Here is a 50582-nt window from a genome sequence, read left to right on the forward strand (position 1 = left end):
AGCTGCTGTTAATGTTTTTGTAATCAGTGATATATGTAGGCAGGTTAAGGCTAATTTTGATATGTAAACTTAAATGAACTAGTATGAAAAAGATATTGTATTCAGTAGCGGCTATACTTGCATTTGGTATGGCTTATGCACAAACAGCCCCGGCACGCACCCCTTCCGGCACTACTCAGGCAACCACGCCGTCGGGTAGTACCATTACAACTACAAGTCCGGGCACAATAACAACACCTGCCACGGTAACAACACCGTCAACAGTGGACAACAGGGTTACCCCGGCCACCACAAGCCCTGTAGTTAACCCGAATGGCGGAACACAGCGCCCGAGCAATGCCATGCAAAACCCTGCCACCACGCCACCGCCCACCACGCCGCCTACAGTAAGCCCGGTGCCGGTTTCGCCTAACTCTTCGCAGGTAGCGCCGCTAAACCAGCCTGTAACCGCACCTATGCAGTCAGGTATTAACCCCGGTGTTCCTACACGGCCTTAATTTAAAACGCTAATAATAAATTAAAAAAATTATGAAAAAGATGATTTTTACGCTGGCCGCAGTACTTGCTTTTGGTATAGCTTCAGCACAAACCGACACTACGGTTACTTCTACCGTGAACAAGAGAACAACTACTACAAAGGTAAAGAAAGCCGAAAAAAAGCGTGCGGCTACAACACAGGATACGGTTTATGACCGTAAAAAGAAAACCACCACTACCACAAAGTCAACTTCAACACCCATGAATAAATAGTGTGTAGTAAATGTATCTGTCCCGCCCAATCGGCGGGATTTTTTATGCGGCATTATAAGGTAGTGTTAAAAGATGTGCTCCTGTTAGAATGATTTAGTATTTTTAAGATAGAATGTAAACCTCAAAATTTATTACAATGCCACATAACCCTACGGCTGAAATGGTAGTACCCGCAGCCAAAGACGTACATACTATTGAAAACATGGTTTCAGTAATTGGTGGGGCCTTTTTGCTGTATGACGCCTTAAAAAAAGAAAAGAAAAGCATACCGGAGGCTGTTGCCGCCGGATTTATGATATACCGGGGCGTTAAAGGTTTTATAAAGGAATATGAGCAAAAGCAGGCTGACGGAGTTACCAAAGGTAAACTGCCCGACGTATCTAAACGCCGCAACAGCAACATTAACATACACGCCCGCCTTATTGTAAAACGCCCTGTGGCAGATGTATATAATTTCTGGCGCCACCTGGGCAACCTGCCTTTGTTTATGGAACACCTGGATAGTGTTACTGTGCTTAGCGATACTACATCAGAATGGAAGGTAAAAGTACCTGGGCTCCCGGCAACGCTTAGCTGGACTGCCGAGATAGTAGGCGAAGAGGCTAACCGCTACATAGGCTGGCGTTCGGTAAAAGGCAGCAGCATACAAAACGCGGGCAAGATAGAATTTAAGGATGCGGGCGAACTGGGTACACTTATGCATGTGGTGTTTTCCTATGAAGCGCCCTTTGGTAATGCCGGCGAAGAAGTGGCACGACTACTTACCCCGGTTTTTGAAAAACTGGTGCGTAACGATGTGCTGGGCTTTAAGCGTTATATGGAAACCGGCACTCCCGATAAGCTGCAACAGCCTGTTACAGCTATATATACTTAACGGTATATACTTACTTATTCCACGATATTTTTTTAACCGCGCTATTGTCATACAGCCCTTCTGCAAGGGCTGTTACTTTTTTGTTTTTAACGTGCTGCAGTTTTATTTCTATCACCAGTTCATCTGTCAGCCGGCTTATAGAAAAGTTAGAGTAATCAACATCCTTTTCGTGCAATAGTATATCGATTATTTTAGCGGGTTCGGCATCCTTTTTCAGTGTAATAATCAGCGTTTTTGGCTGAAAAATGTTTGCAAAACGCTTTTGTATGGGCTGCATGCCCCAAAGTATTAAAATGGCAAATGCCGTGGCAATTCCCCCGGCTATATACATTCCCCCGCCCGCTGCCATACCTATACCGGCAACCGTCCATAAACCTGATGCAGTGGTAAGCCCCATCACCTTATTGGGCTTTCGAAAAAGAATAGTTCCCGCGCCTATAAAACCGATGCCGCTTACTATTTGCGCAGCCACGCGTGAGGGGTCGAGCTCGGCATACTCTTTACCTACCAGGTCCATAAACCCAAATGAAGATACCAGCATTATAAGTGCAGAACCCATACATACCATCATGTGCGTGCGCATACCGGCGGTCCAGTCTTTCCGCTCGCGCTCAATGCCTATAATGCCACCAAATACGGCAGCTAAAAACAGGCGCAGGGCTATTTCGGTCCAGTGCAGCATAATGTTATTTTTTATCGTTTGTTCCGGATAGGTTTATCCGGGTAGTTACAGTTTGTGAGATAGATTCCAGCGCTGCCTGTTCGGCGGTACCGTTTTCGTGCAGGGCGTTAACAAGTCCTGTTAGCAACTTTCCGGTGCGTTCTATAGTCTGCCTGATAATGTCTTCGGGGCCTCCGGCAAAAACTTCCCTATGGGCGCAGTAGCGGTGGCAGGGCAGTGCTATGTGTATAAACATGGTTCCTACGGGCTTTTCTTCTGTTTCACTGCCACCGGGTGTGGTAAGCCCTGTAATACCTACGGCAATATCGCATTTAAAAAATTTGGTAAGCCGTTCGGCAAGCAGGCGCGTTACCTCTGCCGATTCCGGGGTATACTCATCTATTATCTCCTGCGGGATGTCAAAAAGCGCTTCTTTGGTACAGGCATCATAGCATACGATGCCACCAAGCAATACCCCTCCGGATGTAGGGGTAAGCGAAAATTCAGAGGCAAGCCATCCGGCGGTTGCGCTTTCGGCAAGGGCAATCGTAAGGCCTTTTTCAGCCAGGCGCCTGCTGCAAATTGTTATACTTTCTAAAGGCATTGGTACATCGTTTTAAATGCTTTATATACTGTAGGTATAATAAAGTTACCACACATTTTTAAGTTAGTGTCTTAACAAATGCTTAATCTTCTTTCTCCTGTTTAGAAAGTTTCATGTACAGCTTTACAAAAAGTATGGTGCCGCACAGCGCCGTGGCTATGGAATTCCCTATAATTATGGGCAGGTCGCTTTGAAGGATGCCGTACACTACCCACGTAGCCATTCCTATGGTAAGCAATGAGTAGGTAAAAGCCGAAATGCTCTTGGTAGATTTCGTCTTTATCACTTTTACCGTCTGCGGTATATTGGCCAGTGTGGTAATGCCCGCCGCTATTAGCCCTAAAATTTCCGTTGCGTCCATAGTTGTTAAAATTTTTCCTTAAAGTGCCCGCGCACATGTTGGCTTATATAAGTACTTAGCCCTTTCCCGGTCCTGGCGAACCGCTTCATTTTTTCAACAGCATTTTTCCCCGCGCTCTCATAGGTATACAAGTATGTGTCACCGTTAATAAACGTTACCACAATACTTTCGGCAGCTATCTTATATGCTGTAACACCAGAGTGGCCTTCCAGGTTTTTGTATTGTTCCATTATATAAAGGTAATAACCTACAAATAACCGGGATGGGTAATTAACGCTTGGTTAACACCGGGTTAACAGCGCTCCTTTTTTAAATGGGGTAACTTACAATAGCTAACAAACAAGAACATCAACTTAAAAATTAAGATTATGAATACAGGAAAATTTGCGCTGGTTACAGGCGCCACAAGCGGGATAGGATATGAACTGGCAAAACTATTTGCAAAGGATGGCATTAACTTAATTATTGTTGCCCGCAGCGGGCAGAACCTTGCACAAACAGCTAATGAGTTGCGGCAGGCCGGTAATATACAGGTTGAGACTATTGTTGCCGACCTTTTTGACCCGACCGCCGCTGAAGCAATTTACCGGAAAGCCGTGAGCATAGGCCCGGTTGAATACCTTGTAAACAATGCCGGGCAGGGAGAGTGGGGCAGGTTCCATAAAACCGACCTTAGCCGAAGCCTCGACATTATCAGGCTTAATATAGACAGCATGGTGAGCCTTACCCATTACTTTTTAAAAGACATGGTGGCGGCTAACAGCGGCAGGATACTGCAGCTGGCATCGTCCTACTCTAAGACCCCCGCGCCTTATATGGCGGTCTACGCGGCTACCAAGGCATTTGTACTGTCCTTTTCTGAAGCGCTGGTAAATGAGCTTGAAGAAAGTGCTGTAACTGTAACCGCGCTGCTGCCCTGGGCAATGGATACCGATTTCTTCCACAAAGCGAAAGCAGAGAATACCGTTATTTATAAAGAGGGCGACCTGTATGACCCTGCCGTAGTGGCTAAGGGCGGCTATGATGCCTTTATGAACGGAGATGCAACGGTACAGCCGGGCTTTATGAACAAATTTCAAAATGTCCTGGGTACCATATTGCCCGACAGCGCCACGGCAGGCATGGCCGAAAAACAAAACGAATCAAGCATGAAGGAGGACGGCAGGACCACACCTAACCATGAGGCATCTGCTCGCGAACGCAGTACCATAAATGCAGAGGCGGGTGGCGTTAACGGCGACCGCAAACCGGAACTTCAACACCACTAATAAAAGTATATAAATATGAAAAAGATATTTTTAACAGCCGGTGCAGTGCTTGCCTTTGTAGCTGCCGGCGCGCAGGAAACCCCTGCGAAAGTGCTTCCACCGGATAAGGGCAAGCCTGTAAACACCCACGTGATGGAGCAGAATAAGCGCGAAATGGAACCCACCCCGGATGGCGCTGCTATAATACAGCCGCGCAATGCAACCACTGTAAGCCCTGCTGCTTCGAATCCTGAACCGGGCGAGCCCCTGGCACCTGACCATGTAAAGAGCACGCCCCCGATTAAAACCGCGCGTGATAGTACTGCGGCTAAAAGACCCCGCAAGGCAAAAAGAAATTAGGCATATGCCAAAAACCATTTGTAAAAGCTGTTGCCCTACCGGTAGCAGCTTTTATATTATGTATGTGTAAACCTTGATTATTATGCCGGTTTTTCTTTACAAATCAATACTTATTTACTAAATTCGCAGGGATATAATTTATCCAAACCATTTACAAACTAAATTACTGTCATGTCAAATACTGCAATACTGGAAATTGATGGCAAAAAGTATGAGTTCCCTATTATAGTGGGTACTGAAAACGAAGTAGCCATTGATATTGATAAACTGCGCGGCGAAACCGGGGCTATAACCCTTGATCGTGGATTTAAGAACACCGGAGCCTGCCAGAGCGCTATTACCTTTTTAGATGGCGAAGAAGGCGTGCTGCGCTACAGGGGCTATGCTATTGAAGAGCTTGCATCAAAGTCTAACTTTCTTGAGGTTTCATACCTGCTTATTTTTGGCGAACTGCCTACTGCCGCCCAAATTGCAAAATTTGAAGAAGACATAAGGAAATATACCCTCGTAAACGAGGAGATGAAAAACATTATTGATGGTTTTCCTAAAAATGCCCACCCTATGGGCATACTGGCATCGCTTACCAGCGCGCTTACCGCGTTTAACCCTCAGGGGGTAAACGTAAGCGACAATCAGGAACTGTATGACACAGTTTGCAAAACCATGGCTAAATTTTTAGTTATCGCTACCTGGACGTTCCGCAAGAACATGGGCTACCCACTTAACTATTACGACAATACTAAGGGCTATGTAGAAAATTTTATGAGGCTTATGTTTGAGCTGCCTACAGGGCCATACAACGCAAACCCTAAAATTATAGAAGCGCTTGATAAGCTGTTTATACTGCATGCAGACCATGAGCAAAACTGCTCTACTTCTACTGTGCGTATCGTAGGTTCGTCACAAGCCAGCCTTTTTGCGTCAATATCGGCGGGTGTTTGCGCGCTTTGGGGTCCACTGCACGGCGGCGCTAACCAGGCAGTGCTTGAAATGCTTGAAGAAATACAGAACAACGGCGGCGATGCCGAAAAATATATAGCAAAGGCAAAGGATAAAGACGACCCGTTCCGCCTTATGGGCTTTGGGCACCGTGTATACAAAAATTTTGACCCACGTGCCAAGATTATCAAAAAAGCGGCAGACGACGTGCTTATCGAACTTGGCGTTAACGACCCTATACTTAGCATAGCTAAAAAGCTTGAAGAGGCCGCTCTGGAAGATGAATACTTTAAATCAAGAAACCTTTACCCTAACGTAGATTTCTATTCGGGTATCATATACAGGGCTATGGGCATCCCTACAGAGATGTTTACCGTGCTGTTTGCCATAGGCCGCCTTCCGGGCTGGATTGCCCAATGGAAAGAAATGCGCCTGCAAAAAGAGCCTATTGGGCGTCCGCGCCAGGTATACAACGGCAGCCCGCTAAGGGATTTTAAGGCAGTTGACGCCCGGTAATTAAAGAAACACAGTTACGCTATATTCCGGCCCCGCATTGCGGGGCCGGAAGTGTTTTATACCGCAACATAATTTTAAAACGAAACATAATTGCACCGCATTTTCTATATTTGCCCAAATTATAAGCCATGCTCCCCCTTAATGTAAATAACGAAACATCACGGTTAAAAGCCGTAATACTGGGCACCGCCCTGAGCAATGGCCCGGTACCCGAAGCACATGAGGCTTACGATCCTAAGAGCCTGGAACATATACTTGCCGGCACCTACCCAACGGAAGAAAATATGGTAGCCGAAATGGAAGCCCTAAACGCCGTTTTTGAAAAGTATGGTGTACAGGTATACCGTCCGGAACTTATCCGTGACTATAACCAGATATTTTGCCGCGACATCGGCTTTGTAATAGGCGATACCTTTATACATGCAAACATATTGCCCGACAGGGCGCGCGAACAGGGCGCCATACAGTATGTGGTAGATAAGATTCATCCGGGCAAAATAGTTACCCCGCCGGAAGAAGTGCATATAGAGGGCGGCGACGTTATATTATGGAACGGCCATATATTTATAGGAACGTATAAAGGCAGCGATTATAAAGATTATATAACGGCGCGTACTAATATGGAGGGCGTGGCGTTTATCAAAAGCCTTTTTCCTGATAAAATCGTTAAGGAGTTTGACCTGGTTAAATCAAGGATTGAAGCCCGCGATAATGCCCTGCACCTCGACTGCTGTTTTCAGCCTGTGGGCAGGGACAAAGGGGTAATTTATAAAAGCGGTTTCAGGGAGGAATCAGATTATCTGTACCTTGTGGAGCTTTTTGGTATGGATAACCTGTTCCATATCGACAGGGAAGAGATGTACCACATGACCTCTAACTTCTTTTCGATAGATGAAAATATTGTAGTGATAGAAAAAGGGTTTATCCGCCTTAAAGCATGGCTGCTTGATAATGGCTTTATAGTAGAAGAAGTGCCCTATGCCGAAATATCGAAGCAGGAAGGCCTGCTGCGCTGCAGTACGTTACCCCTTATACGCGAATAAATACTTATATTTGGATTATGAAACAGATAACTGATACCATATTAATGATTCGCCCGGTTGCCTTCAGGATGAATGAGCAAACCGCTGTAAATAATTATTACCAAAAGGTGGTAGACAGCCTGTTGCCTGCCACTGTTAATGCTAAGGCACAGCAGGAGTTTGACGCGTTTGCAGAAAAGCTGCGTGCCGTGGGGGTTAACGTTATTGTGGTAGACGATACGCAGAGCCCTGATACGCCTGATTCGGTATTCCCGAACAACTGGGTATCGTTTCACGAAAATGGCGATGTGGCCCTGTATCCCATGTTTGCCGAGAACCGCCGTGGCGAACGCCGCGAGGATATACTCGACCTGCTGGAAGACCACGGCTTTGTTATAGATAATATTGTAGATTATACCAGCGCCGAAGAAGATGGTATCTTCCTGGAAGGTACCGGCAGCCTGGTGCTTGACCGAGAAAACCAAAAAGCCTACTGCGCCCTTTCGCCCCGTGCGGATGAAGAGCTGGTAATAGAATACTGTGAGGATTTTGACCTTGGCCCCGTTATTTTTGAAGCTTTCCAGACGGTTGATGGTGAACGCGTTCACATATACCATACTAACGTAATGATGTGCATAGGCAGTACCTTTGCCATAATTTGTGCCGATTGTATAGATGATAAAACCGAGCGCAAAATGGTGCTCGCTAACCTGCGGCAGGACGGTAAGGAGATTATCCTGCTTACCGAAAACCAGCTGAACCATTTTGCTGGCAATATGCTGCAGGTGCAGGGTAAGGACAAAAGCTACCTTGTAATGAGCGATTCGGCACGGAGCATACTTACGGCAGACCAGGTGTCTAAAATAGAAAAACATACCGAAATACTGTCGGCTAACCTTGATACTATAGAAGCCTGCGGCGGCGGAAGCGCACGTTGTATGATGGCTGAGGTTTTTTTATTAAAAAAACAGTAACTTTACAAAAGTAACACCGCTATATGCTCAGTAAAAAAACGAAGTACGGATTTAAAGCGCTTATATACATCGCACGCCAGGACCCTGCCGTGCCGGTGCTGATATCTGATATTTCGGAAAAAGAGCGTATACCAAAAAAGTTTTTAGAAGCCATTTTGCTCGACCTTAAAAAGTTTGGCATACTGGGTTCTAAAAAAGGCAAGGGCGGGGGTTACTATCTTTTAAAAGACCCTAAAACAGTTACCGCGGCCACGCTTATCCGGGTGCTCGATGGCCCCATAGCCATGCTGCCCTGCGTAAGCCTTAACTTTTATGAGCGCTGCGACGACTGCCCTGATGAAGACAACTGCTCACTGCACCATTTCCTGGCCGATGTGCGCGACAGTACCATAAACATGATGCAGGGAAAAACCCTGCACCAGCTCGCCGCAATAGGGGAGTTATAAAAAAGCGGCACGCATATTTCCTACCTTCTTATCGACAGATATTTTAGGCTCAGTCTATCCTTCAGACTCGCTTTTGCTAACCGTAATATTTATTGTAGATTGCGATACGGTAATGCCTGTTTTAAGGCTGCCCTCAAGGTTTATGTGTTCACCATCAACTTCCTGCGCCCACTCTGCTGTAATCTGGTAGATGCCACGGCTTAGTTTTTTAACTACAAAAATACTTTCCTGGTCTTCGCCGGTGGTAGGTGCGGTTATGGTTTCGCCGCCGTGCAACGGCTCCAGTGTTACTTTTGCCCCGCCCAGGCCTATCTCCAGTATACTGTTGCGTAGCTCGCCGGTAATACTGCTGTCAAGATCCAGCTTTATGGTAATGTCTTCCACATCCACGCTCCCCGCCGGTGCAGTGCCCTGGGCAACTGTAGCGTTTGCATTGCCCGGCAATATTACTTCCTTAAGGCGTTCCAGCAGCGAGATGAGCCTCGAGCTGTAAAAGCCGCCTATAAAGGCAAATACAATTACCCCCTTGCTCGACTCTATATCTACAACCTGCCCCGCGAAATAATTGTACCCAAAAACAATTATAAGTGTGCACATGGGAGCGTACAGTAACTTTGCTACCTGCGACGGGATTTCTGAACTGTCGAATACCGAGAACGGGTTATTAGGGTCGGTGGTAGAGTTTTTAGCGATAAGCGTAAAACTGAATATCAAATTGCTGAGCACGCCAAACCACGACCAAAATACAATTTCCCAGTATACCATGGGCCCAATGAGCCAAAAGTTTGAATGTACCCGCAGGCGTACTGTTTTCAGGAACTTTTCAGTTTGGCCAGGTGTTGCCAGGCTTATAAAGGTTGAAATTGATTTTACCTGTTCCGGGTCCAGGCCGTTGTCAAATTCATTGCTGAGGTATAAAATTATTTTATGCTGAACAGCCGGGCAGGTTATACAATTTTTTCCGGATTTTATAACTTTTAAATCAGTTTGAGCACTATTCACAGTTAATAAATCTGCATCGCACTCTTGTGGGCATAGTGAATCTATAATTAGCATATTTGAAATCTGCTCTTTTTGATCCTCACTAAGTTTAGTAAATTCATAGTTGCTTTTGAAATGGCAGTCTCCAAAAAAATGCAACAGTAAATATCCAGTTACAACAGCAAGCAATGTACACACTAAAGCAATGAACCATTCGTGTTCTTTCAGGTTTTTTAAATTAATGGCTTTCATAACAATCAGATTAAATATTTAGAACTTACCCATTCCTGCGCATGTGTACTGATGAGGCTCCATTCGCCGAGGCTTTGGTATACCGAAACCTTAGTGTCTTTTGCCAGTGTTTTTACTATAGCGAATCCGGTGCCGGCACCTGCCCTTACGTTAAGCTTGGCCGCGTTTACCTTTTTACCCATATAGACCGGCGCAGCCCCAGGTACCAGATTTTGCATTTGCGTTTTTATAAGCGGATAAAAGTTATTCTCTGCCGCTGTTATGGTATTCCCTTTAAAGGCGTCGCCCGGTTCTGAAAAGAAGCCCGTGCCGGGGCAGGTTTTTTGAAGCTGGTTTCTAAGTACGTAGCCTGAATTAATTTCGATATCATTAAAGCGCTTGCCACTACCGCCATACCAGTGGTGGTACACTACAGTATTTTTATTTGGCTTAAGGCCAAATTCCTGGCACAGTACAGCATTGGTAACCAGTATGGCTTCCCGGTGATCGGGTGTCATCTGGTCTTTACCTTCATCAAAATTACCCAGGTGTTCTATACATATTGCACCTGTATTGGCACCTGCTATGCCGGCTGGCGTAAGATCTATGGGGCGGCAAATGGCTATCGTGCCGTTAGGAAAAGTGGTAATGTTTTGTCCTATATCGTTCCAGCCCCGCTCCAGATGCGATTTACGCATCGATTCGAGCCAGTACATCTCGTCAGGCCGGTTCTGGAAATGGGCATAACCAGGCACCCAGGTATGGTGGTTCTGGATAAATGTAATTTTTCGTTTGTAATTATTCTTTACGATATGGTCTATAAATTGCTGGGGCGTAAAGACATGAAATACTGCTTTTGCCATAATATGGGGTATCAGATTAAAAAAATAGTTAACTGTAAGGTATAAAGGTAATTAACTAATTTTTAACATAAATACCCATTAGTGGGGATTTTTGCAGTGTATCCTGTTATCAAAATCGCCAGATTTATGTATAGCGAAAGCACTTTATAGTTTAGCTTTCCTGCTTATTCCCAGCAACAGCAAAAACGTAATGAGACCGTTTATAATTATCAGTTCGGCATCAAACACGTAGCCACCCAGCCATTCTTTAGAATAGGTGGATATAGCAAATGTAAGGGCGGGCGATAGCAGGCACACTAGCGGAACCAGTTTATCGCGCACACTGAGTTTTTTCATGAACAGCCCAAAGCTGTACAATCCTAAAAGCGGCCCATAAGTATAGCCCGCAATTCGGAATATCATGCTCACTACTGATTTATCATTAAGCGAATTAAAGATAATGATTACTAAAAACATCAGCATCGAGAAGGATATGTGCACCAGGTGGCGGGTGCGTACATTGTTTTCTTTAGCTAAATTTTCCGCTTTGTCCATCCCTAAAAAGTCAACGCAAAAAGAGGTTGTAAGTGCGGTAAGTGCACTATCTGTCGTGGCAAAGGTAGCTGCCGTAAGCCCCAGCAAAAATATTACCGCGGGTACTAGTGTAAGGTGGTGAAAGGCAATTTCAGGAAACAGCAGGTCAGTACGCGGGGCGCCGTCTACCGTAGGTATGGCAATGCCGTATTTATTGGCATAAATGTACAACAGCGCCCCCACACCCAAAAAGAAGAGGTTAATGATAACAAATACTCCGGTAAAAGTAAACATGTTTTTTTGCGCTTCGCCAATGTTCCTGCAACTAAGGTTTTTTTGCATCAGGTCCTGGTCGAGGCCCACCATGGCTATAGTAACAAAAATACCACCCAGTAGCTGTTTTACAAAATGGAACCGACTCCCTATAAAATCTTCATAAAAAAATATTTTAGAGTAATTGCTTTTCTTTACGGTTTCAAAAGCTTCGGGCAGGTTAAAATCAAGGCTGTCGCAAATAAAATAAATGGTAAAAAATACCGATGATACCAGAAAGAAGGTTTGCAGGGTATCGGTAATGATTATGGTTTTGAGCCCTCCTTTGTAGGTGTATGCAAATATCAGGAGCAGTGATATGAGCACGGTTGCCCAAAAAGGTATGTCAAAGGCATCAAAAACATAGGGTTGCAGTACAATTACCACGAGGTATAGCCTAAAAGCCGACCCGATGGTACGGCTGATGAGGAATATCATGGCAGAGGTCTTGTAGCTGTATAGCCCCAGCCTGCTTTCTATATAGCCGTATATAGAGGTAAGGTTAAGCCGGTAGTATAGGGGCAGGAGCACCTTTGCAATAATAATAAAGCCCAGCGCGTTGCCCAGTATAAACTGAAAGTACTTAAACTGTTCGCCTCCGGGAGCGCCCACCTCGCCGGGAACAGATATAAACGTAACGCCGGATAATGCTGTGCCTATCATCCCGAAGGCTACAAGGTACCACTTGCTGTTTTTATTAGCCTTAAAAAAAGTGTCGTTGCTGCTGTCTTTTTTACTTACTACACGCGATATAAATATGAGGATACCGAAATAAATGATAATGATGCAAAGTATGGTTATAGGGCTCATGGACTAAATGTTCTTTATAGGGTTTGCCGGTGTGGCCGGGAGCAGTATGGTAAATTCGGTGCCCTGACCGGGCGTGCTTACCACGCTAATACTGCCTTTATGGTTCTCTACTATGCGCTTGCAAAGGGCAAGTCCAATGCCGGTACCGCTAAATTCGGTAGTCAGGCGCCTGAAGGGCTGAAACGCCTGGTCTGCATATTGCTGGTCGAAGCCTATGCCATTGTCTTTTACACTGATACTGTAATACTGCAAATTTTCAAGCGGAGAATGATTATTAGAATCGTTTACCAATGAAGAATTTACAGTTATTACCGGCTTGCCGGTAGTAAATTTAAGTGCATTGCCCAGCAGGTTTGAAAACAACTGCGCAAGCTGCACCGGTATGCCCTGCACCACAGGAAGCGTGCCTGCTGTAATTGTAGCATTTTTTTCGGCAATCAGCACTTCAAAATCTATTATAACATCGTGTATAACCTCATTAAGGGCTACTGCCGAAAATTGTTCCGGCAACTCTGACAGCCTTGAAAAATTAAGCACATCTTTTATAAGGGTTACCATACGGCTTGCCGAGGCACTAATTTTAGGGAGGTACAACTCAAGATTTTCCCTGTTGCCTATATCCCGTTTTATGAGGTTTATAAATGTTTGTATCTTCCTTATCGGTTCCTGCAGGTCGTGCGATGTTATGTAGGCAAACTCCTCCAGCTGTCGGTTTTGCATAGCGATGCTTTTAGCATCGCGCTCCTTTTGGTCTTCGGCTATCTTCCGTTCGGTAAGGTCGCGGGTTACCTTTGTAAACCCAATAATATTTTTGTTTTCGTCGTGTAGTGCGGTAATAACTACATTGCCCCAAAAAGCTGTTCCGTCTTTTCGCATGCGCCAGCCCTCGTGGGCAGCCCTCCCGGTAGTTGCGGCTTCAGTAATCAGCCGTTGCGGCAGCTGTGCCTCGCGGTCTTCGGGCAGGTAAAATATCCGGAAGTTTTTGCCTGTTATCTCTTTTTCAGTATAGCCTTTTATTTTCTCTGCGCCCCTGTTCCAGTTTTGTATATTGCCGTCTTTATCTAAAAGTATAATGGCATAATCCTGAACTTCCTCAATCATTTTAAGGTAACGCTGTTGCGTAAGAAACGCAGTATTTTCTGAAGTGTTTTTAGGCTCCATAAAAGGTATTATTTAAGCAAGTACAAAAGGGAGTTGCTTTCCGGTAAAAATATCGCACAGTATGCGTGAAAGGCTATCGATATCTGCGTTTTTGGTTAAAAAAAACGTAGCACCCAGCCGCCGGGTTTCCTCAATGTCTTTGTAGTAAGATGACGTAGAATAAATGACAACGGGCACATGCCGCAGATGGGGTATCGTGCGTATACCCTCCAGGCATTGCTTACCTGAAAGCAGTGGCATATTAAGGTCTAAAAAAATGAAATCGGGTGTAAGCGCTTGGTTATTTAGCAGTTCTAAAGCCTTCAGGCCACATTGCACGGGTGAAAATTTATACGGCTGCCCGCAATCGGCCAGCGCAATCTCAAAAAAATCACGGTCGTCTGCGTCATCATCTATAACAAGGCACTTCACAGGTTGCATATATTTTGGGTGAACAATGTTAATTTGATAAAGATATTTAAAGTTTGCCAGATAAGCAAAAATTGGCTGTAAACCTTGCCGGGGATTTTTATAGCTGTGCCAAATGTACTTGCGATATGCCTAATTTTGTACCTTTGCCCTCTATGGAAATGTCGTCGAAATTACTGGAAATGGCCGTAGCCGAAATATCCCAATTACCGGGTATAGGCAAGCGTACCGCCCTGCGCCTGGCCCTGCACCTGCTTAAGCAGCCGCCCGGCCAAACCCACCAGCTTACAGCCGCACTGCAAAAAATGCGTGATGATATACAGTTTTGCGTGAGCTGCCACAATATTAGCGATACCGAAGTGTGCGCTATTTGTGCCAATAAGCTACGCGATACTACTATAATATGTGTGGTAGAGGATATACGCGATGTAATGGCTATAGAAAACACCGGTTTTTTTAAGGGTATTTACCATGTGCTGGGCGGTAAGATAAGCCCTATAGATGGCATTGGCCCAAGCCAGCTTAACATCGCCACACTGGTGCAAAAGGTAAGGGACGGCGGGGTAAAAGAGATAATCTTTGCGCTTAGCAGCACCATGGAGGGCGATACTACTAATTTTTACATCTATAAGCACATAAAAGATTATGGCGTTATTACATCGGCCATTGCACGGGGTATCGCCATAGGTGACGAACTGGAATTTGCCGATGAGGTAACGCTGGGGCGCAGCATTGTGCACCGTGTACCCTTTGAAAATTCATTAAAAAACATTTAAAAAGGTTATTATAAATTTCAAATTAGTTATAATGTAATTTTCTATGCTAAATGCTGGTAAATCAAAAAAAAGGTAAACTAAACGTAGAAATAACGTGTTGTTAAAATATTACTTTTATATTTGCAAGCAATAGCCAACGCCAGGAGGGAGAAACATTTTTTATGGTAAATGCTGAAATAAAAATTCTTATAACCGGAGGTGCGGGTTTTATTGGTTCGTCATTATGTGATCATTTTATATCGAAAAATTTTCAGGTAGTTTGCTTTGATAATCTGTCAACCGGGAATAAAAAGAACATAGCCCATTTATCAGGGCATTTGTCATTTACTTTTTTTGAAGGCGATATCAGGAATATTGACGATTGCCGCAGGGCAGTATCGGGCGTGCATTATGTACTTCATCAGGCAGCATTGGGTTCAGTACCCAGGTCTGTAAAAGACCCGGTTACTACTAATGATGTAAACGTTGGCGGTTTTTTAAATATGCTTGTTGCCAGCAGAGATGCAGGTATAAAACGGTTTGTATATGCAGCCAGTTCATCTACTTATGGAGATAGCAAAGCATTGCCAAAAGTAGAAGATGTTATAGGGAAGCCCCTTTCTCCTTATGCTGTAACCAAATATGTGAATGAATTATATGCAGATGTATTTGGCAGGGCCTACGGGATGGAAACCATAGGTTTAAGGTATTTTAATGTATTTGGCCGTCGCCAGGATCCTAATGGTGATTATGCTGCCGTAATACCAAAATTTGTTTCGCAGCTCATTAGGCATGAAAGCCCTAAAATTAATGGAGATGGTAATTTTTCAAGAGATTTTACATATATAGATAATGTGGTCCAGGCTAATGAAAAAGCCTTGTTTGTTACAAACCCAGATGCTGTTAACACAATATATAATGTGGCATTTGGGCAGCGTACTTCGCTAAATGAACTCGTGGCCTCGTTAAAAAGATATCTTTCAGCTTACGATCCTGAAATAGCTAATGTAGATACAGAATATGGGGATGAGAGGGCAGGTGATATACCGCATTCATTGGCCAGTATAGACAAAGCCACTATGTTATTAGATTATAAACCCGGTTTTTCTGTGGATGAGGGGCTTGAGGCGGCTATAGGCTGGTATTGGGATAATTTAAAACCCGGAGTAGGTAAAAAATGAAAATAGCAGTTATAGGGCTGGGATATGTAGGGCTGCCACTGGCAGTACTTCTGTCAAAAAAATATCCTGTAACAGGATTTGATATTAAAGCAGAGCGCATTAACCAGTTAAAAAACGGTGATGATGTAACAAGGGAAATTTCGGTTGACAGGATGAAAGAAGCTATGGTAACACATGGTGGCCATGATAAAGGCTTTTATTGTACTGCCGAGCTTGAAGATATAAAAGATTGTAATTTTTATATTATAACAGTGCCTACGCCTGTTGATAAAAATAATAGGCCTGACTTACGTGCATTGTACGGGGCAAGCGAAACAGTGGGTAAGGTTCTTAAAAAGGGTGATATAGTAGTGTATGAAAGCACAGTATACCCTGGCGTAACGGAAGAAGAATGTATGCCGGTGCTTGAACGGGTAAGCGGTCTTAAATTTAATGAAGATTTTTTTATAGGATATTCACCAGAGCGTATAAACCCGGGTGATAAAAATCATACTGTAGATAAGATTGTAAAAGTTACCTCGGGCTCTACGCCACATGCGGCCGATATAATAGATGCGGTTTACGCGTCAGTAATAGTGGCCGGTACCCATAGGGCGCCGTCTATTAAAGTGGCAGAGGCCGCAAAGGTGATTGAGAATTCACAACGTGATATTAATATAGCTTTTGTGAATGAACTTTCTAAAATATTTAATCTACTGGATATAGATACCTATGCCGTATTAGAGGCCGCAGGTACAAAATGGAATTTTTTGCCCTTCAAACCGGGGCTTGTTGGGGGGCATTGCATAGGTGTAGACCCCTATTATCTCGCACAAAAAGCGCAGGAAGCCGGCTATCATCCGGAGATAATTTTAGCAGGGAGGCGGCTTAATGACAGTATGGGCGAGTATGTAACGTCGCAGTTTATTAAAATGATGATAAAAGGGGGGGTTATAGTAAATAACGCTTCTGTGCTTATTATGGGAATTACATTTAAAGAAAATTGCCCTGATGTGCGCAATACCCGCATTGTAGACGTTATTAGAACATTAAGGGACTATAGTGTAAATATAACGGTGTTTGACCCTTGGGCAGATCCGGCTGAAGTATTGCGGGAATATGGGCTGGTAAGTGTTAAAAAATTGCCTCCGGATAAATTTGACGCCGTTTTTATTGGCGTTGCCCATGACGACTTTAGAGAGTTGGATTTAAAAAATGTTTGTAAAACAACAAGTGTTGTTTATGATTTTAAAAAAATATTTTAAAAATTTCGCTTTAAATAAAATAATATTAATTTCGTAACGAGAGTTTAAAACTGATAAGATTTTTTGCAATGAGTAAAATAAAAAGTATTTGCTGTATTGGGGCAGGATATGTAGGCGGACCTACTATGTCAGTAATAGCCGCAAAATGTCCGGATATTAAGGTTACAATTGTAGACCTGAATGTAGCAAGAATTGCTGCATGGAACGATGAAAACCTTGAAAACCTGCCGGTTTATGAACCTGGCCTTGATAAGATAGTGGCTGAGGCCCGGGGCAGGAATTTATTTTTTAGCACCGAGGTAGAAAAGGCTATTGATGAGGCCGAAATGATTTTTATATCGGTAAATACTCCTACAAAAACATATGGACTGGGCAAAGGCAAGGCCGCTGACCTTAAGTATATAGAGCTTTGTGCAAGGCAAATAGCCGCCGTTTCTAAAAGCGATAAAATAGTTGTAGAAAAATCAACGCTGCCTGTGCGTACTGCCGAGGCTATACGCAGCATACTTGATAACACCGGTAACGGCGTTAAATTCCAGATACTTTCTAACCCTGAATTTCTTGCAGAAGGTACGGCCGTTGAAGACCTTTTAGCTCCGGACAGGGTACTTATAGGCGGGGATACCGATGCTGCGGGACAGGAAGCTATACAGGCGCTGGTAGATGTATATGCTAACTGGATACCTAAAGACAGGATACTTACTACTAATGTATGGTCTTCTGAACTTTCTAAACTTACTGCCAATGCATTTCTTGCACAAAGGGTGTCGTCTATAAATGCGCTTTCTGAACTTTGCGAAAAAACGGGTGCAGATGTAAATGAAGTTGCCAGGGCCATAGGAATGGATAGCCGTATAGGCCCTAAATTCCTTAAGTCTTCTGTAGGCTTTGGAGGATCATGTTTTCAAAAAGATATACTTAACCTTGTTTATATCGCTAAGTCTTACGGGCTTAATGAAGTTGCTGATTACTGGGAGCAGGTAATTATAATGAACGACCATCAAAAAAGGCGCTTTGCATCTAATATTGTTAAAACACTTTACAATACGGTATCAGGCAAAAAGATAGCATTTTTAGGCTGGGCATTTAAAAAAGACACTAATGACACGCGCGAATCTGCAGCGATATATGTGGCAGACGACCTTTTGTTTGAACAGGCAAATATTGCCGTTTATGATCCTAAAGTAGAAGAGCATCAGGTGTATGGCGACCTCAATTATCTGGGCAGCAGAAATAAAGAAGAAAACGCTAACCTTGTTACTGTTTTTAACGACCCTTATGAAGCGGTTAAAGATTCGCACGCTATTGCGGTACTTACTGAGTGGGATGAATTTAAAAACTATGATTGGCAACGTATATATGATAATATGAAAAAGCCGGCCTTTGTATTTGACGGGCGTGGTATAATGGATGGCGGTAAGCTACAGGAAATAGGTTTTGTATTCCAGGCTATTGGTAAATAATCACCGTAGTAAACAGCTAAATGAAAAGTATACTTATAACAGGTGGTGCTGGTTTTATAGGGAGCCATGTAGTGCGGAGGTTTGTAAAAAAATATCCGGAATACCAGATTTATAATCTTGACTCGCTAACCTATGCCGGCAACCTGGAAAATATAAGCGATATAGAGCAGGAACCAAATTATACATTTATTAAGGCCGATATTACAGATGCTACTGTACTATCGGCTCTTTTTAAAGAGCATGATTTTGACGGGGTAATACACCTTGCAGCAGAATCTCACGTAGACCGGTCTATAGCAAATCCGCAGGTGTTTGTAAATACTAACGTTACCGGTACGCTAAACCTTCTTAACGCGTTTAAAGACGCCTACGGAGAAAATTTTGAAGGAAAGCGTTTTTATCATATAAGTACCGATGAGGTATATGGTACCTTGGGGGAAAACGGACTGTTTACCGAAACCACGCCTTATGCCCCTAATTCACCTTATTCTGCCAGTAAAGCGGCATCAGACCATTTTGTCAGGGCTTATGGCGAAACCTACGGGTTGCCTTATGTGCTTACTAATTGCAGCAATAACTACGGGCCTAACCATTTTCCGGAAAAGCTCATACCCCTTTTTATAAATAATATTATACAAAATAAGCCGTTGCCCGTATATGGCGATGGTAATTATACCCGCGACTGGCTTTTTGTGCTGGACCACGCCATAGCAATAGACCTGGTTTTCCATAAAGGGCGTAACCACGAAACCTATAACATAGGCGGCTTTAACGAATGGAAGAACATTGACCTGGTAAAGCTGCTGTGCGGAATAATGGACGAAAAGCTGGGCAGGCTCAGTGGCGACAGCGAAAAGCTTATCACGTATGTTAAGGACAGGCCCGGCCATGACTTAAGGTATGCTATTGATGCCACTAAGATTAACAGGGAACTGGGATGGGCGCCTACAGTTACCTTTGAAGAAGGGCTTAATTTTACAATCGATTGGTTCTTAAATAATAAGGACTGGTTAAAAAATGTAACTTCCGGGGCTTATCTTAATTATTATAATAAACAATATTCATAAGGTTTAAAGGGGTAGTTGCCCAATATACTATGAAAGGAATTATTTTAGCAGGCGGGTCTGGCACAAGGCTGCATCCACTTACCTTATCAGTAAGTAAGCAACTCATGCCCGTGTATGACAAGCCCATGATTTACTACCCGCTCTCTACCCTTATGATGGCCGGCATACGCGAGATATTAATTATTTCAACGCCAAAAGACCTCCCGTTGTTTAAAGATTTATTAGGCACCGGGGAAAGGCTGGGATGCAGGTTTGAGTATGCAGTTCAGGCCTTGCCAAATGGCCTTGCCGAGGCTTTTATTATTGCCGAGGACTTTATTGGTACGGACAAGGTGGCCCTTATACTGGGAGATAATATATTTTATGGGGCGGGCCTGGGCGAGCTGCTACAGGCAAATACAGATCCTGTGGGAGGCATTGTATATGCCTACCATGTAAACGACCCTGAACGTTACGGTGTGGTTGAGTTTGATAGAGAAGGGAACGCGCTTTCTATAGAAGAGAAGCCAGAACACCCAAAATCTAATTATGCGATACCGGGCATTTATTTTTATGATAATGAGGTAGTGGCTATTGCAAAAGGAATAAAGCCAAGCAGCAGGGGAGAGCTTGAAATTACCGATGTAAACCGGTACTACCTTGCCAAAAACAAATTAAAAGTTAGTATATTAGACCGGGGTACAGCATGGCTGGATACCGGCACATTTCAGTCGCTTATGCAGGCATCGCAGTTTGTAGAAGTTATAGAAGAGCGGCAGGGCCTTAAAATAGGCGCTATTGAAGGCGTGGCTTTTGAAATGGGCTATATTAACCAGGAGCAGTTTAAAGCGCTGTGCCAGCCGTTGTTAAAAAGCGGCTACGGAAAAAAACTACTCTCTCTTATAGAAACAAATAAATGAATATAGTTTATACACACCTTGAGGGCTGCTTTATACTGGAACCAAAAATAATAAAAGATGACAGGGGTTATTTTTATGAAAGTTATAACAAAAACACTTTTAAAAGGATAACAGGCCTTGACATAAATTTTGTTCAGGATAACCAGTCTTTCTCTACTAAAGGCGTATTGCGGGGGCTGCATTATCAAATAGGTGATGCTGCACAGGCAAAATTAGTACGCGTTATACAAGGTGCAGTTTTAGATGTGGCGGTCGACATCCGTAAAGATTCCGCTACCTTTGGACAATATGTAGCTATAGAACTTAGCAATGATAATAAAAAGCAGCTTTTTATACCACGTGGCTTTGCCCATGGTTTTGTAGTAATAAGCGATGAGGCAGAATTTGCTTACAAATGCGATAATTTTTACTCAAAGGAGCATGAAAGAGGCATTATATATAATGATGGGCAACTTGCAATAAGCTGGCCGTTTAAAAATGATGAGCTCCTGGTTTCTGAAAAAGACAGTATTCTCCCCGCTTTTAAAGACGCGGAGTTATAATTTATAAATAAAGCACTATTACAATCCCGGCAATAATAAAAAAGGGAATGGAGAAATAGGTTTAGTGTTTCAGTCATCTATAAACATATAAAAAATGAGTAAAGTTACACACGTAATCCTTACCGGTGGGGTAGGGAGCCGTTTATGGCCCCTTTCTAGAAAAAGCAGGCCAAAACAGTATTTAGAAATTTTTGGGGGAAAATCTCTTTTTGAAATGACCGCAGAACGTAATACGGCTTTTGCGAGCAATGTTATTGTAGTGGGGAGCAGGGATAACAGGCACCTTACTGAAGAAATACTTGCCGCGGCTGAGGTAGAGTACCTGGATATAGTAGAGGCAGTGCCAAGAAATACTGCGGCTGCAATTGCTTTTGCCGCATTTGCTTCAGACCCCGACGATATACTTATCATTACACCGTCAGACCATATTATAGAGGGAGATATAACCTATAAGGAAGCTATAGAAGAGGCTATAGAAAAGGCTAAAAATGGCTTTGTGGTTACCTTTGGCGTGCATCCTACCAAGCCGGAAACAGGCTATGGTTATATAGAGTATAAAGACGATGAAGTTTTATCATTTAGGGAAAAGCCTAACCAGGTTACCGCTCAGGAGTTTATAGACAGGGGTAATTTTTTATGGAACAGCGGTATGTTTTGCTTTAAGGCAAGTGTACTACTTGAAGAATTAAAGGAATACCAGCCTGAAGTATATGAAAAATCGCTTATTGCATGGGAAGCCAGCAACGGAGGTAAGCTTGATGAAGCCCTGTCTATGGATATACCTTCAATAAGTATTGACTATGCCGTAATGGAGCGCAGCAAGAAAATAAAAGTAGTGCCTGCTGCATTTAAGTGGTCTGATCTTGGCTCTTTTGATTCGGTGTATGATTACCTTAAAAAAACAGGCCACAAGGTTGACGAATTTGGTAATATGGTAATAGGTACAGATGATTTTACCGTTTTCATTGGGGTAGAAAATACCATTTTTGTACACACAGCAAATGCAAACCTTATTTTGCATAAAGAACACTCGCAGGAGGTAAAAAATATATATAGCCAGCTGGAAAAAGCGGGTTCTCCTTTGCTTTCTTAAACAAGGCAACTAAATAATTGGTGTAAAAACTATAAATTTGTTACACTAAGTCCTTAAAACAAGTTGCTTGGCTAAATTCGGTTTTCAGGCAGAATATGTGCACTCTGTAAAATGGGGTACAATCTCCGTAGCTATAAGTTTCCTGAAGCAGTTTTTGCTGGTTCCGGCGTTCATATTAAGTATTGGGGGTCACGGATATGCTTTTTGGCTTTCTGTGACTGCCCTTATTACACTTATAAACGGCCTAAATTCGGGGCATCTACACTATTCGGCTAATATTCTAAGCATTGCTTACCACAAAACAGGTACTATAGATAATGAGATAAGGCAGTTTCAGGGAGCAAGCCTTATTTACTCATTTTTACAGTTATTACTTGGGTTAATTTTTTTCTTTCCGGGTATACTGGCTGCTGTTACAAGTTTTGACAAGCAGTATATAATCAATAATAATCTTCATACTGCCTTTTTGCTTATACTTACTAGCAGGACTGTATATCAATACTTCAGTTCATTTCTTACCCGCCTTTTTGAACCCATAGGAGATATTTACATCAGTTTAAAATACAAAGCTATCGCAGATGTTTTTGAGTTCGCGGTAACTGCTTTAGTTATTTACTTTACAAAGAGTATTTTTTTTACCGCTATAGGTATAACTGTTGTTTGTCTTGTATTTAGCTGTTTAAATTATATATCGCTTAAAAAAAGGGTTCCGTTTGAACTTAAGCTTTTGCAGAAGATTGATTTTGCTTCTGCTTTTAGGTTAATAAGGAAATCTTTTCTGCTTAATACCAGCTTTTGGGTAGAAAAAATTTATGATGTGGGGCTAAATCTCATTATTGTACGCTTTTTTGGTGTAACTACCCTTAATGTGTTTAGTACCAGCCGTGTAATGACCAATATGTTTTACCGGGTTGTAAATGTGATTATTTTACCTGCATTTCCCGAAATACAAAAACAGTATGCACATCAAAACCTGGCGTATATTTATGATAAAGTAAAACTTTACTGGCGCATTTCAGTTTCGTTGATAATAGCTACAGTAACTATAGGCATGCCATTATTGCCCTACATTTATTCGTTCTGGACGAAAAATGAATTACATTTTGATTTTTATATTGTAGGATTTCTTATTGTGGCCATGTCCCTTCAAATTTTTGGTACAATAATTAATGAATTTTTTAAGAAGACAAATTATTCAGCACAGCTCCTTGTTTATAATGTAATAAAACTTGCGGTAACAAGTATCCTTCTTATACTTTTCGGTTATTTTTCTATTTCACAAGGTGTGGCTGTGGCTCTTTCCGCCGGAGAAGGAGTTTCCCTTATTTACTTGCTGTACTGTTTTGCAGGCGTGTTTAAGACGGTTTTAAAACCGATGTATATAATGTACAGGCTTATTCCCGTCTTGTTATTTTGTATTTCAGTAATATTGTTTGTTATTTTAGATAACTATACAGTTTTATTATTATGCAATATACCTGTAATGTTATTCTTTGCATATAAAAAATATCATAACTTACAGCAATGGTAGTATTTTGTTTTATATGGTTCCTGGTTTTATACGGTGGCACATTTTTTATAGCGCACCGGCATGATATTTTTTCACCTTTGCGATTTGTAGCCATAAAGCATGCCCTCTCTAATTTGTTTTTTTTGCTTTTTATGGCAATTAGCCCAGAGAGTTTTTATAAGAAAATACTTGTAGCTTGTAATGTAGGCATTGATGAAGCATTTGGTAAATATACTCTTTTACAAACCATAGCATATATTTCATTAATAGCAGGGATTTTATGTTTTCAAAAACGGCCGGATGAACATCACATGGTTTTGCCAAATGGTAATTACCAATATAAAAACATCAAACATTTAGCATTAACACTATTTGCAACAGGAATGGCGGGCTATGCCTATACCCTGTATAATATAGGCGGTATAGTATATCTGCTTACACATTTGCAGGACAGGGTTGCACTTCAGGCAGGCCAATCGGCTTTAATGCTAATGCAGTTAGCCCCTGTAGGCTGTATAATGCTATTAGTTGCATACGGGCTTGAGAAAAAGAAACTTCTCTTTGTGCTTTTTTTAATCTGCTTTATTTGCCTGGCATTTGCCTATTCAGCTTTTGGCGCGAGAAAAAATACAATTGTACTTATAATTACCTGCATTGTTGCAGTTCATTATGTTATAAAGCGGCTACAATTTAATTTTTTAACGGTTACATCGTTTACCGTGTTATTTTTAATTATTGGCATATATGTAGTTGCTATACCAATAGTAAGGGGCGACCTTAAAAAAGAAGCAGCATCAAATAGTGTGCGGGTATTTGTTTATCATTCATCATACACTTTTATTGATATTTTTGCGGCTAATTATTTTAATAGCGAAAGGGCCTGGAAAATGCAAGGCTATTTTAGTCCGGCAGGTAACGTTTTTAGTACTAAACCAAAAGATTCTTTACCACAAACAGATCAGGGTGTTTATTTTAAGAGTATCGTTATGAGAAATAAAGATTATCGCCCGCCATTGCCGCGTGCCTGTTTAATAAAAACTTCCTGGCCTACAGAGAACTTTGGCTTTGCCTATGCTAACTTTTTGTTGCCCGGGCTTATTATTTGCTTTTTTTTGCAGGGCATGGTTTTTACTTTTTTATATCGCCTGCTCTCTAAAGATTATTATAATCCGGCATTGCTATGCCTGTATGTTATTGCAATACTTACGTTTAATTTTAGCAGTTTACGGATTGCCACATTTTTAAGGATACTTCCGTTTTTATATTTAAGTTATGTTTTGTTTAACTTATTTGGCAGGGGCAAAGGATTGTTAGAAAGTCTAAAAATAAAGCTATAATTCAGGGGCAGTATAATATAGTTTAGTATATTTGTGGCTTCATTGGGTACATTCTAAAATAATTTTTAAATATTTTAAACATAATGTCAGGAGCCTTGCTTTTGATGATGTTTATTTAATGTTTAACTTAAATTAATATAGATAAAACAATGTTTGTAACTTTAGCTAATTAATTTATATTTGCCTAATCTTGGTTTTTAATATTTTTTTGAAAAAATAAAATCTGAAATGAACAAAGACAAAAAAATTTACATCGCAGGCCATAATGGTATGGTAGGAAGTGCGGTTTATAGGGCATTACAAAAAAAAGGTTATACAAATATTATAGGCAAATCAAGCAAAGAGCTTGACCTTAAAGAACAGGCCGCCGTAAGGGAATTTATGGCTACAGAAAAGCCGGATGTTGTAATTGATGCCGCGGCGAGAGTAGGAGGTATACTTGCAAACAATGACTATCCCTACCAGTTTTTAATGGAAAACATGCTAATACAAAATAACCTTGTAGATGCAGCCCTCAAAAACAATGTAGATAAGTTTATTTTTTTAGGCAGTTCATGTATTTATCCTAAATATGCACCGCAGCCCCTTAAAGAAGAATATCTGCTTACAGACTCTTTAGAGCCAACTAATGAATGGTATGCCGTAGCAAAAATTACCGGTGTAAAAGCTACCGAAGCGATAAGGAAACAATTTGGTAAAGATTATGTAAGCCTTATGCCTACAAACTTATATGGTACACATGATAACTTTGACCTCAATACATCGCATGTGCTTCCTGCAATGATACGCAAGTTTCATGAAGCCAAACAAAATGGCAACACACCTGTTGTACTATGGGGTAGTGGTACTCCTATGAGAGAGTTTTTGTTTGTAGACGATATGGCAGAAGGAGTTATATTCGCCCTTGAAAATGTGCTTCCGGATAACCTTTATAACGTAGGTACCGGCGAGGATATTACCATAAAAGAACTTGCAGAAACAATACAAAAAATTACCGGCCATACGGGTGAGATAATATGGGACAGCACAAAGCCGGACGGCACACCACGCAAGCTAATGGATGTATCTAAAATGCACGGGCTGGGGTGGAGCCACAAAATGAATCTTGAGCAAGGTATTAGCGAAACTTATAACTGGTTTCTTGACAATATTGAGAGCGTTAAAAAAGTAACTATTTAAAAAACAACCGAAACAAAATATGAAAACAGCTTTAATTACGGGCGTAACAGGACAAGATGGATCTTATCTTGCTGAGTTGCTATTAGAAAAGGGTTATTTAGTACATGGTATAAAAAGAAGGGCTTCTTCATTTAATACACAACGTATTGACCACTTATATGTTGACCAGCACGAGCGGCATGTAAACTTTAAATTGCACTATGGCGATTTGACAGATTCAACTAACCTGATACGCATTATCCAGGAAGTACAACCGGACGAAATTTACAACCTTGGCGCCATGAGCCACGTAAAAGTATCGTTTGATTCGCCGGAATATGTTGCTAATGTAGACGGTATAGGAACCCTTAGGATACTTGAAGCTGTAAGGATATTAGGCCTTGAAAAGAAAACCCGTATTTACCAGGCGTCTACGTCTGAGCTGTATGGCGGCCTTGAAGAAAATAAAAACGAAAAGGGCTTCTATGATGAAAACTCGGCATTCTATCCGCGTTCTCCATACGGTGTAGCTAAGATATACGGGTTCTGGATTACTAAAAACTACCGTGAGGCTTATAATATGTATGCTTGTAACGGAATTTTGTTTAACCATGAATCTCCCAGGAGGGGCGAAACTTTTGTAACAAGAAAAATTACAATGGCTACCGCTGCTATTGCCCTGGGTAAACAGGAATGCCTTTATTTAGGTAATTTGAATTCTCAGCGCGACTGGGGCCATGCAAAAGATTATGTAGAGGCTATGTGGAGGATTTTACAGCAGGACACAGCTGAAGATTATGTTATTGCCACAGGCGTTACTACATACATCCGTGATTTTGTTAGGATGTCTTTTGCAGAAGTAGGTGTAGAACTTGAATTTGAAGGAAGCGAAGAAAACGAAATTGCTAAAGTTGCAAAATGTAACAACCCAGAGTTTCAGCTTGAAATAGGTAAGGTGGTTGTACGTGTAGATCCGCAATATTACCGTCCTACCGAGGTAGACTTACTTATAGGCGACCCTACAAAATCTAAAACAAAACTTGGCTGGGAACCAAAATATGACCTGGCCGCACTTTGCAAGGAAATGGTTGCATCAGATGTGGCAATTTTTAAGAAAGCATAACAAATAGACTAGGACACCTTGCAGGGTAATAATTTTTTGATTTAATAATTTTATGTCTACAGCCAAAAAGGTTTTGTCTGGCACAATAGCGTCGTGGAGCAGAATTTTTGTTACTTTAATTTCGCAACTTCTGCTGGTGCCTATATTTCTTACTTATTGGGATGTAGAGACCTATGGTATTTGGATAGCTTTACAGGCTCTTGTAAATGTACTTTCAACATTAGACAGGGGCCATAATGACTATCTGGAATATGAGATGCTACGGATAGGGTCAAAAAATAAAGAAGAAGTTATTAAGTGCTTTTATTCCGGTAGCCTTGTAAACCGGTTTATGGGATTAACGCAAATAATAGTTTTTGCTGCACTGGCATTTTCCGGAGTATTAAAATATACCCTTGACGATGTAAATAGTGAAGTAACAATAGCAATAAGCCTTACCTTTATTGTACAGTGGATTAACTGGATAATAACAAATAATACAGGGCTTTATGGCCGGGTACTGTTTGGTTATGGGCATTATGCAAAGGTAAGCTGGTGGAGTGTACTGCAGGGGGTGGTAGCAGTAATGGCACCACTGCCGGTAGTAATATTTGGCGGAGGATTGCTAATGGCAGCATTAGCCGTTGTTGCAGGAAATCTTATTGTTATATATTTTCAGCTCAGGAAGTTGAAAAAATTAATTTCTGAGGAAGGTCTCGACATAAAAATTGGTAGTTATAAAATTGGTTTTCAAAATTATAAAGTTTCGCTTGGACTATCCGGGCGCTATTTTCTTGAAAATTTTAGGCAACAGGGCGTAAGGCTGTTGTTAATGCCTCTTGTAGGCTCTAAAGGGCTTATAGCCTTTACAACAATGCGCACAGGCGCTAATACCGCATTACAAGGGCTTTCTACAATTACAAGGCCCATGATGCCAGAATTGATAAAATATCTGGCTAACAGGGACCAGGCGCGAATGGAAATAATTTTCGGTACAGTCTGGATGATTTTAATGATAATTTTAGTTCCTGGTGTAGAAGTACTACAGTTTGTAATGCCTGTTATTTTTCCTGTCTGGACAAAAGGGCAGATTGAGTATAACGCAATGTTGTTTGCCACGCTTTCTATGGCAGTACTAGTATACGCTACTGTTCAGCCTTTTGTAGCCATAGTTGTAGGTAACAACCTCGTGAAATTTCAGTTGTATGTGTCTATTGCTACCTCTGTAGTTATAATTACCGGGATGGCCTTTTTTGTAAAAGACTACGGTATAGTAGCCGCGGGTTTTATACTGCTCATTGCTGAGATATTAGCGGGAATACTCTTTATGATTAGAGCTAAAAGGTGGCTGCGCGAAAATAACCTTAAGTGGCCTGCAAAAGTAGTAAATGTAGTAATGCAACAACTATTTCTTGCAGCAGTAATGATGCTGGTTATTACCTATGCTAAAGGATGGACGCTATACATAAGTATGGCTGCCGGATTTTTACTTCATATTATAGTTTTTTTAAGGTACTGGAAAATGCAGCCAGAAATTGTACATCAGAAGATTCAGGATATTATAAAAAAAATCAGGCGTTGATACAACAAAAAGATATTTTCTTAAAAAATTTTAAGCGCTGGACGTTGTCTATTGTTATTATAAGCACGTTGCTCCAAATGCTTTTTTTTCCTACCATTGCTAATGCTGTAGGTAGTTTTAGCGCTTTTTTAGGATGGTATATTATCTGTACTGCTTTATTGGTAGAAAAGAACCTTTACAATTATACAATATCTACCATGGTTATTTTAGGCTATGGTTTTGTTCAATATTTTATGCCCCTGGTTTTTACTTTGGCAGAAGGTAAGCCTATTGTATATAACCTTAACTATCCCATAACGGTTTTTATGCACTCGCTGCTTTGCCTTACTGCTTTTTTAATAAGTCACAGCATTTATAAATATTTAGAAGTTTTACTTATAGGGCATAGAAAATGGTTACAGTATAAACTCAGTCAGCTTCACATCTTTGCCCCACTTTCAGATAAACAGGTATGGATTATTGGGGGTATTGGTTTTGTAGGGATTTTGTTTAGGTATGTAGGAGCTTATACTGGAGAGGAAGAGGCTGCAGAAGCTTCCAGGGGAGTCTTGTCTAGCTTTTTAATAGGTTTTATGCCTTATGCATATGCACCGCTCTTACTTTTAATACGTCCTATGTATAACAGTTATGAGACAAAAAAGCCGTCCATACTGTTAATTATATTATATGTTATTATACTAATAGTTGTAGGAATTGTAGGGAACAGCCGAGGTTTATTTATGCGTGGAATTATTGTGCTTGCTATTGCCTATTTTCTTGGTCTTTTACTTGGTATATTCAGTTCTAAGATTATAAATGGCAAAAATGTACTTATAGCAGGTTTAGGCGTGTTTATAATTACTGGCCCCTTAGCAGACTTGGCCACCGCAATGGTTATTGTAAGGTCACAACGATATGATTCAGACTCGGTTACCCTATTAAATGAAACGCTTAACGAATATAGTAACGAAGAAGCCATTGATGAGTATAATAATTCCAGGCTTGAAATTGTAAGTAGTGAGTGGGACGAAACCTACTTGGATAACGTATTTTTATCAAGGTTTTCAAACCTTAAGTTTGCTGATTTGAGCCTTGATTATGCGTTTAAAATTGGTGTACCTAATGAAGATATGCAAGGATTTGCAATTGACAGGATATTAATTACCCTGCCACAACCTTTAATTAGTGCCTTAGGAATTAACTTTGATAAAACTAAAGCCTTTGGGGCAGGCTCTTATGGAGACCAGTTTTATTACAGGTATACTGGTAACGCTACTGTGTTAGGTTCATTTAGGGTAGGCCATTTTTTTGGCACTGGTATGGCCATTTTTGGTATATGGTACGTCCCCCTGCTGGTTATATTTACTATCCCTCTTTATTTCTTAGGTAATTTACTCGTTCTTTATAATGGTAAAACAATTAAATTTAGCTTTTTAGGGCTAATTAATTTAGGTACATTCTTTCTTTTTTGGGGGTTTTCTTCCCAAAGTGAGAGCCAGCTTAATGTAATAGCCTTTGTATTTAGAGCATATCCTCAGCTTATCCTGCTTTTTTTTATAATCATGATAATTGTAAGAAAAATTAAATAGATTATGAATATACTTTTTCTAGGAGACACCCACCAAGGCACCACATCCTGGCAGCGCTATATGGCGCTGCAAAGGCTTGGGCACTCTGTAACAGCTATAAATCCTAAAGATTATCTTCAAAAGGAATTCAATAATAAACTCCTCAATAAATTCCACTATGCGTTTGGGTACTCGTTTGTGCAAAAAAAAATGCATAAAATAGTATCGGATATAAAAAATGAGAATGTTTTATACGATTTTATTTTTGTTAACAGTGGCGAACTATTAGGCCCTGCTATTATAAAAACTCTAAAATTATCGGGAGTACCCATTGTGCTTTATAACAATGACGATCCTACTGGTAAGCGCGATGCAAACCGTTTTAAGCAGGTGCGCGCGGCCCTTGGCATTTACGATCTTGTAATTGTGCGTATAGAAAAAGAAGAAGAAGAATTTAAGAAGTTTGGCACTAAAAACCTGATGAAGGTTTATATGTCTTATGACGAAGTTATCCATAAACCTATTGACGGTAATGACCCGGTTATTGAACAATACAAATCTGATGTGGCTTTTGTAGGCACCTGGATAAGGGCCGAAAAGCGTGATGACTTTATGTCCAAACTTATCGGGGCAGATATACCGCTTAGTATATGGGGCGGACGCTGGCCAAAATCATTAAAATGGCCCGTTATACAGCCGCATTATAAAGGTGGTGCGCTTGGAGGTAAAAATTATGCAGCCGCCATACAAGGCGCAAAAATATCCTTAGGGCTTTTATCTAAGGCAAACCGCGACCAGCATACAAGGCGATCTGTAGAGATACCTTTTTCAGGAGGCCTGCTTTGCGCAGAGCGTACCCCTATACATACCGCCATGTATAAAGAATGGGAAGAAGCTGTTTTTTGGGATTCTGCCGAAGAATGTATTGAGGTTTGCAAAAAACTATTAGCAGATGATGCGCTGAGGGAACGTATACGGCAGGGCGGTATGCTTAAGGTAAGAGAACTTAAAGTGGGTAATGAAGATGTGCTCCAAAAAATGATTGATGAACTGTACCGTTTAAACCTGTTAAAATGAATATAGTTTTTATATCCCACCCACTTTTTTTAGGCTCGCAAAGTATGCCCCGCTATGCACAGTGGCTAACAGAAGGTATGCAGGCAAGGGGGCATAATGTTACCGTGTGGAGGCCTGAACCAAAAATGTTTAAATTGCCTGCACCTGCAAAATTAAAAAAGTGGCTTGGTTATGTAGACCAATATACGCTTTTTCCTAGGTGGGTAAAAAAGCAATTAAAAAAGCAACCTTCAGATACAATTTATGTATTGACGGACCATGCACTCGGGCCCTGGGTGCCATTGTTTCCTAAAAATAAAACAATAGTACATTGCCACGATTTTTTAGCCCAGTATTCTGCAATGGGCCTTATTCCTGAAAATCCCACGGGTAAATCAGGCGTGGCATATCAAAAATATATAAGAGACGGGTTTAAGCAAAGCATTAATTTTATTTCGATTTCAGAAAAAACCCGCGACGACCTGCATGATATACTTGGCCAAAAGGAGGTGAATATATCAGAAGTAGTATATAACGGGCTTACGCGCGATTACAGGCCAATGCCGGTAGATGAATGCAGACAATCATTTTCAGAATTTACAGGAAAAGACCTGAGTAAAGGATATATACTGCATGTAGGCGGAAACCAGTGGTATAAAAACCGTAAAGGGGTAGTGCAAATGTATGATGCCTGGCGTAGCTTATATCCAGACGCAACATTGCCATTAGTGCTTATAGGTAAAGTGCCTAATAAATCACTATATGATGCTTACAACGGCGCGAAATATAAAGATGATATTATTTTAGTTACAAATGCCCCTGATGAAATAGTTATGAAGGCTTATGCCGGTACATCAGCTTTCCTGTTCCCATCACTTGCCGAGGGGTTTGGCTGGCCGATTGTAGAAGCTATGGCATCCGGTGCACCGGTTATAACCACTAATAAAGCGCCGATGACAGAAGTTGCGGGCGATGCCGGTTTTTTAGTAGAAAGGTACCCGTTTGAGAAGGCAGGCCTCGAAAAGTGGAGTGAAGAATCAGCGCAGGTATTACAGCAATTGATGCAATTGGGCGATGCCTCCAGGGAAGAGGTTGTAAAAAAAGGCCTTGAAAATGCAACGCGTTTTAATTCTAACCTTGCACTTTCAAAGGTTGAAAAAATATACCAGAAATTAGCAGCGCAATAAAATGGCACAGCAAATACAGCAACACCTAAGGATAGAATGGATAGATGCACTTAAGGGTATAGGCATACTTTCGGTAGTAGTGGGCCATATATATTCCGGCAATCTTAAACTTTTCATTTTCTTGTTTCACATGCCTTTGTTTTTTTTTATTGGCGGTTTTCTTTTTAAACCGGTACTAAGTTTTAAAGACTTTTTTTCAAAGAAAACAATACATTTACTCGTACCCTATTTTGCTTTTCTTGTTTGTATACTTACACCCCAGGAAATAATGCTCCTTTTAGATGGTAAGGAAACGATATTAAAATGGATAATACGATTTGTATGTGGAGGGGTTTTATTGTTTGAGTGGACGGGTGTATTCTGGTTTACTACCTGTTTCTTCCTTACACAGCAGGTGTATAATTATATAATTGTTAAGTTTTCGTATAGAATTGTTTGGTCAATAGTGGCTTTTTTTCTGATGCTGGCTTATGCAAATTATTTATTCTTTAAGAAAATGTATTTTCCATGGGCGGTAAACGTTGTGTTTTATGCATTGCCCATTATGCATTTAGGATGGCTGTATAAAAAAAACAGTATAAATCAGTTGTATTTGTTAGCTTTTTCTTTAGTTTCTATAGTGTTGCTTTTACTATTTTGGCAACCAAGCGTTTCATTAGACATGAAATCAAATTCATATGGTATTCCGGGGCTTTCTTTTATATTAGGGCTTTCTATTATAGTCGTTCTTATTAAATTAGCGCAGCTTTTGGAGCATATTTCTTTTATAAAAAATATATTGTCTTATATAGGTAAGGCATCTATGGTAATTATGTTTATGCATCAGGTTATACAATACAATGTAAGGGACTATGTTACCAACAACGCATTTATTCGTATAATTGTAAGCCTTATTTTTTCAATTGCCTTGTACGCTATATTTGAAAAATTTACCTTTACGAGAGCTTTGTTTTTAGGGTCGCAGAATGATTTTAAAAAAGTATTCCAGAAAAAATGAAGATATTACGTGTTATAGCATCAATGAATCCCGAGGCAGGCGGCCCCTGCCAGGGTATAAGAAACAGCATACCGGCAATGGATGCGCTGGGTATTTATAATGAAGTGGTGAGTTTTGACGCTCCTAATGCGGCTTTTTTAGGCAAAGACAGCTTTACAATAAATGCCATAGGCCCTGCGAAAGGCCCTTACAGGTATTGCGAAAATTTATCAGGATGGCTGCAGGAAAACCTTAGCAGGTTTGATGCGGTAATCATACACGGGCTATGGTTGTATAATGGTTATGGTACTTTTAAAGCATGGCAAAAGTTTAAAAAAAACAATGGGGGTAAAGCTCCGGCTATCTTTATAATGCCACATGGCATGCTTGATCCGTACTTTCAGAAAGCAAAAGAAAGAAGGGTAAAAGCTATCCGTAATTTATTCTTTTGGCATTTTATTGAGAAAAAGATAGTTAATAATGTTACGGGTGTGCTTTTTACCTGCCAGGAAGAATTAACGCTTGCACGCGAAACATTTTCGGGCTATCATCCTAAAAACGAGCTTAACGTAGGATACGGAATTACAGAGCCACCTAAGCAGATTAAAATAGACGAGTCAGAATTTTTTAATCGTTTCCCCGCAATCAGGAAAAATAATTACATGCTGTTTCTCAGTAGGGTACATGAAAAAAAAGGAGTTGACTTATTAATTAAAGGCTATATAAACCTTAGTAAAAATAATCCTGACCTGGTGCCACTTGTAATAGCGGGGCCGGGTATTGAAAAGGAATATGGGAAATACTTACAGCAACTCGTTAGCGATGCTGGTTTAGAAAATAAAATTACCTTTACGGGCATGCTGGGCGGCGCACAAAAATGGGCCGCTATTTACAACAGCATATTCTTTATACTGCCCAGCCATCAGGAAAATTTTGGCATAGCCGTAGTAGAGGCTTTAGCCTGTGGAAGGCCGGTACTTATTACAAATAAGGTGAATATATGGCGTGAAATTGAAGAAGGTAATGGTGGGCTTGTAGGTGATGATACCCAGGAAGGTACAGAAGCGCTGCTGGAGCAGTGGTTTAGCCTTACAGAAGACCAGAAAACATTAATGTATACTAATGCTTATAACGTGTATAACAAGCATTTTGCGAGCAATGAAGTTGCAAAAAATATGATTAGTACGATAAAGAAATATTTATAGATAAAAGATTAATTATGAAAAAAATAGGGGTAATTACGATTTTAAATGTAAATAATTATGGAGCGGAATTACAGGCTTTTGCCCTGCACCACAAGCTTAAGCTAATGGGGTATGATAATGAGGTAATAAACTATTTATATTACAAAAACCCAATGTATGTTGCGGAGGCTAAGTCAGCACCGCTAATAAAAGCGCCAAAAATTAATAAGCTTAAAGACTTTGTAATAAAATGGATAGACAAATATAGCAGGTTTGCACATCCGGAAATTGCAAAAGTACGAAAAGAGCGTTTTGACAATTTTCACGGCAAGCTTACTTCACTTTCACCTGTTTATAACAGCTATTCGTCCCTTTATAATGCAAATCTGCCTTATGATACGGTAATTGTAGGCAGCGATCAGGTATGGAACCCAAATAATGGTACAAACCTCGATCCTTACTTTCTTACATTTGCTAAAAATGGTATGAAAAAAATATCTTTTGCTTCCAGTTTTGGCGTAGGCAAGATAAACCCTGAATACCATGCTGTTTATAAAAACTGGCTCAATAATATTGATTTTATCGCCACACGTGAGGCAGATGGGGTGAAAATTATAAAAGAAATTACCGGGCGTGATGCTACTCATGTTGTAGATCCTACGCTATTACTTACTAAAAAAGAGTGGGAGAGTATACTGGTGCCTTATGAGGCTAAAGAACCTTACATTCTTTTATTTGTATTTAAAGAATCAAAATATGTTAACGATTTTGCCTATCATTTACAAAAACAAACCGGATATAAAATTATAAGGGTTTGTAAAAATGAAATGAGGGTAGAGAGCGATGATAAGATGATTAATATTCGCGATTTTGGACCGCTTGAGTTTCTGGGGTTATACCAAAACGCATCTGTAGTACTTACAACGTCATTTCACGGAACCGTGTTTTCGCTTATTTTTGAAAAACCATTTTATACTATTGCGCCCGGAAGTAAAAACAATAACAGCAGGCAGCAAGGCCTTCTTAGCCTGATGGGGCACCCGGAAAGGCTTATTAACGAGGGTGATGCGTTTCCTGATACGGCCAACCTGCAAATAGATTTTACGCCGGTGCGTGAGATTATTGAAAGGGAGAGGCAAAAATCTGTTTCGTTTTTAGAAAATGCATTAAAAGCATAGTGTAAATAAAAGGCTACAGTAAAACAAAATAGCAATGGAAAATAATTCAGCATATAACAGTGATGTAGATGTTTTGAATATGAAAGATTCGAGGCATAAATTTTCGCTTAAAAATAAAATTTCTAGGGTTTTGTGGGGCTTTGCATCTTTAATATTGTTTCGTCCTTTTAGCCTGCGTATTTTTAAAAAGTGGCGTGTATTTGTGCTTAAATGTTTTGGAGCAAACATCAGCTGGACCAGTATGGTAAACGCCAATGTAAAAATATGGGCGCCCTGGAACCTGGAAATGGGCGACTATGCCTGCCTGGGCCCTAAAGTAGATTGTTACAATCAGGGTAAGATTACTATTAAAAATAACGCAACCATTTCTCAAAAAGTATACTTGTGCGCTTCTACACACGATTTTACCGACCCTAATCATGCATTAGTATTAAAGCCGATAGTAATTGGCGAACGTGCATGGGTAGCCGCAGATGCCTTTATAGGGCCTGGCGTAACCATAGGAGATGGTGCGGTGGTGGGCGCAAGGGGAGCGGTGTTTAAAAATGTAACTCCCTGGACAGTAGTAGGCGGTAACCCGGCTGTTTATGTTAAGGATAGAAAAATTGTTGGTCCAAAAACTAAGGAATGTTAAATTATAAATTAAATAGGTATATATGTTACAGGCGGTAAATACTCCACGCAGAATTGATAATATTGACCTGCTTAAAGGGGTTAATATTATTTTGGTTGTAATGTTTCACCTTACCTATTTCCATTCTTCAATGGGTAGCATCAGGACGTATGTTACGCCTTACTTTATGCCACTGTTTTTTTTTACATCCGGAATGTTTTTTTCAAGTAAAAAGTCTTTTTCAGATTTTTTACTGCACAAGGTTAACCGCCTTATAATACCCTTACTATTCTTTTATTTTGCAAACTATTTTTTTGGTTTTTTTGGCTCTGATATAGTAGGGCTAGGCGATAAAGGTTTAGTAGATAAATTTCACTGGAGCAATATGGCCGACCTTTTTAATGGCCGCGAGCATTTTAATTATGCAGGAGCTATTTGGTTTCTTGTATGTATGTTCAATCTTTATATAATATATTATTTCGTTTCAAAAATTAAAAATGTTACGGTAAAATTTATACTTTGCGCGTTGTTGTCTTTTGCGGGTTATTTATTAAACTATTATAGTTTAAATTTACCTTACTTTTTAGATTCTGCCCTAAGTATGGTTATATTCTTCTTTTTAGGCGATTTTGTTAGAAAAAATCCTTATGTAGTGCATAAAAATAAATTAGACTATCCATTGCTGGCAATATTAAGTATACTATATGTACTAATGGTAAATGGATTTGACCTGCAAATACAAGTAATGCTAAATGAGTATCAGGGTAATTACGGGCTTATAGTACTAAGAGCTATTTTGGGCATTTCCGTTATTTACATAATTTGCAAGCGCATAGGTAAAGTTAATATAATTAATTTTTTTGGCGAAAATTCACTTATAATATTATGCACCCATCAGGTGCTTATCAATGTATTTTCGGTAGTACTAAAAAAACTACTCCATATAGACGGTGTTTTAGGCTTCACGCTAAATCTGATAATTACCATGGCCTGCGAATATGTTATTATCATATTATTAAATAAATATCTGCCTTATTTTGTGGCAAAAAAAGACCTTATTAAGGCAAAGCAAACGCAATAACATACACATTATAAAGAAGAGTAAATGCTTAATATTACAACTATAATACTTACCTATAACGAAGAAAAGCATATAGAGCGCTGCATAAAAAATGCGCAGCGTTTTTCAAATGAAATTTTTCTTGTAGACTCTTTTTCGAATGACAGGACGATAGAAATCGCACAGTCTATGGGGGCTAAGGTAATCCAGAATAAATGGGAAAATAACTATGCCAAACAGTTTAATCATGGGCTTACTAACCTGCCCATATCTAACGGATGGGTTTTTAGGCTTGATGCGGACGAATACCTTACAGACGCGCTGATAGATGAAATACATTTAAAATTTTCATCCATTCCCGCAGATGTTTCGGGAATTATATTTGAACGCAAAATGTATTTTCTTGATAAGATCATGAACAAGGGAATGCTGCGTATGAACATGTTACGCCTGTTTAGGTATAAACATGGCTTTTGCGAAGAGCGCTGGATGGATGAGCATATAGTGCTCAATAAAGGCACCAGCATAATGTATGATAACTACTTTGTAGACCATAACCTTAATCCTCTTGGCTGGTGGATACAAAAGCATAATGGTTATTCTATACGCGAAGCGGTAGATTTACTTGATGTAGAGTATGGACTTATACAAAAGTCTGAAAATGCTGTTCATTATGAGGTAACAGCTGACGCAAAATATAAGAGGGAGAAAAAACTCAAATATGCTAAAATGAAACTATTTTGGCGGTCATTTATATACTTTGTGTATAGATACATTTTTAAATTTGGGTTTACAGAGGGTAAAGAAGGCTTTTTGTGGCATTTTATGCAGGGCTGGTGGTACCGCACGCTTGTTGATGCTAAAGTATATGAAATAAAAAAAGCATGCGGTAATGATACTGATAAAATGAAAAAGTTTATAAAGGATAATTACCAGCTTGATATACAATAACTTGGTGTGGGGTACAAAATTTGTATGTAGTATATATGCTGAAGTCTTTTATAAAGTATTTTTTTACTGTGGGGTCTTTACTTTACTTTATGATTTTAATATACCTCACTTTTTTTGCAAGGAGAAGACGGGGCCAGCATAACTTTAGGGATAAAATAAATTTTGCTTTTTTAGAAAAGGTTTGGCGGATGCCGGAATTCAGGCACCCTCACCAGTTTATGACCGTCATTACAGAAGTATTGGGCAACATAGCTGCTTTTTTGCCATTTCCTGCCGCGCTGTGCATTATCTTTGGGCGTCGGTTCTCAAACAAGCAAATACTTTTTATTGTACTTTGTAGCACATTTACCATAGAATGCCTTCAATTTATTTTTAGTATGGGAATATTTGACATAGATGATATTTTTCTTAACTTTTTAGGTGGGGTGGCCGGTATAGTAATATTTGATTTTTTATATAAACAAGTCGGTTATGAGAATTTTGATCTTCGGCATTAATTACAGCCCGGAACTTACCGGCATAGGCAAGTATACCGGCGAAATGGGCAGCTGGTTTGCAAAAAGGGGGCATGATGTACATGTAGTTACTGCCGTACCCTACTACCCGGAATGGGAAGTACACGAAAAATATAAAGGCAAAAAATGGTTTACCGAAGATATAGATGGTGCCAAAGTGCACCGTGTGCCTTTATATGTGCCTAAAGAGGTTAACTCTAAAAAACGTATTATACACGAGTTTTCATTTGTGCTTGGTGTATTGCCTTACTGGTTCAGGTTTTTGTTCTCAAAAAAATTTGATGCTATATTTTGCGCAGCACCGCCATTTCACCTGGGCTTCCTTCCGCTTATATTATCAAAACTAAGGGGCATGCCTATGGTAAGCCACGTGCAGGACCTGCAGGTAGACGCAGCTAAAGAACTGGGAATGATAAATAATAAGACATTCCTTAATATTATGTTTGGGCTTGAGCGCTTTATCCTCAAAAACAGCAAGTGTGTATCTACCATCAGCCTGGGGATGGAGCAAAAGATAGCCGCTAAAGGCATAACCGAAAAGCAGCGTATTATGTTTCCTAACTGGGTAGACGAAAAAAGCATACGCCCATTGCCTAAAGAAGCATCGTTACGAGGTGAGTTTGGTATAGGTATGGATGATAAGGTTATTCTATACAGTGGTAACCTGGGCGAAAAACAGGGGCTTGAAAGCATTATAGATACGGCAATTACTTATAAGGACCGCAAAGACATATATTTTATAATAGTGGGATCTGGCGGGGCTAAAGAAAAGCTTGTACAAATGGCTGCTGATGCCGGGCTTACCCAGGTAAAATTTTACCCGTTACAACCTTATGATAAGCTATCGGCGTTGCTGGCTACTGCGGATGTACATTTAGTACTGCAAAAAAAATCGGCGGCAGACCTGGTAATGCCCAGCAAGCTTACCGGAATACTTTCGGCAGGCGGATGTTCTATAGTTACGGCAGAACCCGGCACATCTCTTTATACGGTTATCCACCAGCACCAGATGGGGATACTGTGTGAGCCGGAAAATGCGGAGTCGCTTGCGGGCGCTATAGATACCGCAATAAATTCTGACCTTACACAATACCGTTTAAATGCGCGTGCTTACGCCGAAAAATACCTGAGCAAAAAGGCAATACTTGAGCAGTTTGAGGCAGACCTTGCTAAAATGGCCGGCTTATCATAAAATTATTGTTATAAAATTTAAAATTACTGTGATATTATTTTAAAAATTTTAACCTTTGTCGTTAGTATAAAAACACCAAACACAATTATCTTTAAGAAATGAATAACTATACCTCTTAATTTAAGTATTGAAATACTGATTTTTTTTAACCTCACCCAATTTTTAAAAAATTTGATATCAATACACGGATATGAAACAATACCTAAATAAGATTTCGCTGGTCCGGCTGATAGCTGATCTTTCAGTAGTGGCATTTACTTATATATTAAGTATATATATAGTGCAGCCGGATGCGTTTACATCAAGCTTTAAGGCAAAGTTTTTCCTGCTCGTAATGTTGTTGTTTGTGTGGCTTTTTAGCGGCACTTCTAATAAGCTATACGGAGATCACAGGATAAAGCCTGGCTTTTCTCTCGAAATTTATAAAACGCTTAAGGGTATAGTTATCCTGGCACTTACTGTAGTAGTCGTTTCTTACTTTTCGAACACGTTTCTACCTACTAATTTTGTACTTATCTATACAGTTTTACTTGTGGTATGCTTTAGTACAGAGAAATATATCATAAACCGTTTTGTACTGTTTTTAAGGAAGCAGGGGTATAACCTCAGGCATGTTATTATATTAGGCTGTGGTGGCGCAGCCACACAATTTAAAGAGCTTATTGTTAATAATCCTCATTTAGGTTATGATGTAATAGGGTATTTTGACGACCAGATAGACGATGAAGAGCTGGGGCCTTACCTGGGAAAAATGTGCGATGTAGGCAATTTTATTAACCACAACCGTGTTAATGAGGTAATAGTCGCAACACCGGGAATTACAATATCTGAAATAGAACAGGTAACTAACCTGGTAGATAAAGCAGGTATCAGGATACGTATTATACCCGATTTTCACTTCCAGTTTTATAACCGCTACGAGTTTAAGCAGTTTGGCAACATACCCACGGTATCATTGCGTAAGGAGCCATTGGAAGAAACCCATAACAAATTTACAAAACGTACTTTTGATATCGTATTTAGCCTTTTGGTACTGGTTTTTATTTGTAGCTGGCTGGTTCCGCTCATTGCACTCCTTATTAAAACAGGTTCTAAGGGCCCTGTATTGTTTAAGCAAAAAAGGCTGGGCCGCGACCGTAAGGAATTTTGGTGCCTTAAGTTCAGGAGCATGTATGTTAATAAGGAATCAGACGCTAAGATGGCCTCTAAAGGCGACTCACGCGTCACACCCATTGGCCGTATCTTGCGTAAAACCAGCCTCGATGAATTTCCGCAATTCTGGAATGTACTTAAAGGCGATATGAGCATTGTAGGGCCACGCCCGCACATGACCATACAAAACGCCCAATACCAGGAAATAATAAACAACTACCTTGTAAGGCAGCTTATTAAACCAGGTATTACCGGCTGGGCGCAGGTAAACGGCTATAGGGGAGAAATAGAAACCGAACAGGATATAAAAAACAGGGTGTCGTATGATATATGGTACCTGGAAAACTGGAGCTTTTTTCTTGACATAAAAATTGTATACCTTACCGTGTGGAACATATTTAAAGGGGAGGATAAAGCATATTAACTGGCCCTGGTAACTTAAAATCCGATGGCTAAAAGAATGTTTGACTTTGTTTTAGCATTAGCCGGAATTATTTTAACCGGCTGGCTCATGCTGCTGTTTTTTATAATAACAAGTATAGATACAGGGCAGACAGGCCTTTTTATGCAGCGGCGCATAGGCAGGTTTGGCAAAAAGTTTACCATTTATAAGCTCCGCACCATGAAAGATACCGCGCGGGGCAAATATGTTTCGCAACTGGGCAGGTTTATGCGGCGCTGGAAGATTGACGAGCTACCGCAGCTTTTTAATATACTTGCGGGCAGTATGAGTTTTGTGGGACCGCGCCCGGATGTACCGGGGTATTATGACCTCCTGCAGGGCGATAACAGGAAACTGTTGATGATGCGCCCCGGCCTTACCGGCCCTGCAAGCCTAAAGTATGCAAATGAGGAAGCTCTTTTAGCTTTGGCTAAAGACCCTGCACATCTTAATGACAATGTTATTTTTCCGGATAAGGTGCGTATTAACCGCGCCTACCAGGAACATGCCAATCTTTGGCTTGACATAAAAATTATAGCATATACCCTTCTGGGTAAACTGCCTACAGAAGATTATTTCCAATAGCCGGTTGTGTACCGTTAAAAGTAGTTAGTATGTCCAACTCAAAAATATGGCTCTCGCCACCACATATGGGCGGTACTGAGGAGATGTACATTCACGAGGCTTTTGGCGATAACTGGATAGCGCCGCTGGGCCCTAATGTAGATGCCTTTGAACAAGGCCTTGAAAAATACCTGGGTAATGGCGTGCATGTAGCGGTACTATCATCCGGTACTGCTGCCCTGCACCTGGGGCTGCTACTGCTTGGCGTAGGCAGGGGAGACGAGGTATTGTGCCAGAGCTTTACATTCTCGGCATCTGCTAACCCCATTGTGTATTGCGGTGCTACGCCCGTGTTTGTAGATAGTGAGCCTGATAGCTGGAATATTTGCCCTGATGCGCTTGAAGCGGCTATTAAAACGTGTATCGCCCGGGGCAAAAAGCCAAAGGCCATTATTGCAGTACACCTGTATGGCATGCCGTATAAACATGATGCAATTAAAGCAGTAAGCGATAAATATAATATACCCGTGATTGAAGATGCCGCAGAGGCGTTAGGGAGCAGCTACAAGGGGCAGCCATGTGGTACACTGGGCGACATTAGCGTATTGTCTTTTAACGGTAATAAAATAATTACTACATCGGGTGGAGGCGCACTTGCTGTAAAAAACGCAAAGCTTAAGCAGGAAGCTGTGTTCCTGGCTACGCAGGCACGGGACAAAGCCCCTCACTATGAGCACAGCCGCATAGGCTATAACTACCGGATGAGTAATATATGCGCTGGCATAGGCAGGGGGCAGCTTGAAGTGCTGGATAAACGGGTAAGTAAAAAACGTGAGATAAATAATTTTTATAAAGAGTTGTTTACAGCTATACCCGGCGTTAGTGTTTTTAATGAGTATACTGCTAATGTAAAGTCTAATTACTGGCTTACCACAATTGTTCTTGACGATAGTAACGCCAATGTTTACGGGCTTATAAATGCATTAGCAGCCGAAAATATTGAGGCCCGGCCGCTCTGGAAACCCATGCACACGCAGCCGGTGTTTAAAGAGGCGGCTTATTATGGCGGAAATGTATCCGAAAGCCTTTTTAACAGGGGGGTATGCCTTCCCTCAGGCACAGCTATGGCAGCGGATGAAATGTACAGGATTTCAGCAACCATAAAGCGGTATTTTAAAGAGATTGCTTAGATTTGTACAAACGCAAAAGAGTATATAGTTTTGAATAAAAAAATTACCATTGCGATAGACGGTTTTTCGTCTACCGGGAAAAGCACTATTGCTAAAAAACTGGCCCGCCACTTAAATTATATTTATGTAGATACCGGTGCCATGTACAGAGCAGTAGCACTATATGCCCTTGAAAACGGACTTATTACCGCAACTGATTTTGACCACGAAGGCCTTGTTTCCCATCTGCCCGACATAACCCTTAAATTTATATACAACCCTGCCTTAGCCCATAGCGAGGTATATCTTAACGGTATAAATGTAGAGGGAAAAATTCGTTCTATGGAGGTAAGCAACGTGGTAAGCAGGGTGGCGGCAGTACCCGAAGTGCGCGAAAAGCTGGTAGAACAGCAGCGCTTTATGGGCCGTGATAAAGGCGTAGTTATGGATGGTCGTGATATAGGCACGGTGGTTTTTCCGGACGCGGAATTAAAGCTGTTTATGAATGCCGGTGCAAAAGCCCGTGCCGAAAGGCGTACAGCCGAGCTTAAAGCCGAAGGCCGTGAAGTAACTTATGAAGATGTACTTAGAAATATAGAAGAGCGCGATTATATAGATGCTAACCGTAAAGATTCGCCGCTGCAAAAAGCGCCCGATGCTATAGATATTGAAAATACAGACCTTACCATTGAAGGCCTGTTTGATAAAATATTAAAACTGGTAGATGATGTAATGTAGTTAAAATCCTGGTGTTTAAATCTCCAAAAATTAAAGAATAATGAGGCATGAAGATTACCAGCTTGAAGAGTTGCTCCACAGGAAGCCCATACTGCTGGATAAAACATCTATATTTTCTCAGCTTAGCAAAAAAACTATCCTTATTACCGGTGCGGCCGGTTCTATAGGCAGCGAGATAGCGCGGCAGGTTATTAACTTTAGCCCCGCTGCAATCATCCTTTTAGACCATGCTGAAACGCCGCTTTACCTGCTGTCGCTTGAATTGCAGGCTATAGCACCTAATGCGGTTTTTTATACTGAACTGGCCAGCATTACTGATGACAATGCACTTAACGATATTTTTATGCGCCATAAGCCCGAAGTAGTATACCACGCGGCAGCTTATAAGCATGTACAAATGATGGAAAAAAGCCCCGCCCAGGCCATACTGGTAAATGTTTTTGGAGCCTGTAAAGTGGCAGACCTTGCCGAAAAGCACGCTGTAAATACCTTTGTAATGATAAGCACAGATAAGGCCGTAAAACCAGGCAACGTTATGGGTGCAAGCAAGCTGCTGGCCGAAAAATACATAACTGCCCTTCATAACCGGCTTAGTACCGAAAATGGAGGTGTAGCCAGTACAAAGTACTTAATAACCCGTTTTGGCAATGTGCTGGGCAGCAGTGGCTCTGTAGTACCGGTGTTTAAAAAGCAAATAAGCGAGGGAGGGCCGGTAACGGTAACCCACCCGGATATTACCCGTTTTTTTATGACCATTAAGGAAGCGTGCCAGCTGGTGCTTGAAGCCGGCGCTATGGGTAAAGGCGGCGAAATATATGTTTTTGATATGGGTAAGCAGGTAAAAATTATCGACCTGGTGTATAAAATGATACAAATGGCCGGCCTTAGGCCCGAGGAAGATATACAGATAAGGTACATAGGCCTGCGCCCCGGCGAAAAGTTGTATGAAGAACTGGTTTCTGACACCGGAAAAATAATGCCTACCCATAATAAAAGTATTATGATAAGCACAGAAGAGGCAAGGGATCATGAAAAACTAACTCATGAACTACATGAATTGAAAGAAGTGTTGCTTACTAACAATTTATTGCAGATAGTTAAGAAGATGAAGGAAATTGTTCCTGAATTTATAAGTGCTAATTCTGTTTTTGAGTCTTTAGACAATCAGCAATAGAGAATTGGCAATTATTTTTGACTTTCATAATATTTTATTAAAATTAAAAAAATTATATTTGCCCAGCAATCATGGCTTATAAATTTAAAAAGCACGGACAAAAGTGACTTATCACTTTTTAAAAAATTAACAATGGTAAAAAAAATAAGTTTATTGCTTTTAATAGCGTTATCTTTAAGTTCTTGCGTTTCTAGTAAAAAAATTCATTACCTTCAGGGTGCGAAGGAGCAGGCTGAGCGCAATGCAAATGGAGTTAATTTTGAAACACAAATCAAACCCGATGATTTGTTGCTCATAATAGTATCGTCTAAAGATTATAACAGTTCAGAAGCTGCAGATCCGTTTAATCTCCATGTGTATTCGGTTACGAATTCTAATATAGGTGTAATGGATTTAGCAAGTACACAAAGCCGATATCAAACTTATTTAGTTGATAGAAATGGTTTTATATCCTTTCCTGTGATTGGGTCTATAAAAGTAGGAGGTTCTACAAAAGAAGAAGTAATGGCTTTACTTAAAGATAAAATAGGTAAATACATTGAAGATCCTATTTTAAATATCAGAATTATAAATTATAAAATAAGTGTGTTTGGCGAGGTAGCCCGCCCGGGTATTGTGCCTTTACAAACAGAACGTATTACTATACCTGAGGCTCTTGCAAGCGCAGGAGATTTAACTATTTATGGGCTTAGGGAAAATGTGGTTTTAATAAGGGAAATAGAGGGTGTTAAAACGTATCATACAATTGACCTTACCTCTGAGGGATTAGTGGATTCTCCTTATTATTATTTACAGCAAAACGATGTTTTATACGTAAAGCAAAATAAGGTTAAGATAAATGCATCTGCAGTAGGGCCTAATACAACGGTTATTATTTCTGCCTTGTCGCTTCTGCTTACTACAATAGCTCTTTTAACCCGATAGACATTATGCAAGAAAATGTAAATAATAGTGAAATTTTAGCTGTAGAGAAAGCTAAAAGTCCTGATTTCAGAGATGTTTTTAACAGATATTTATACAATTGGAAGTGGTTTCTAATCAGTATCACATTGTGTTTGGTTCTTTCATTTATTTATCTTCGCTATTCGGTACCTAAGTATAGTGTTTCGGCAACGATACTTATAAAGGATGATAAAAAAGGTGATATTGGCTCTGAATTGTCAGCATTTAATGATTTAGGTCTTTTAGGTAAAGTTAAAACTAATGTAGATAACGAAATAGAAGTACTAAAGGCACGGTCTCTTATCGGGAAGACTATCGATGATTTATCATTGACAACCAAATATTTTATTAAAGGGAGCGTACGTGACATAGAAATTTATAAAGGATCGCCAATAAAGGTAAATTTTTATAATAAGGTAGAGGATTTTTCGAAAAAAGACACAGTTTTTTCAGTAAAGATTCTTGAGAATAATAAATTTGAACTCAGGGATGCTAATGAACATAAAGTAGGACAGTTTGTTTTTGGTTCAAAAATTAAAAACAAGTTTGGCGACATGATTATTACATCTAACCTTAATGCGGCTAACAAACTTTATTTTGAGAATAGTGTTGTTACTGTAAGTTTAGTTAATAAGAACGCCGTGGTTTCAGAGTTTATGGCAAGGCTTTCTGTAAATTTGGTTAACCAAAAAGCAAGTAGCGTATTAAAATTAAGTGTTATACTGCCCGAGAGGGAAAAAGGTGTTGATTATATAAATACTCTTATAGCAAATTATAATCAGGATGTTATAAATGATAAGAACATAGTTGCAGCAAAAACAGATGTATTTATTAATCAAAGACTAGATTCTATAACTCAGGAATTAGGAAGTGTAGAAGACATAGTAGAACAGTTTAAAAGGAAAAATAACTTTACCGACATTGTATCTGATACACAGTTAATGCTTAATAATGCCAGTGCTTACGGTACAAGCACTACTCAGAACGAAACTAAACTTCGCATTATTAAGTCTATGATTGACTACATGAAGTCTAATCCTGAATATGACAAAGTAATTCCTACCAATATTGTTCCCGATAGTGATGCTTCAAGTCTCATAGAACAATACAATTCTTTAGTACTTGGTAGAAACAGGTTACTTAGTACAAATGTTACAGAAATTAATCCGAAAGTAGAGCAGTTAAAGGCGCAGATTGTAGGTATGCGGGAAAGTATAATGGAAAGCCTTGAAAATGTTCTGAAGAGAGTCGAGATAGCACAAAGCGATTTACAAAGGCAAGAAAATATTTTTAATGGAAAAATAGGGCGTTTACCCCAGCAGGAGCGCGAGTATAGAGAAATAGACCGACAGCAAAATGTAAAAGAGCAATTATATTTGTACCTTCTGCAAAAGAGGGAAGAAAATGCCATCACACTAGCTGTTACTGCCCCTAACGTTAAAGTTATTGACGAGGCTTACGCAAATCCTATTCCTGTTTCGCCAAAGAGAAATGTTATTTACTTTGCGTCATTTTTACTGGGCTTGTTTATTCCGTTTTCAGTACTTTATGTCTTAAATCTACTTGATACAAAAGTAAGAGGGCGTAGAGATCTTGAGCCTATATCTGTACCCTTTTTAGGAGATGTACCTAAAACCGAGTTTAATAAGGAGCTAATAAGCCAGCACAGCCGCTCAAGTACAGCAGAATCTCTAAGAATTATAAGGACGAACCTTGAATTTATGTTTACTAATATAGAGAGCGCAAGAGCGAAAACTATTTTTGTAACATCAACTATACCTAAGGAAGGTAAAACATTTATATCGGTTAATCTTGCCGCTACAATAGCGCTAACCGGAAAAAAGACACTATTACTTGCCATGGATATACGTAATCCGAAGCTTGATGAATATATAGACACACCAAGCAAAGGGCTTACTAATTATCTTTCGGCAAAAGATGGCGACCTTGAAAGCTTTATTGTGAAACAGGATGGTTTTGAACAGTTTTATGTGCTACCCCCCGGAATAATTCCACCAAACCCTGCCGAGATGCTTATGAATAAGAAAGTAGGCGAAATGTTTGACAGGCTTAAAAACGAATATGATTATATAGTGGTAGATACTGCGCCAGTAAGCCTGGTAAGCGATACCCAGGTGCTTGCCCAATATGCTGACTGTTTTGTCTATGTGATAAGGGCAAATTATCTGGATAAGCGTATGCTTGCGATTCCTCAAGGCCTCTATCAGGAAAAAAAGCTGCCAAATATGGCAATGCTGCTTAACGATACCGGAGGTAATGCAGGTTATGGCTACGGTTACGGTTATGGTTACGGCTATGGTTATGGCTACGGCTATGGTTATGGCCCGGATATTAAAAAACCTAAAACCTGGAAAGAAAAGCTTTTTGGTAAATAACGAAACAATAATGCCGTAAATTGCATGTATAATATGTTCTAGCGCATTAAATGCATTATTATTCAGTTTATGGAGCAACAAATCGAAATTAATGGCTAGAGCCAAAAAAGAGAAGCCCCGCCTTAAAAACTGCGGGGCTTCATTTTTGGAAAAAAACCTTGAAATATATAACTGTACCACAAGTTGATTTGCGGCTGCATTCAAGCCATGAAAAAGCCGGTATTATACAAAAGACAATACCGGCAAGGAGAAAAATTAATTGACACGTTTCTTTTTCAATATGTAGTCAAATATTGCTAGCTACGTATAATATAATAACAGGAAACTATTAAAATACCCTACCTGCATATTAAATAATTTTCTGCATAATGGTATTTTTTTTAAAAGTGGCCGATTGCAGTTATGCTCAATTGAAAGTAAGGTGCTGTTAACGGTGCTAAAATGTAAAGTTTTTTAGCCCATTCCTACAAATGGCTCATTGCGCTTATACAAAAATTTGGAAGTTTTTTTATTTTAGCTTTACCCGGCACACATAATGATGCGCGGTGATATACAGGTAGCTGCCGCCAAAGGCGCAGTTACTGGTGGGCACGCTTGTTGCTATCCTGCCTAACGCCACTCCTTTGGGCGATATAACCACAACACCGTTAGCCGCGCCCGCATACATATTTCCGGCAGCATCTATCTTAATGCCGTCAGCAGCGCCCTGCTTAATTTCGTCGCGCTGTTTACTAAAATCAAAAAATATCCTGCCTTCGCCCAGCAGGCCGTCCTTCTTAACCGGGTAGGCCGTTATGTAAGGCGTGCCACCATTACTCTGGCTTACATACAGCGTTTTTTCATCCGGCGATAGCGCTACCCCATTAGGACGAACCAGGTTCGCAACAACCTGCCGAACAGTGCCATCAGGGCTAATGCTGTACACGCCTTCAGCTTTTTGCTGCCGGTTTTCGGTGTCTTTCTCCCGGCCGGGCAGGCCATATATAGGGTCGCTAAAATAGTAGGTGCCGTTGCTGTGCTGGCAAATGTCGTTAGGGCTGTTAAGGCGCTTGCCGTCCCAGTTGTCGGCTAAGGTAACCTTACCTCCTGCGGCTAAATTCATTTTACTTATGCGGCGGTCGCCGTGTTCGCAGGCTACGAGTTCGCCATTGTTGTTAATTATCAGTCCATTACTGCCCGGTTCGTCGCTGTAGTGGCCCGCCCCTGTATAGCCCGAAGGCTTAAGGAATGGCTTAAGCCCACCCTTTTCATCCCACCGGAAAATAGTGTTTTGGGGAGCATCGCTAAACAGCAGGTAGCCGCCATTGTTAACCCATACGGGGCCTTCGCTCCAAATGAAGCCCGTAGCAAGTACTTCTATTTTAGTGTTGGGGTCTACAAGTTGGGTAAAACCGGGTTCGTAAACTTCGATATTGCCTATTGTAGGCAGGGGCTGCTGCGCAAGTGCTGTAGTACTTACCAGCAGTACTGTTAATAGTTTTTTCATATCATGGGTTTTGGAAAAGGAAAGGTAGGGAAAAAGGTTCTATAAAGACAAAGAATACATGATAATGGTATCAACATTTTTTACCTTTTATTTA

The 50582-nt window shown here is 40.5% G+C and carries 49 protein-coding genes; 39 read left to right on the forward strand and 10 right to left on the reverse strand.

What is annotated here, in order from left to right; genetic code table 11:
• Positions 1-83: 83 nt before the first annotated feature.
• The 3 genes from ACLI09_RS10820 (at position 84) to ACLI09_RS10830 (ending at position 1624) form a co-directional block, all read left to right on the forward strand.
• Positions 84-497 (forward strand): hypothetical protein, encoded by a 414-nt coding sequence (locus tag ACLI09_RS10820; RefSeq protein WP_411419635.1) that lies wholly within the window; start codon positions 84-86, stop codon positions 495-497.
• Between the two features lie 31 nt (positions 498-528).
• Positions 529-750, forward strand: coding sequence for a hypothetical protein (locus tag ACLI09_RS10825; protein WP_411419636.1), 222 nt, complete (start codon positions 529-531; stop codon positions 748-750).
• Between the two features lie 136 nt (positions 751-886).
• Entirely contained in the window at positions 887-1624 is a 738-nt protein-coding gene (locus ACLI09_RS10830; RefSeq protein ID WP_411419637.1) for an SRPBCC family protein, read from the forward strand.
• Between the two features lie 10 nt (positions 1625-1634).
• Here the strand turns inward: ACLI09_RS10830 and ACLI09_RS10835 are convergent, their stop codons facing one another.
• The 4 genes from ACLI09_RS10835 to ACLI09_RS10850 form a co-directional block, all read right to left on the reverse strand.
• On the reverse strand, positions 1635-2306 hold the full coding sequence (locus tag ACLI09_RS10835) for an MgtC/SapB family protein (RefSeq protein WP_411419638.1): 672 nt from the start codon (positions 2304-2306) through the stop codon (positions 1635-1637).
• Between the two features lie 4 nt (positions 2307-2310).
• Positions 2311-2889: a CinA family protein gene (locus ACLI09_RS10840; RefSeq protein ID WP_411419639.1), complete on the reverse strand. Its 579-nt coding sequence runs from the start codon at positions 2887-2889 to the stop codon at positions 2311-2313.
• A gap of 82 nt (positions 2890-2971) precedes the next feature.
• A complete protein-coding gene (locus tag ACLI09_RS10845) occupies positions 2972-3250 on the reverse strand; it encodes a SemiSWEET family sugar transporter (RefSeq protein ID WP_411419640.1) in 279 nt (92 codons plus the stop codon).
• A 5-nt stretch (positions 3251-3255) separates the two neighbouring features.
• Positions 3256-3480, reverse strand: a complete 225-nt coding sequence (locus tag ACLI09_RS10850; protein WP_411419641.1) for a hypothetical protein — start codon at positions 3478-3480, stop codon at positions 3256-3258.
• A gap of 138 nt (positions 3481-3618) precedes the next feature.
• Here ACLI09_RS10850 and ACLI09_RS10855 point away from each other — a divergent pair, with 138 nt between their 5' ends.
• The 6 genes from ACLI09_RS10855 to ACLI09_RS10880 all read left to right on the forward strand — a co-directional run bounded on the left by ACLI09_RS10855 (position 3619) and on the right by ACLI09_RS10880 (position 8754).
• A complete protein-coding gene (locus ACLI09_RS10855) occupies positions 3619-4518 on the forward strand; it encodes an SDR family NAD(P)-dependent oxidoreductase (RefSeq protein ID WP_411419642.1) in 900 nt (299 codons plus the stop codon).
• Between the two features lie 15 nt (positions 4519-4533).
• Positions 4534-4857, forward strand: a complete 324-nt coding sequence (locus ACLI09_RS10860) for a hypothetical protein (protein WP_411419643.1) — start codon at positions 4534-4536, stop codon at positions 4855-4857.
• A gap of 171 nt (positions 4858-5028) precedes the next feature.
• Positions 5029-6312: a citrate synthase gene (locus ACLI09_RS10865; protein WP_411419644.1), complete on the forward strand. Its 1284-nt coding sequence runs from the start codon at positions 5029-5031 to the stop codon at positions 6310-6312.
• A gap of 128 nt (positions 6313-6440) precedes the next feature.
• Positions 6441-7355, forward strand: coding sequence for a dimethylarginine dimethylaminohydrolase family protein (locus tag ACLI09_RS10870; RefSeq protein WP_411419645.1), 915 nt, complete (start codon positions 6441-6443; stop codon positions 7353-7355).
• Positions 7356-7372: 17 nt separating this feature from the next.
• Entirely contained in the window at positions 7373-8308 is a 936-nt protein-coding gene (gene ctlX / locus ACLI09_RS10875; RefSeq protein ID WP_411419646.1) for a citrulline utilization hydrolase CtlX, read from the forward strand.
• Positions 8309-8331: 23 nt separating this feature from the next.
• Positions 8332-8754: an RrF2 family transcriptional regulator gene (locus ACLI09_RS10880; protein WP_411419647.1), complete on the forward strand. Its 423-nt coding sequence runs from the start codon at positions 8332-8334 to the stop codon at positions 8752-8754.
• Positions 8755-8808: 54 nt separating this feature from the next.
• Here the strand turns inward: ACLI09_RS10880 and ACLI09_RS10885 are convergent, their stop codons facing one another.
• The 5 genes from ACLI09_RS10885 to ACLI09_RS10905 all read right to left on the reverse strand — a co-directional run bounded on the left by ACLI09_RS10885 (position 8809) and on the right by ACLI09_RS10905 (position 14045).
• Positions 8809-9987 (reverse strand): hypothetical protein, encoded by a 1179-nt coding sequence (locus tag ACLI09_RS10885; protein ID WP_411419648.1) that lies wholly within the window; start codon positions 9985-9987, stop codon positions 8809-8811.
• Between the two features lie 5 nt (positions 9988-9992).
• Complete coding sequence (locus ACLI09_RS10890) at positions 9993-10829, reverse strand: N-acetylmuramoyl-L-alanine amidase (protein WP_411419649.1); 837 nt, start codon at positions 10827-10829, stop codon at positions 9993-9995.
• Between the two features lie 144 nt (positions 10830-10973).
• On the reverse strand, positions 10974-12464 hold the full coding sequence (locus ACLI09_RS10895) for a sodium:solute symporter (protein WP_411419650.1): 1491 nt from the start codon (positions 12462-12464) through the stop codon (positions 10974-10976).
• A 3-nt stretch (positions 12465-12467) separates the two neighbouring features.
• Positions 12468-13625: a sensor histidine kinase gene (locus ACLI09_RS10900; RefSeq protein WP_411419651.1), complete on the reverse strand. Its 1158-nt coding sequence runs from the start codon at positions 13623-13625 to the stop codon at positions 12468-12470.
• 12 nt (positions 13626-13637) lie between these two features.
• On the reverse strand, positions 13638-14045 hold the full coding sequence (locus ACLI09_RS10905) for a response regulator (protein ID WP_411419652.1): 408 nt from the start codon (positions 14043-14045) through the stop codon (positions 13638-13640).
• Between the two features lie 143 nt (positions 14046-14188).
• On the opposite strand from ACLI09_RS10905, the gene recR reads away from it, so the two are divergent.
• The 30 genes from recR to ACLI09_RS11055 all read left to right on the forward strand — a co-directional run bounded on the left by recR (position 14189) and on the right by ACLI09_RS11055 (position 49002).
• Positions 14189-14809, forward strand: a complete 621-nt coding sequence (recR, locus tag ACLI09_RS10910) for a recombination mediator RecR (RefSeq protein WP_411419686.1) — start codon at positions 14189-14191, stop codon at positions 14807-14809.
• Between the two features lie 161 nt (positions 14810-14970).
• On the forward strand, positions 14971-15969 hold the full coding sequence (locus ACLI09_RS10915) for an SDR family oxidoreductase (RefSeq protein ID WP_411419653.1): 999 nt from the start codon (positions 14971-14973) through the stop codon (positions 15967-15969).
• Positions 15966-17213 carry a nucleotide sugar dehydrogenase gene (locus ACLI09_RS10920; protein WP_411419654.1) on the forward strand — a complete coding sequence of 416 codons (1248 nt, stop codon included), beginning with the start codon at positions 15966-15968 and terminating at the stop codon, positions 17211-17213. The genes ACLI09_RS10915 and ACLI09_RS10920 overlap by 4 nt, the downstream gene beginning before the upstream one ends.
• Before the next feature lie 68 nt (positions 17214-17281).
• Positions 17282-18676, forward strand: a complete 1395-nt coding sequence (locus ACLI09_RS10925) for a UDP-glucose 6-dehydrogenase (protein WP_411419655.1) — start codon at positions 17282-17284, stop codon at positions 18674-18676.
• A gap of 20 nt (positions 18677-18696) precedes the next feature.
• A complete protein-coding gene (rfbB, locus tag ACLI09_RS10930) occupies positions 18697-19743 on the forward strand; it encodes a dTDP-glucose 4,6-dehydratase (RefSeq protein WP_411419656.1) in 1047 nt (348 codons plus the stop codon).
• 29 nt (positions 19744-19772) lie between these two features.
• A complete protein-coding gene (gene rfbA, locus ACLI09_RS10935) occupies positions 19773-20642 on the forward strand; it encodes a glucose-1-phosphate thymidylyltransferase RfbA (protein WP_411419657.1) in 870 nt (289 codons plus the stop codon).
• Positions 20639-21184, forward strand: a complete 546-nt coding sequence (rfbC, locus tag ACLI09_RS10940) for a dTDP-4-dehydrorhamnose 3,5-epimerase (RefSeq protein ID WP_411419658.1) — start codon at positions 20639-20641, stop codon at positions 21182-21184. The genes rfbA and rfbC overlap by 4 nt, the downstream gene beginning before the upstream one ends.
• 94 nt (positions 21185-21278) lie before the next feature.
• Entirely contained in the window at positions 21279-22277 is a 999-nt protein-coding gene (locus tag ACLI09_RS10945; protein ID WP_411419659.1) for a mannose-1-phosphate guanylyltransferase, read from the forward strand.
• Between the two features lie 889 nt (positions 22278-23166).
• Complete coding sequence (locus ACLI09_RS10950) at positions 23167-23808, forward strand: hypothetical protein (RefSeq protein ID WP_411419660.1); 642 nt, start codon at positions 23167-23169, stop codon at positions 23806-23808.
• A gap of 131 nt (positions 23809-23939) precedes the next feature.
• Positions 23940-25124 carry a hypothetical protein gene (locus ACLI09_RS10955; RefSeq protein ID WP_411419661.1) on the forward strand — a complete coding sequence of 395 codons (1185 nt, stop codon included), beginning with the start codon at positions 23940-23942 and terminating at the stop codon, positions 25122-25124.
• Positions 25125-25352: 228 nt separating this feature from the next.
• Positions 25353-26303: a GDP-L-fucose synthase family protein gene (locus tag ACLI09_RS10960; RefSeq protein ID WP_411419662.1), complete on the forward strand. Its 951-nt coding sequence runs from the start codon at positions 25353-25355 to the stop codon at positions 26301-26303.
• Positions 26304-26322: 19 nt separating this feature from the next.
• Complete coding sequence (gene gmd, locus ACLI09_RS10965) at positions 26323-27405, forward strand: GDP-mannose 4,6-dehydratase (RefSeq protein ID WP_411419663.1); 1083 nt, start codon at positions 26323-26325, stop codon at positions 27403-27405.
• Between the two features lie 1431 nt (positions 27406-28836).
• Complete coding sequence (locus tag ACLI09_RS10970; RefSeq protein WP_411419664.1) at positions 28837-30534, forward strand: hypothetical protein; 1698 nt, start codon at positions 28837-28839, stop codon at positions 30532-30534.
• Between the two features lie 3 nt (positions 30535-30537).
• Entirely contained in the window at positions 30538-31590 is a 1053-nt protein-coding gene (locus ACLI09_RS10975; RefSeq protein ID WP_411419665.1) for a glycosyltransferase, read from the forward strand.
• Positions 31587-32756 (forward strand): glycosyltransferase family 4 protein, encoded by a 1170-nt coding sequence (locus ACLI09_RS10980; RefSeq protein WP_411419666.1) that lies wholly within the window; start codon positions 31587-31589, stop codon positions 32754-32756. The genes ACLI09_RS10975 and ACLI09_RS10980 overlap by 4 nt, the downstream gene beginning before the upstream one ends.
• A gap of 1 nt (position 32757) precedes the next feature.
• Positions 32758-33753: an acyltransferase family protein gene (locus ACLI09_RS10985; RefSeq protein ID WP_411419667.1), complete on the forward strand. Its 996-nt coding sequence runs from the start codon at positions 32758-32760 to the stop codon at positions 33751-33753.
• On the forward strand, positions 33750-34937 hold the full coding sequence (locus ACLI09_RS10990; protein WP_411419668.1) for a glycosyltransferase: 1188 nt from the start codon (positions 33750-33752) through the stop codon (positions 34935-34937). Before ACLI09_RS10985 ends, ACLI09_RS10990 begins: the two co-directional genes overlap by 4 nt.
• A gap of 14 nt (positions 34938-34951) precedes the next feature.
• On the forward strand, positions 34952-36094 hold the full coding sequence (locus ACLI09_RS10995) for a polysaccharide pyruvyl transferase family protein (RefSeq protein WP_411419669.1): 1143 nt from the start codon (positions 34952-34954) through the stop codon (positions 36092-36094).
• A gap of 34 nt (positions 36095-36128) precedes the next feature.
• Positions 36129-36728: a putative colanic acid biosynthesis acetyltransferase gene (locus tag ACLI09_RS11000; RefSeq protein WP_411419670.1), complete on the forward strand. Its 600-nt coding sequence runs from the start codon at positions 36129-36131 to the stop codon at positions 36726-36728.
• Between the two features lie 22 nt (positions 36729-36750).
• Positions 36751-37788, forward strand: a complete 1038-nt coding sequence (locus ACLI09_RS11005) for an acyltransferase family protein (protein WP_411419671.1) — start codon at positions 36751-36753, stop codon at positions 37786-37788.
• A 24-nt stretch (positions 37789-37812) separates the two neighbouring features.
• On the forward strand, positions 37813-38718 hold the full coding sequence (locus tag ACLI09_RS11010) for a glycosyltransferase family 2 protein (protein ID WP_411419672.1): 906 nt from the start codon (positions 37813-37815) through the stop codon (positions 38716-38718).
• Between the two features lie 89 nt (positions 38719-38807).
• Positions 38808-39215: a VanZ family protein gene (locus tag ACLI09_RS11015; protein WP_411419673.1), complete on the forward strand. Its 408-nt coding sequence runs from the start codon at positions 38808-38810 to the stop codon at positions 39213-39215.
• Positions 39190-40425 carry a WcaI family glycosyltransferase gene (locus ACLI09_RS11020; RefSeq protein ID WP_411419674.1) on the forward strand — a complete coding sequence of 412 codons (1236 nt, stop codon included), beginning with the start codon at positions 39190-39192 and terminating at the stop codon, positions 40423-40425. Before ACLI09_RS11015 ends, ACLI09_RS11020 begins: the two co-directional genes overlap by 26 nt.
• Before the next feature lie 190 nt (positions 40426-40615).
• On the forward strand, positions 40616-42001 hold the full coding sequence (locus tag ACLI09_RS11025) for an undecaprenyl-phosphate glucose phosphotransferase (protein ID WP_411419675.1): 1386 nt from the start codon (positions 40616-40618) through the stop codon (positions 41999-42001).
• A 24-nt stretch (positions 42002-42025) separates the two neighbouring features.
• Entirely contained in the window at positions 42026-42604 is a 579-nt protein-coding gene (locus ACLI09_RS11030; protein ID WP_411419676.1) for a sugar transferase, read from the forward strand.
• Positions 42605-42633: 29 nt separating this feature from the next.
• A complete protein-coding gene (locus ACLI09_RS11035) occupies positions 42634-43773 on the forward strand; it encodes a DegT/DnrJ/EryC1/StrS family aminotransferase (RefSeq protein WP_411419677.1) in 1140 nt (379 codons plus the stop codon).
• A gap of 30 nt (positions 43774-43803) precedes the next feature.
• On the forward strand, positions 43804-44490 hold the full coding sequence (gene cmk / locus ACLI09_RS11040) for a (d)CMP kinase (protein WP_411419678.1): 687 nt from the start codon (positions 43804-43806) through the stop codon (positions 44488-44490).
• 40 nt (positions 44491-44530) lie between these two features.
• Positions 44531-45664, forward strand: a complete 1134-nt coding sequence (locus ACLI09_RS11045; RefSeq protein WP_411419679.1) for a UDP-N-acetylglucosamine 4,6-dehydratase family protein — start codon at positions 44531-44533, stop codon at positions 45662-45664.
• 132 nt (positions 45665-45796) lie between these two features.
• On the forward strand, positions 45797-46588 hold the full coding sequence (locus ACLI09_RS11050; protein ID WP_411419680.1) for a polysaccharide biosynthesis/export family protein: 792 nt from the start codon (positions 45797-45799) through the stop codon (positions 46586-46588).
• Positions 46589-46593: 5 nt separating this feature from the next.
• Positions 46594-49002 (forward strand): GumC family protein, encoded by a 2409-nt coding sequence (locus tag ACLI09_RS11055; RefSeq protein ID WP_411419681.1) that lies wholly within the window; start codon positions 46594-46596, stop codon positions 49000-49002.
• Positions 49003-49510: 508 nt separating this feature from the next.
• On the opposite strand, the gene ACLI09_RS11060 is transcribed toward ACLI09_RS11055, so the two are convergent.
• Positions 49511-50488, reverse strand: coding sequence for an SMP-30/gluconolactonase/LRE family protein (locus ACLI09_RS11060; RefSeq protein ID WP_411419682.1), 978 nt, complete (start codon positions 50486-50488; stop codon positions 49511-49513).
• Positions 50489-50582 lie beyond the last annotated feature (94 nt).

The organism is Flavobacterium sp. RHBU_24, from assembly GCF_046613695.1.
GTDB lineage: Bacteria > Bacteroidota > Bacteroidia > Flavobacteriales > Flavobacteriaceae > Flavobacterium.

What these genes read in the sequence shown, in the direction of transcription:
- ACLI09_RS10820 (WP_411419635.1), top strand. Translation starts at nt 84, where the DNA reads ATGAAAAAGATATTGTATTCAGTAGCGGCTATACTTGCATTTGGTATG.
- ACLI09_RS10870 (WP_411419645.1), top strand. Translation starts at nt 6,441, where the DNA reads ATGCTCCCCCTTAATGTAAATAACGAAACATCACGGTTAAAAGCCGTA.
- ACLI09_RS10855 (WP_411419642.1), top strand. Translation starts at nt 3,619, where the DNA reads ATGAATACAGGAAAATTTGCGCTGGTTACAGGCGCCACAAGCGGGATA.
- ctlX (WP_411419646.1), top strand. Translation starts at nt 7,373, where the DNA reads ATGAAACAGATAACTGATACCATATTAATGATTCGCCCGGTTGCCTTC.
- ACLI09_RS10955 (WP_411419661.1), top strand. Translation starts at nt 23,940, where the DNA reads ATGGCAATTAGCCCAGAGAGTTTTTATAAGAAAATACTTGTAGCTTGT.
- ACLI09_RS11045 (WP_411419679.1), top strand. Translation starts at nt 44,531, where the DNA reads ATGAGGCATGAAGATTACCAGCTTGAAGAGTTGCTCCACAGGAAGCCC.
- ACLI09_RS10840 (WP_411419639.1), bottom strand. Translation starts at nt 2,889, where the DNA reads ATGCCTTTAGAAAGTATAACAATTTGCAGCAGGCGCCTGGCTGAAAAA.
- ACLI09_RS11025 (WP_411419675.1), top strand. Translation starts at nt 40,616, where the DNA reads ATGAAACAATACCTAAATAAGATTTCGCTGGTCCGGCTGATAGCTGAT.
- rfbB (WP_411419656.1), top strand. Translation starts at nt 18,697, where the DNA reads ATGAAAAGTATACTTATAACAGGTGGTGCTGGTTTTATAGGGAGCCAT.
- ACLI09_RS10885 (WP_411419648.1), bottom strand. Translation starts at nt 9,987, where the DNA reads ATGAAAGCCATTAATTTAAAAAACCTGAAAGAACACGAATGGTTCATT.
- ACLI09_RS10920 (WP_411419654.1), top strand. Translation starts at nt 15,966, where the DNA reads ATGAAAATAGCAGTTATAGGGCTGGGATATGTAGGGCTGCCACTGGCA.
- ACLI09_RS10960 (WP_411419662.1), top strand. Translation starts at nt 25,353, where the DNA reads ATGAACAAAGACAAAAAAATTTACATCGCAGGCCATAATGGTATGGTA.
- rfbC (WP_411419658.1), top strand. Translation starts at nt 20,639, where the DNA reads ATGAATATAGTTTATACACACCTTGAGGGCTGCTTTATACTGGAACCA.
- ACLI09_RS10975 (WP_411419665.1), top strand. Translation starts at nt 30,538, where the DNA reads ATGAATATACTTTTTCTAGGAGACACCCACCAAGGCACCACATCCTGG.
- ACLI09_RS10835 (WP_411419638.1), bottom strand. Translation starts at nt 2,306, where the DNA reads ATGCTGCACTGGACCGAAATAGCCCTGCGCCTGTTTTTAGCTGCCGTA.
- rfbA (WP_411419657.1), top strand. Translation starts at nt 19,773, where the DNA reads ATGAAAGGAATTATTTTAGCAGGCGGGTCTGGCACAAGGCTGCATCCA.
- ACLI09_RS10945 (WP_411419659.1), top strand. Translation starts at nt 21,279, where the DNA reads ATGAGTAAAGTTACACACGTAATCCTTACCGGTGGGGTAGGGAGCCGT.
- ACLI09_RS10850 (WP_411419641.1), bottom strand. Translation starts at nt 3,480, where the DNA reads ATGGAACAATACAAAAACCTGGAAGGCCACTCTGGTGTTACAGCATAT.
- ACLI09_RS11015 (WP_411419673.1), top strand. Translation starts at nt 38,808, where the DNA reads ATGATTTTAATATACCTCACTTTTTTTGCAAGGAGAAGACGGGGCCAG.
- ACLI09_RS10990 (WP_411419668.1), top strand. Translation starts at nt 33,750, where the DNA reads ATGAAGATATTACGTGTTATAGCATCAATGAATCCCGAGGCAGGCGGC.
- ACLI09_RS10900 (WP_411419651.1), bottom strand. Translation starts at nt 13,625, where the DNA reads ATGGAGCCTAAAAACACTTCAGAAAATACTGCGTTTCTTACGCAACAG.
- ACLI09_RS10890 (WP_411419649.1), bottom strand. Translation starts at nt 10,829, where the DNA reads ATGGCAAAAGCAGTATTTCATGTCTTTACGCCCCAGCAATTTATAGAC.
- recR (WP_411419686.1), top strand. Translation starts at nt 14,189, where the DNA reads ATGGAAATGTCGTCGAAATTACTGGAAATGGCCGTAGCCGAAATATCC.
- ACLI09_RS10980 (WP_411419666.1), top strand. Translation starts at nt 31,587, where the DNA reads ATGAATATAGTTTTTATATCCCACCCACTTTTTTTAGGCTCGCAAAGT.
- ACLI09_RS10845 (WP_411419640.1), bottom strand. Translation starts at nt 3,250, where the DNA reads ATGGACGCAACGGAAATTTTAGGGCTAATAGCGGCGGGCATTACCACA.
- ACLI09_RS11005 (WP_411419671.1), top strand. Translation starts at nt 36,751, where the DNA reads ATGTTACAGGCGGTAAATACTCCACGCAGAATTGATAATATTGACCTG.
- ACLI09_RS10865 (WP_411419644.1), top strand. Translation starts at nt 5,029, where the DNA reads ATGTCAAATACTGCAATACTGGAAATTGATGGCAAAAAGTATGAGTTC.
- ACLI09_RS10880 (WP_411419647.1), top strand. Translation starts at nt 8,332, where the DNA reads ATGCTCAGTAAAAAAACGAAGTACGGATTTAAAGCGCTTATATACATC.
- ACLI09_RS10825 (WP_411419636.1), top strand. Translation starts at nt 529, where the DNA reads ATGAAAAAGATGATTTTTACGCTGGCCGCAGTACTTGCTTTTGGTATA.
- ACLI09_RS11035 (WP_411419677.1), top strand. Translation starts at nt 42,634, where the DNA reads ATGTCCAACTCAAAAATATGGCTCTCGCCACCACATATGGGCGGTACT.
- ACLI09_RS11000 (WP_411419670.1), top strand. Translation starts at nt 36,129, where the DNA reads ATGGAAAATAATTCAGCATATAACAGTGATGTAGATGTTTTGAATATG.
- ACLI09_RS11060 (WP_411419682.1), bottom strand. Translation starts at nt 50,488, where the DNA reads ATGAAAAAACTATTAACAGTACTGCTGGTAAGTACTACAGCACTTGCG.
- gmd (WP_411419663.1), top strand. Translation starts at nt 26,323, where the DNA reads ATGAAAACAGCTTTAATTACGGGCGTAACAGGACAAGATGGATCTTAT.
- ACLI09_RS10995 (WP_411419669.1), top strand. Translation starts at nt 34,952, where the DNA reads ATGAAAAAAATAGGGGTAATTACGATTTTAAATGTAAATAATTATGGA.
- ACLI09_RS10915 (WP_411419653.1), top strand. Translation starts at nt 14,971, where the DNA reads ATGGTAAATGCTGAAATAAAAATTCTTATAACCGGAGGTGCGGGTTTT.
- ACLI09_RS11050 (WP_411419680.1), top strand. Translation starts at nt 45,797, where the DNA reads ATGGTAAAAAAAATAAGTTTATTGCTTTTAATAGCGTTATCTTTAAGT.
- ACLI09_RS10950 (WP_411419660.1), top strand. Translation starts at nt 23,167, where the DNA reads ATGACCAATATGTTTTACCGGGTTGTAAATGTGATTATTTTACCTGCA.
- ACLI09_RS10895 (WP_411419650.1), bottom strand. Translation starts at nt 12,464, where the DNA reads ATGAGCCCTATAACCATACTTTGCATCATTATCATTTATTTCGGTATC.
- ACLI09_RS11030 (WP_411419676.1), top strand. Translation starts at nt 42,026, where the DNA reads ATGGCTAAAAGAATGTTTGACTTTGTTTTAGCATTAGCCGGAATTATT.
- ACLI09_RS10905 (WP_411419652.1), bottom strand. Translation starts at nt 14,045, where the DNA reads ATGCAACCTGTGAAGTGCCTTGTTATAGATGATGACGCAGACGACCGT.
- ACLI09_RS10860 (WP_411419643.1), top strand. Translation starts at nt 4,534, where the DNA reads ATGAAAAAGATATTTTTAACAGCCGGTGCAGTGCTTGCCTTTGTAGCT.
- ACLI09_RS10970 (WP_411419664.1), top strand. Translation starts at nt 28,837, where the DNA reads ATGGACGCTATACATAAGTATGGCTGCCGGATTTTTACTTCATATTAT.
- ACLI09_RS10830 (WP_411419637.1), top strand. Translation starts at nt 887, where the DNA reads ATGCCACATAACCCTACGGCTGAAATGGTAGTACCCGCAGCCAAAGAC.
- ACLI09_RS10985 (WP_411419667.1), top strand. Translation starts at nt 32,758, where the DNA reads ATGGCACAGCAAATACAGCAACACCTAAGGATAGAATGGATAGATGCA.
- ACLI09_RS11010 (WP_411419672.1), top strand. Translation starts at nt 37,813, where the DNA reads ATGCTTAATATTACAACTATAATACTTACCTATAACGAAGAAAAGCAT.
- ACLI09_RS11020 (WP_411419674.1), top strand. Translation starts at nt 39,190, where the DNA reads ATGAGAATTTTGATCTTCGGCATTAATTACAGCCCGGAACTTACCGGC.
- ACLI09_RS10925 (WP_411419655.1), top strand. Translation starts at nt 17,282, where the DNA reads ATGAGTAAAATAAAAAGTATTTGCTGTATTGGGGCAGGATATGTAGGC.
- ACLI09_RS11055 (WP_411419681.1), top strand. Translation starts at nt 46,594, where the DNA reads ATGCAAGAAAATGTAAATAATAGTGAAATTTTAGCTGTAGAGAAAGCT.